The organism is Microbacterium sp. GW821-FHT01D02 (genome assembly GCF_059422585.1).
This window is the reverse complement of the sequence record NZ_JBWKXB010000001.1, coordinates 972714-1028476: the sequence shown is the minus strand read 5'-3', so window position 1 is coordinate 1028476 and position 55763 is coordinate 972714. Positions and strand designations below refer to the sequence as shown.

The 55763-nt window shown below is 70.8% G+C and carries 52 protein-coding genes (1 of these 52 only partly in view); 30 read left to right on the top strand and 22 right to left on the bottom strand.

The features are described from left to right. Positions 1–257, bottom strand: the 5' portion of a protein-coding gene (locus tag AC07VM_RS05045) for a hypothetical protein (RefSeq protein ID WP_267416062.1). It extends 31 nt beyond the left edge of the window; 257 of the gene's 288 nt are visible here — the first part of the coding sequence; it begins with the start codon at positions 255–257; its stop codon lies beyond the left edge, outside the window. Positions 258–359: 102 nt separating this feature from the next. Here AC07VM_RS05045 and AC07VM_RS05040 point away from each other — a divergent pair, with 102 nt between their 5' ends. After that, positions 360–1454 carry a hypothetical protein gene (locus AC07VM_RS05040; protein ID WP_494910222.1) on the top strand — a complete coding sequence of 365 codons (1095 nt, stop codon included), beginning with the start codon at positions 360–362 and terminating at the stop codon, positions 1452–1454. 16 nt (positions 1455–1470) lie between these two features. Here AC07VM_RS05040 and AC07VM_RS05035 read toward each other — a convergent pair whose 3' ends face one another. Both AC07VM_RS05035 and AC07VM_RS05030 read right to left on the bottom strand, forming a co-directional pair. Continuing rightward, on the bottom strand, positions 1471–2805 hold the full coding sequence (locus tag AC07VM_RS05035) for an MFS transporter (RefSeq protein ID WP_494910749.1): 1335 nt from the start codon (positions 2803–2805) through the stop codon (positions 1471–1473). A 5-nt stretch (positions 2806–2810) separates the two neighbouring features. Continuing rightward, complete coding sequence (locus AC07VM_RS05030; RefSeq protein ID WP_494910221.1) at positions 2811–3251, bottom strand: MarR family winged helix-turn-helix transcriptional regulator; 441 nt, start codon at positions 3249–3251, stop codon at positions 2811–2813. Between the two features lie 80 nt (positions 3252–3331). On the opposite strand from AC07VM_RS05030, the gene AC07VM_RS05025 reads away from it, so the two are divergent. From AC07VM_RS05025 to AC07VM_RS05005, 5 genes are all read left to right on the top strand, one after another. Further along, positions 3332–4069, top strand: coding sequence for a copper homeostasis protein CutC (locus tag AC07VM_RS05025; RefSeq protein WP_494910220.1), 738 nt, complete (start codon positions 3332–3334; stop codon positions 4067–4069). A gap of 36 nt (positions 4070–4105) precedes the next feature. After that, positions 4106–4957 carry an alpha/beta fold hydrolase gene (locus AC07VM_RS05020; protein WP_267418601.1) on the top strand — a complete coding sequence of 284 codons (852 nt, stop codon included), beginning with the start codon at positions 4106–4108 and terminating at the stop codon, positions 4955–4957. Positions 4958–5081: 124 nt separating this feature from the next. Next, complete coding sequence (locus AC07VM_RS05015) at positions 5082–5873, top strand: DUF1684 domain-containing protein (RefSeq protein WP_494910219.1); 792 nt, start codon at positions 5082–5084, stop codon at positions 5871–5873. A 38-nt stretch (positions 5874–5911) separates the two neighbouring features. Continuing rightward, a complete protein-coding gene (lplAB, locus tag AC07VM_RS05010; protein WP_267416056.1) occupies positions 5912–6961 on the top strand; it encodes a lipoate-protein ligase LplAB in 1050 nt (349 codons plus the stop codon). Between the two features lie 56 nt (positions 6962–7017). Continuing rightward, entirely contained in the window at positions 7018–7953 is a 936-nt protein-coding gene (locus tag AC07VM_RS05005) for a DNA-methyltransferase (protein ID WP_494910748.1), read from the top strand. Between the two features lie 84 nt (positions 7954–8037). Here AC07VM_RS05005 and AC07VM_RS05000 read toward each other — a convergent pair whose 3' ends face one another. Beyond that, on the bottom strand, positions 8038–8607 hold the full coding sequence (locus AC07VM_RS05000; RefSeq protein WP_267416055.1) for a TetR/AcrR family transcriptional regulator: 570 nt from the start codon (positions 8605–8607) through the stop codon (positions 8038–8040). Between the two features lie 148 nt (positions 8608–8755). Here AC07VM_RS05000 and AC07VM_RS04995 point away from each other — a divergent pair, with 148 nt between their 5' ends. The 3 genes from AC07VM_RS04995 to AC07VM_RS04985 are packed head-to-tail and all read left to right on the top strand — an operon-like array spanning position 8756 to position 12356. Next, positions 8756–10066, top strand: a complete 1311-nt coding sequence (locus AC07VM_RS04995; RefSeq protein WP_494910218.1) for an MFS transporter — start codon at positions 8756–8758, stop codon at positions 10064–10066. A gap of 29 nt (positions 10067–10095) precedes the next feature. Next, positions 10096–11607, top strand: coding sequence for a carboxylesterase/lipase family protein (locus AC07VM_RS04990; RefSeq protein WP_494910217.1), 1512 nt, complete (start codon positions 10096–10098; stop codon positions 11605–11607). Then, positions 11604–12356, top strand: coding sequence for a phosphatase PAP2 family protein (locus tag AC07VM_RS04985; RefSeq protein WP_494910216.1), 753 nt, complete (start codon positions 11604–11606; stop codon positions 12354–12356). The genes AC07VM_RS04990 and AC07VM_RS04985 overlap by 4 nt, the downstream gene beginning before the upstream one ends. On the opposite strand, the gene AC07VM_RS04980 is transcribed toward AC07VM_RS04985, so the two are convergent. The 3 genes from AC07VM_RS04980 to AC07VM_RS04970 are packed head-to-tail and all read right to left on the bottom strand — an operon-like array spanning position 12344 to position 14587. Then, a complete protein-coding gene (locus tag AC07VM_RS04980) occupies positions 12344–12691 on the bottom strand; it encodes a cupin domain-containing protein (protein WP_494910215.1) in 348 nt (115 codons plus the stop codon). The two genes, AC07VM_RS04985 and AC07VM_RS04980, sit on opposite strands and share 13 nt — an antisense overlap. Continuing rightward, complete coding sequence (locus AC07VM_RS04975; RefSeq protein WP_267416048.1) at positions 12688–14091, bottom strand: NAD(P)/FAD-dependent oxidoreductase; 1404 nt, start codon at positions 14089–14091, stop codon at positions 12688–12690. Before AC07VM_RS04975 ends, AC07VM_RS04980 begins: the two co-directional genes overlap by 4 nt. 28 nt (positions 14092–14119) lie before the next feature. Beyond that, a complete protein-coding gene (locus AC07VM_RS04970) occupies positions 14120–14587 on the bottom strand; it encodes an Lrp/AsnC family transcriptional regulator (RefSeq protein WP_267416047.1) in 468 nt (155 codons plus the stop codon). A 99-nt stretch (positions 14588–14686) separates the two neighbouring features. Between AC07VM_RS04970 and AC07VM_RS04965 the strand changes: the two genes are divergently transcribed. Then, a complete protein-coding gene (locus tag AC07VM_RS04965; protein WP_494910214.1) occupies positions 14687–16138 on the top strand; it encodes a gamma-aminobutyraldehyde dehydrogenase in 1452 nt (483 codons plus the stop codon). Between the two features lie 79 nt (positions 16139–16217). On the opposite strand, the gene AC07VM_RS04960 is transcribed toward AC07VM_RS04965, so the two are convergent. After that, a complete protein-coding gene (locus AC07VM_RS04960) occupies positions 16218–16745 on the bottom strand; it encodes a GNAT family N-acetyltransferase (RefSeq protein WP_494910213.1) in 528 nt (175 codons plus the stop codon). Positions 16746–16789: 44 nt separating this feature from the next. After that, the gene (locus AC07VM_RS04955; protein ID WP_494910212.1) at positions 16790–17455 is read right to left on the bottom strand and encodes a M23 family metallopeptidase; all 666 of its coding nucleotides are present in this window, start codon (positions 17453–17455) and stop codon (positions 16790–16792) included. A gap of 597 nt (positions 17456–18052) precedes the next feature. Here AC07VM_RS04955 and AC07VM_RS04950 point away from each other — a divergent pair. Genes AC07VM_RS04950 through AC07VM_RS04940 form a run of 3 tightly spaced genes read left to right on the top strand, consistent with a single transcriptional unit; the run spans position 18053 to position 21494 of the window. Further along, positions 18053–19201, top strand: a complete 1149-nt coding sequence (locus AC07VM_RS04950) for an ROK family protein (protein ID WP_494910211.1) — start codon at positions 18053–18055, stop codon at positions 19199–19201. Positions 19202–19242: 41 nt separating this feature from the next. After that, positions 19243–20172: a polysaccharide deacetylase family protein gene (locus AC07VM_RS04945; RefSeq protein ID WP_494910210.1), complete on the top strand. Its 930-nt coding sequence runs from the start codon at positions 19243–19245 to the stop codon at positions 20170–20172. Further along, the gene (locus AC07VM_RS04940; RefSeq protein ID WP_494910209.1) at positions 20169–21494 is read left to right on the top strand and encodes an MFS transporter; all 1326 of its coding nucleotides are present in this window, start codon (positions 20169–20171) and stop codon (positions 21492–21494) included. Before AC07VM_RS04945 ends, AC07VM_RS04940 begins: the two co-directional genes overlap by 4 nt. A 3-nt stretch (positions 21495–21497) precedes the next feature. Here the strand turns inward: AC07VM_RS04940 and galE are convergent, their stop codons facing one another. Genes galE through galT form a run of 3 tightly spaced genes read right to left on the bottom strand, consistent with a single transcriptional unit; the run spans position 21498 to position 24917 of the window. Beyond that, on the bottom strand, positions 21498–22478 hold the full coding sequence (gene galE, locus AC07VM_RS04935) for a UDP-glucose 4-epimerase GalE (RefSeq protein ID WP_494910208.1): 981 nt from the start codon (positions 22476–22478) through the stop codon (positions 21498–21500). A 46-nt stretch (positions 22479–22524) separates the two neighbouring features. Beyond that, complete coding sequence (galK, locus tag AC07VM_RS04930) at positions 22525–23718, bottom strand: galactokinase (protein WP_494910207.1); 1194 nt, start codon at positions 23716–23718, stop codon at positions 22525–22527. Then, positions 23715–24917 carry a galactose-1-phosphate uridylyltransferase gene (gene galT / locus AC07VM_RS04925; RefSeq protein WP_494910206.1) on the bottom strand — a complete coding sequence of 401 codons (1203 nt, stop codon included), beginning with the start codon at positions 24915–24917 and terminating at the stop codon, positions 23715–23717. The genes galK and galT overlap by 4 nt, the downstream gene beginning before the upstream one ends. 175 nt (positions 24918–25092) lie before the next feature. On the opposite strand from galT, the gene AC07VM_RS04920 reads away from it, so the two are divergent. The 6 genes from AC07VM_RS04920 to AC07VM_RS04895 all read left to right on the top strand — a co-directional run bounded on the left by AC07VM_RS04920 (position 25093) and on the right by AC07VM_RS04895 (position 31822). Next, positions 25093–26049, top strand: coding sequence for a LacI family DNA-binding transcriptional regulator (locus AC07VM_RS04920; RefSeq protein WP_494910747.1), 957 nt, complete (start codon positions 25093–25095; stop codon positions 26047–26049). A 189-nt stretch (positions 26050–26238) separates the two neighbouring features. Then, positions 26239–27402: a Gfo/Idh/MocA family protein gene (locus AC07VM_RS04915; RefSeq protein WP_494910205.1), complete on the top strand. Its 1164-nt coding sequence runs from the start codon at positions 26239–26241 to the stop codon at positions 27400–27402. 8 nt (positions 27403–27410) lie between these two features. Continuing rightward, entirely contained in the window at positions 27411–28688 is a 1278-nt protein-coding gene (locus AC07VM_RS04910) for a dihydrodipicolinate synthase family protein (protein WP_494910204.1), read from the top strand. After that, positions 28685–29563: a sugar phosphate isomerase/epimerase family protein gene (locus AC07VM_RS04905; protein ID WP_494910203.1), complete on the top strand. Its 879-nt coding sequence runs from the start codon at positions 28685–28687 to the stop codon at positions 29561–29563. The genes AC07VM_RS04910 and AC07VM_RS04905 overlap by 4 nt, the downstream gene beginning before the upstream one ends. An 85-nt stretch (positions 29564–29648) precedes the next feature. After that, positions 29649–30719, top strand: coding sequence for a LacI family DNA-binding transcriptional regulator (locus tag AC07VM_RS04900; RefSeq protein ID WP_494910202.1), 1071 nt, complete (start codon positions 29649–29651; stop codon positions 30717–30719). Continuing rightward, a complete protein-coding gene (locus AC07VM_RS04895) occupies positions 30716–31822 on the top strand; it encodes a glycerate kinase (RefSeq protein ID WP_494910201.1) in 1107 nt (368 codons plus the stop codon). The genes AC07VM_RS04900 and AC07VM_RS04895 overlap by 4 nt, the downstream gene beginning before the upstream one ends. A gap of 69 nt (positions 31823–31891) precedes the next feature. Here the strand turns inward: AC07VM_RS04895 and pgm are convergent, their stop codons facing one another. Continuing rightward, the gene (pgm, locus tag AC07VM_RS04890) at positions 31892–33535 is read right to left on the bottom strand and encodes a phosphoglucomutase (alpha-D-glucose-1,6-bisphosphate-dependent) (RefSeq protein WP_494910200.1); all 1644 of its coding nucleotides are present in this window, start codon (positions 33533–33535) and stop codon (positions 31892–31894) included. A gap of 78 nt (positions 33536–33613) precedes the next feature. Between pgm and pheA the strand changes: the two genes are divergently transcribed. Next, a complete protein-coding gene (pheA, locus tag AC07VM_RS04885) occupies positions 33614–34564 on the top strand; it encodes a prephenate dehydratase (RefSeq protein ID WP_267416030.1) in 951 nt (316 codons plus the stop codon). Positions 34565–34609: 45 nt separating this feature from the next. Here the strand turns inward: pheA and AC07VM_RS04880 are convergent, their stop codons facing one another. Next, positions 34610–34819 carry a methyltransferase gene (locus AC07VM_RS04880; protein ID WP_267416029.1) on the bottom strand — a complete coding sequence of 70 codons (210 nt, stop codon included), beginning with the start codon at positions 34817–34819 and terminating at the stop codon, positions 34610–34612. Between the two features lie 135 nt (positions 34820–34954). Beyond that, the gene (locus AC07VM_RS04875) at positions 34955–36001 is read right to left on the bottom strand and encodes an LLM class flavin-dependent oxidoreductase (RefSeq protein WP_494910199.1); all 1047 of its coding nucleotides are present in this window, start codon (positions 35999–36001) and stop codon (positions 34955–34957) included. A 53-nt stretch (positions 36002–36054) separates the two neighbouring features. On the opposite strand from AC07VM_RS04875, the gene AC07VM_RS04870 reads away from it, so the two are divergent. Next, a complete protein-coding gene (locus AC07VM_RS04870; RefSeq protein ID WP_494910198.1) occupies positions 36055–37788 on the top strand; it encodes a cation:proton antiporter in 1734 nt (577 codons plus the stop codon). A gap of 66 nt (positions 37789–37854) precedes the next feature. On the opposite strand, the gene AC07VM_RS04865 is transcribed toward AC07VM_RS04870, so the two are convergent. The 5 genes from AC07VM_RS04865 to AC07VM_RS04845 form a co-directional block, all read right to left on the bottom strand. Beyond that, positions 37855–39279, bottom strand: coding sequence for a dicarboxylate/amino acid:cation symporter (locus AC07VM_RS04865; RefSeq protein WP_494910197.1), 1425 nt, complete (start codon positions 39277–39279; stop codon positions 37855–37857). 111 nt (positions 39280–39390) lie between these two features. Beyond that, positions 39391–39627: a helix-turn-helix domain-containing protein gene (locus AC07VM_RS04860; protein ID WP_267416024.1), complete on the bottom strand. Its 237-nt coding sequence runs from the start codon at positions 39625–39627 to the stop codon at positions 39391–39393. Then, the gene (locus tag AC07VM_RS04855; RefSeq protein ID WP_267416022.1) at positions 39624–40397 is read right to left on the bottom strand and encodes a hypothetical protein; all 774 of its coding nucleotides are present in this window, start codon (positions 40395–40397) and stop codon (positions 39624–39626) included. Before AC07VM_RS04855 ends, AC07VM_RS04860 begins: the two co-directional genes overlap by 4 nt. Next, the gene (locus AC07VM_RS04850; RefSeq protein ID WP_494910196.1) at positions 40397–41044 is read right to left on the bottom strand and encodes a hypothetical protein; all 648 of its coding nucleotides are present in this window, start codon (positions 41042–41044) and stop codon (positions 40397–40399) included. The genes AC07VM_RS04855 and AC07VM_RS04850 overlap by 1 nt, the downstream gene beginning before the upstream one ends. Further along, positions 41044–41673 (bottom strand): hypothetical protein, encoded by a 630-nt coding sequence (locus tag AC07VM_RS04845; RefSeq protein ID WP_494910195.1) that lies wholly within the window; start codon positions 41671–41673, stop codon positions 41044–41046. The genes AC07VM_RS04850 and AC07VM_RS04845 overlap by 1 nt, the downstream gene beginning before the upstream one ends. A gap of 206 nt (positions 41674–41879) precedes the next feature. Here AC07VM_RS04845 and AC07VM_RS04840 point away from each other — a divergent pair, with 206 nt between their 5' ends. From AC07VM_RS04840 to AC07VM_RS04825, 4 genes are all read left to right on the top strand, one after another. Continuing rightward, positions 41880–44411: an ATP-dependent Clp protease ATP-binding subunit gene (locus AC07VM_RS04840; RefSeq protein WP_267416019.1), complete on the top strand. Its 2532-nt coding sequence runs from the start codon at positions 41880–41882 to the stop codon at positions 44409–44411. A 97-nt stretch (positions 44412–44508) separates the two neighbouring features. Continuing rightward, entirely contained in the window at positions 44509–45009 is a 501-nt protein-coding gene (locus AC07VM_RS04835) for an amino-acid N-acetyltransferase (RefSeq protein ID WP_267416018.1), read from the top strand. A 74-nt stretch (positions 45010–45083) separates the two neighbouring features. After that, positions 45084–45731 carry a hypothetical protein gene (locus tag AC07VM_RS04830; RefSeq protein WP_494910194.1) on the top strand — a complete coding sequence of 216 codons (648 nt, stop codon included), beginning with the start codon at positions 45084–45086 and terminating at the stop codon, positions 45729–45731. Between the two features lie 341 nt (positions 45732–46072). Continuing rightward, positions 46073–46483 (top strand): dehydrogenase, encoded by a 411-nt coding sequence (locus AC07VM_RS04825; RefSeq protein ID WP_267416014.1) that lies wholly within the window; start codon positions 46073–46075, stop codon positions 46481–46483. A 12-nt stretch (positions 46484–46495) separates the two neighbouring features. Here AC07VM_RS04825 and radA read toward each other — a convergent pair whose 3' ends face one another. Next, positions 46496–47863, bottom strand: coding sequence for a DNA repair protein RadA (gene radA / locus AC07VM_RS04820; protein WP_494910193.1), 1368 nt, complete (start codon positions 47861–47863; stop codon positions 46496–46498). A 100-nt stretch (positions 47864–47963) separates the two neighbouring features. On the opposite strand from radA, the gene AC07VM_RS04815 reads away from it, so the two are divergent. Genes AC07VM_RS04815 through cydC form a run of 5 tightly spaced genes read left to right on the top strand, consistent with a single transcriptional unit; the run spans position 47964 to position 54471 of the window. Next, complete coding sequence (locus tag AC07VM_RS04815) at positions 47964–48680, top strand: helix-turn-helix transcriptional regulator (protein ID WP_267416011.1); 717 nt, start codon at positions 47964–47966, stop codon at positions 48678–48680. Then, positions 48667–50082 carry a cytochrome ubiquinol oxidase subunit I gene (locus tag AC07VM_RS04810; RefSeq protein WP_267416010.1) on the top strand — a complete coding sequence of 472 codons (1416 nt, stop codon included), beginning with the start codon at positions 48667–48669 and terminating at the stop codon, positions 50080–50082. The genes AC07VM_RS04815 and AC07VM_RS04810 overlap by 14 nt, the downstream gene beginning before the upstream one ends. 14 nt (positions 50083–50096) lie before the next feature. Next, positions 50097–51125: a cytochrome d ubiquinol oxidase subunit II gene (gene cydB, locus AC07VM_RS04805; protein ID WP_494910192.1), complete on the top strand. Its 1029-nt coding sequence runs from the start codon at positions 50097–50099 to the stop codon at positions 51123–51125. Next, positions 51122–52786, top strand: a complete 1665-nt coding sequence (cydD, locus tag AC07VM_RS04800; protein ID WP_494910191.1) for a thiol reductant ABC exporter subunit CydD — start codon at positions 51122–51124, stop codon at positions 52784–52786. The genes cydB and cydD overlap by 4 nt, the downstream gene beginning before the upstream one ends. Then, the gene (gene cydC / locus AC07VM_RS04795) at positions 52783–54471 is read left to right on the top strand and encodes a thiol reductant ABC exporter subunit CydC (RefSeq protein WP_494910190.1); all 1689 of its coding nucleotides are present in this window, start codon (positions 52783–52785) and stop codon (positions 54469–54471) included. The genes cydD and cydC overlap by 4 nt, the downstream gene beginning before the upstream one ends. 19 nt (positions 54472–54490) lie before the next feature. Here the strand turns inward: cydC and manD are convergent, their stop codons facing one another. Continuing rightward, a complete protein-coding gene (manD, locus tag AC07VM_RS04790) occupies positions 54491–55717 on the bottom strand; it encodes a D-mannonate dehydratase ManD (RefSeq protein ID WP_267416006.1) in 1227 nt (408 codons plus the stop codon). Positions 55718–55763 lie beyond the last annotated feature (46 nt).

Genomic DNA, 55763 nt, shown 5'->3' with positions numbered 1-55763 from the left:
TTGAGGGTGTCCTCCTCGGCGGCGTTGTCGGCGTCGAGCTGCGCTTCGGTGTGCTCATCGCCGCCGAGCGCGGCCCGGTGGCCCTGGCCCGCGTCGCCTTGGATGGCGCCGCCGGTCGACTCTCCGCGCGAGCTGTCGCCCTGGATCGCGCCGCCGGTGCCGTCGCCCTGGCCGGCGTCCTCCTCGGGCACTCCGACTCCGGGTGCACCTTCGGCCGGGTCCTGCGGGTGGGGGGTGCGTTCCGTGTTCTGGTCCATGCACCGACGGTACGCGCGGTCGAGCGCGACACCGAGGGGGTTGACATCTCGTCGCGACCCTTCGCGGGAAAGGGGCCGGGTATCCTGTGGCCCGGGGGGAACATGACAGACCAGCCGTGGCTGCTGCAGAGCCCGCCCGCGCCCGCGCGGCGGACTCCGAATGCCGATCGCCGGGACATCCACTCCCTCACATGGGTGGTCTGGCCGTGGGTGAACTGGCTCCTTCCCGTCCTCGCGATCTTCTGCATCGGCAACAACGGCTGGGCGCTGCTGGCGCTCCTCCTCTTCTCGCCCGTGCTGGTCCCCGTGGCGGGCCTGCTGGGCTCGCTCCCTCGCTTCCTCCTCCGCCGGAGCGGCAGCACCACCACGCCGGGACCGATCACCGTCCTCCTGCTCGTGCAGTGGTGGGCGGTGATCACCGGGATGATCACGCCGGCGGGAGCCACCGACGGGCGTCCGATCCCCGCCATCATGCAGGGGCTGTCGCCGCGTCCGATCTCGAGCGCCTACCTCTCCGACGTGATGCTCGTCGCGGCCGGGATCGTCGTCGTCTGCTGGATCGCCGTGCTCGCGATCGCGAGCGTCACCGCCTCGAGAAAGCACGTCTGGGCATCGAAGCGATGGACGGTCGTCGCCGGGGTCGCCGCCGTCGGGCTCCCGCTGCTCTTCGTCGCCACGATCTGGCTCGGTGGAGCCGTCACGGCGCAGCAGCGCGACGCGGCCGGCGTGACCGTCGCCGAGGTGCAGGCGCAGCCCCTGAGCGCGCAGGCGCAGCAGGCCCTGGAGCGCCACGACCGGGCGCAGGCGCAGCTGTCTCTGGTGCGCGGGATGATCGCCGAAGACGGGTGGCAGGCGTCGATGCGGGGGTTCGGCGACCTGACCACTTTCGCCGAAGGTGCCGACAGCTACGGCGTGGACATCGCGTTCCGGTACGACGTGCCGGCGGGGGGCGCCGTGGACGTGGACGCGGTCGCAGCCGAGCTCCGGCAGCGGGGATGGACGGATGGCGAGCGGGGCGCTCTCATCGACCCCGACGGGAACACGATCGAGATCGACGCGTATGACCAGACCATCGTGGTCTCGCTCGTCTCACCGCGCTGGTGGGGCGACTCCGACGACCTCAACGAGGAGCTCGGCGTCTACCACGACGACTCCGCGGCAGAGCCCTACACGTACGACGACTGGCCCTCGCCCTGAGTGCCGGACGCCGGCGTCACTCCTCGAGGCCGTGCTTCTTGGCGGTGCGGATCGGCGTCGTCACGGCGGCCTCGTCGCTGAACTCGATCGGGTCGACCTCGATCACACGGAGCGGGCGCGTCTCGTCGAGCGTGAGCAGGAAGCGGCGGTTCTCGTCGCGGCGGAGTCGTCCTGACGTCGCGACCCAGATCACACCGATCGCGCAGGCGACGAATCCGGCCGTGCCGCCGAGCATGATCGCGGCGCGCGGACCGAACGTGTCGGCCACCCAGCCGGCGATGGGAGCGCCCACCGGGGTCGAGCCCATGATGACGGCCATGTACAGCGCGAGGACGCGTCCGCGCAGCGCGGGATCCGTCGTGATCTGCACGTAGCCGTTCGCCGTGGTGAGCAGGGTCACGATCATGAAGCCGGTGAAGGTGAGGGTGACCGCGTAGGAGGCGTAGCTCGGCATGGCGGAGGAGATGAACGCCGCGATGCCGAATCCGCCCGCGGCGAGGATGACGACGCGCACGCGCGCCCGGTCCCGCCGTGCCGCGAGCAGGGCGCCGATGAGCGAGCCGATCGCGAGGACGGAGCTGAGCACGCCGTAGCCGTCGGCGCCGGCCCCGAACTCGAGGGCCATGGTCGACGCGAAGATCGGGAAGTTCATGCCGAACGCGCCGATCAGGAACACCGTCACGAACACGACCTTCAGATCGCTGCGCCCCCACACGTAGCGGAACCCGGCGGCGAGCCCTCCGCGGTTGCGGCTCTTGATGCGCGGGGCGAGCAGGCTGCGCCGCATCAGGAGGAGCGCGAGGAGCATCGCGAGGAAGGTCGTCGCGTTGACGATGAACACCCAGCCGGAGCCGATCGCCACGATCAGCAGGCCGCCGATGGCCGGACCCACCATGCGGGCCAGGTTGAACGACGCCGAGTTGAGGGCGACCGCGTTGGACGTGTCACCGGTGGAGACCATGTCGGACACGAAGGCCTGCCGTGCCGGGGCGTCGAAGGCGTTCACGATGCCGAAGCCGAGCGCGAAGCCGAACATCATCGGCAGCGTCATCAGGTCGTTCAGCAGCAGCACGCCGACGGCGATGGCCAGCCCGAGCAGCGCCGACTGCGTGGCGAACAGGATGTGCCGTCGGTCGAAGCGGTCGGCCACCCAGCCCGTCATGCTCACCAGCACGAGGGGAGGGCCGAACTGCAGCGCCATGGTGACGCCCATCGCGGTGGCGTCGTTGTCGGTCAGCTCGGTGAGCACGACCCAGTCCTGGGCGGTGGCCTGCATCCACCCGCCGACGTTGGAGATCAGGGCGCCGGCGAACCAGATGCGGTAGTTGATGTTGGCGAAGGAGCGGAACATCGCGCTCATCGTTCCACCACCCTCCGCATCAGGGCGCTCGCTTCGCGGAGCGTGGTGAGCTCGTCCTCGGTGTAGTCGACCTCGCGCAGCATGTCGGCGAGCAGTTCGTCGCGGCGGCGGATCGTCTCGACGACGATCGAGATGCCGGCATCGGTGATGTCGACCTGCACACGGCGGCGGTCGTCCTCATCGGGGGTGCGCGCGACGAAGCCCTGCTCCTCGAGGCCGTTGATCGTGCTGGTCATCGACGGGGCGGTCACCCGCTCGCGCTCGGCGAGGGTGGAGATCGTGCGGCGGCCGTTCATGCGCAGGTCGGCGAGCACCGCCAGCTGCGCATCGCTCATCGAGTCGGCGGCGCGTGCGCAGCGGAGTCGACGGGCCAGGCGGAAGGTGGCCATGCGCAGGTCTGTGGCGGTGAGGTGGAGGGATTCATCAGACGCAGACATTACTTAGTTAGCCTATCTAATTTTCGGAGGAGAGGGGAAGGGCCGCGAGGGGCGGGAAGGGGGTCGGGCACAATGGAGGGGTGACCCGAACGCTTGCTCTCGAAATCGCCGTGCAGGATCCCGCCGGAGTGCGCATCGCCGCAGAGATCGGCGCCGCACGCGTCGAGCTCGCGACGGCCCTCGCTCTCGGCGGGCTGACCCCGTCGCCGGCGACGCTCGAACTCGCCGTCGAGGCGGCGGGCGCCGACGGGCCCGAGGTGCACGTGCTGATCCGCCCCCGTGCGGGCGGGTTCCACTACGACGAGGACGAACTCGCGGTCGCGGAACGCGACGTGCGGCGGGCGATCGCCGCGGGCGCCTCCGGCGTCGTCATCGGGGCGCTCGACGCCGAGGGGCGTCTCGACCTGTTCGCGATGGCCCGGCTGCGCGACGCCGCGGACGGCGCATCCGCCACGCTCCACCGTGCGATCGACGTGACCGCCGACCCGGTCGCGACGCTGCGCAGCGCCAGGGAGCTCGGACTCCGTCGCGTCCTCACCTCGGGCGGGGCCTCCGCCGCGATCGACGGCCTCGACACCCTCCGGGCGCTTGTCGCCGCGGCCGAAGGCGAGATCGAGATCATGGCCGGCAGCGGTGTCGACGTGTCGAGTGCCCCGGTGCTCGCCGCGGCCGGGGTCGACGCCCTGCACTTCTCGGCCAAGCGCGCCGTCACGGAAGAGGGTGGCGTGCGCATGGGCTCCGCCTCCGACGGGGTCGGCGGCTACGAGGTCACCGACCGCGACATCGCGTTCGCGATCCGGGATGCCGTCGCGCGGTAGCCGCCCGCCGCGCACGGTCGGTAGGCTCGCACCGTGATGGATACCCGCGAGTTCACCGACCACCACGGCGTCGCCATCGTCTATGACGTGCATCCGGCTGCGGGGACTCCCCGCGGAGTCGTGCAGCTCCTGCACGGCGTCGGCGAGCACGCCGGAAGATACGGAGCACTGATCGGCGCTCTCACCGAGGCCGGCTTCACCGTCTACGCCGACGACCACCGCGGTCACGGCCGCACCGGCATCCGCCAGCACGGCGGACCCGAGAAGCTCGGCCGTCTGGGCAAGGGCGGCCTGCGCGCGGCCGAGGACGCCGTCTGGCAGCTGACCGGCATCATCCGCGACGAGAACCCCGACCTGCCCCTCGTGCTCCTCGGGCATTCCTGGGGCTCGTTCCTGGCGCAGATGCTGGTCAACGACCACCCGGAGGCGTGGGATGCGGTGATCCTCTCCGGCTCCGCACTGCGGATGCCGGGTTCGCTCAACGCGGCGCCGCTGAACGCGCGGTGGGCCGGCGACGACGCGACCGGGTTCGAGTGGCTCAGCCGCGACCCCGCCGTGTGGACCTCCTTCGACGAGGACCCGCTGACCACCGACGAACCGCTGCTCAAGCTCTTCGGCCCGATCGAGGCCGCGCGACTCTACGGGCGCCCGGCCAAGGACCTGGGCCACGACATCCCGCTGCTCCTGCTCGTCGGACGCGACGACCCGGTGGGCGGCCCGCGCAGCGTGCACAAGCTCGCCGACGAGTACCGGAGCCGTTCCGGGCTGACGGACGTCACGACGCTGGTCTACCCGGACGCGCGTCACGAGATCTTCAACGAGCTGCAGCAGGACGAGGTGCGCGCCGACGTGCTGGCCTGGCTCGACAAGCACATCCCCGCGCGCTGAGACGCGCTCCCTCCCTCCCTCCCGGAGGCGCTGGTGTGACGCGGCGTTACGCGCGGTGAAGGCGTGTGACGCAGCGGCCTCGCGGCCCGGATGGCGCCCGTAGATTCGGGGCAACATTCCGCGCATGAGCGAGGAGAGCCCCGCGGTGCGGTGCCCTCGCAAGGGAGGACCCGCTCCGATGAGCTTCGTGAAGGACTGGCAGGACTGGCACGCCGCGCGCGAGCGCTATGCGGGCTCCGAGTACGGTCCGTCGGCGCTCGAGTCGACGAACTGGCTCATCACCGAGGCGGCCGCGGTCGACGGCATCCCCGGTCTCTGGGCGCTGACCGGCGACGGCGGCATCCGTGGCAGCGAGCTCGGGCAGGCAGGCTCCACCGTCACGCTGCGCGGCGGCGAGAGCATCCGACTCGGTCGCCGCGAGCTGCGGGTGTTCGAACGACACGGCACGCTCGCGCTGCGGGTGCTGAATCCGGCGCGTCCGCAGCGCGAGTGGTTCACCGCGATCGACGCCTACGCGCCCGATGAGCGCTGGCGCCTGCCCGCGATCTTCGAGGAGACGCCGGACGAGCAGATCGTGATCACGGCGGTCGACGGCGATGCGCGGGAGACGCCGGTCGCGGGACGCCTGCGGTTCGAGCTCGCCGGGTCGCCGCACACCCTGACGGTGACCAGGAACGGGCAGGGCGTGCTGAACGCCGTCTTCGCCGACGGCACGAACGGGCTCGAGACGTACCGGTTCCGCTTCCTCCCGGTGGACGAGCCGGCCGACGACGGCACCGCGGTCATCGACTTCAACCGGGCGTACCTGCCGCCGTGCGCGTTCTCGGACCAGTTCATCTGCCCGCTCCCGCCGCCCGGGAATCGGTACTCGACGCCGATCCGCGCCGGTGAGCGTGTGGTCGTGCTCGGCGGCTGACCCGCCGGATCGGCGCCCGCGCGGCTTAAGCTGGAACCGTGCACGGTGAATACAAGGTTCCAGGCGGAAAGCTCGTCGTCGTCGACCTCGAGATCGAGGACGACCGCATCGCCCGCTTCCGCCTCGCCGGCGACTTCTTCCTCGAGCCCGACTCGGCGCTCGACGACATCGACGCCGCGGTGAACGGCCTGCCGGCGGAGTCGGATGCCACGGCGATCGCGGCCGCGGTCCGCGGGGCGCTGCCCGACGGCGCCCAGCTGCTCGGCTTCTCGCCCGAGGCCGTCGGCACCGCCGTGCGCCGGGCCCTCGTGACCGCCCCGGGGTGGCGCGACTTCGACTGGGAGATCGTGCACGACAAGGCGGTCTCGCCGCGCATGAACCTCGCCCTCGACGAGGTGCTCACCTCGCGCGTCGGCGAGGGACGGCGACGCCCGACCCTGCGCATCTGGGAGTGGGACGAATCCGCCGTCGTGATCGGGTCGTTCCAGTCGTATCGCAACGAGGTCGACCCGGAAGGGGCGGCACGGCACGGGTTCGACGTGGTGCGCCGCATCTCTGGCGGCGGGGCGATGCTCATGGCCGCGGGGCAGATCATCACGTACTCGCTCTACGTGCCGGCCTCGCTGGTGGCGGGCATGACGTTCGCCGACTCCTACGCCTTCCTCGACGACTGGGTGCTGCAGGCGCTGCGCTCGCTCGGCATCGACGCGGTCTACCAGCCGCTCAACGACATCGCGAGCCCGACCGGCAAGATCGGCGGCGCCGCGCAGAAGCGCCTCGCCAACGGCGGAGTGCTGCACCACGCGACCCTGTCGTACGACATCGACGGTCAGATGATGACCGAGGTGCTGCGCATCGGACGCGAGAAGCTCAGCGACAAGGGCACCACCTCGGCGGCCAAGCGCGTCGACCCGCTGCGCACGCAGACCGGGCTCGAGCGCGCCGAGATCATCGAGCGCTTCAAGGACACCTTCCGATCGCTGACCGACGCCGAGACCGGGACCGTCTCGGCCGACGAGTACGCCGATGCGGAGGCGCTGGTCGCGTCGAAGTTCGCCACCGAGGCGTGGCTGCATCGGGTGCCGTGACGGCGCCGGACGCTGATCCTCGGACCGGAGCAGGCGACGCGGTCGAGTCGGGTGCCGTGCCCGTGATCGCGCCGATCGTGCCGGGGGCCGTCACGGTCATCGAGGGCGACAACCTCGCGGTCGCCGCGACGCTGCCCTCCGGTTCGTTCACCCTCGTCTACCTCGATCCGCCGTTCAACACCGGCCGCACGCAGGAGCGGCAGGTGGTGACGGCACGGCGGATGCTCGCGCCGGACGCGGAGCCCGCGCCGGAGGGGGAGCCCGCGCCGGAGGGGGAGCCTGCTGCCCCCGCGTCCGAGCCCGAGACCGAGGTGCGGCACGGCTTCCACGGCCACGCGTACGAGCGTGTGCGTGGGATGCTGCGCGCCTATGACGACCGCTTCGACGACTACGGCGCGTTCCTGATGCCGCGGCTGGAGGAGGCCTGGCGGCTGCTCGCCGACGACGGGACGCTCTACCTGCACCTCGACTACCGGGAGGCGCACTACGCGAAGGTCATGCTCGACGCGGTGTTCGGGCGCGACTGCTTCCTCAACGAGCTGATCTGGGCGTACGACTACGGTGCGAAGTCGCGGCGCCGCTGGCCCACCAAGCACGACACGATCCTGGTCTACGTGAAGAACCCGCGGGAGTACGTGTTCGATTCCGAGGCGGTCGACCGCGAGCCGTACATGGCGCCCGGACTCGTGACCGCGGAGAAGGCGGCGCGCGGCAAGCTGCCGACCGACGTGTGGTGGCACACGATCGTGCCCACGACCGGGCGGGAGAAGACCGGCTACCCCACGCAGAAGCCCGAGGGCATCCTGCGCCGCATCGTGGCCGCGTCCAGCCGTCCGGGGGATCGGGTGCTCGACCTCTTCGCGGGCAGCGGTACGACCGGGGCCGTCGCCTCGGCGCTCGGTCGCGACGCCGTGCTCGTCGACGACAGCCCCGAGGCCGTCCGGGTGATGCGGGCGCGGATGCCGCACGCCGTGGCGAAGACGCTCGACTGAGCCGCTCCCACGGCCTCGGTCCTCCCGCGGGTCTCGCGAGACGGAGCGTCCGTCAGTCCGGGCGTCCGTCAGTCCGAGCGTGCGTCAGTCGGGGCGCAGCAGCACCAGGAACTGCTCGATCTCGGCGACCATGTCGAGCGACGGATCGAGCATCCACGCGGCCTGGAGTCCGTCGGCCAGTGCGTGCAGCGTGCGCACGACCCAGGCGGGGTCGACGTCGGCCCGGATCCGGCCGGCCTCCTGGTCCTCCACGACCTGGGCGCGGGTGAGGGCCTCGACCCGCTCGGTGCGTTCGCGGAAGTAGGTGTGCGCGGGGTGCGCGGGGTCTCCCGCCTCGGCGGCGAGCTGCGCGTACAGCTGCACGAGTCCGGGGACGGAGGCGTTGTGGCGCATCACCGCGAGGAAGGCCGCGGAGGCGTCTTCGCCTGCGTACTCCTGCTCGTCGCGGTCGTCTCGGGCGCGGAGGATCGCGACGAACAGCTCCTCCTTCGAGCCGAAGTAGTGCAGGAGGCCCGCGGGGCTGAGGCCCGCGGCATCGGCGATCTCACGGACGGAGGCCTTGCGGTATCCGTGCTCGGCGACGACGGTGAGGGCGGCCTGGAGGATCTCCTCGCGCTTGGCGACGCCCTTCGCGTATGCCCCTCGTGTCGCCATGGCACCAGGGTATCCGTCACGGCGAGATCACGAAAACCAAACAACGTTCGTGAATGGCTTGCGAGGACGGCGAGTCATCTGTCAGCATGTCGGATGAATACCGAACAGCGTTTGGTATTAACCCCATTCCGCTCAACGAGGAGCCGACATGTCACTTCCCCCTCTCGACCCGGCGACCGAGATCGCCGCCACCGGGGTCATCGCCACCGAACCACCGGCCGCAGGCGAACCCGCCGCCAGTCCGCCGGCGAACAAGCGCCTCCTGCCGAGCATGCTCATCGCGGGTCTCACGCTGTTCGCGAGCTACGCCGGCCTGCTCGGCATCCTGCTCCCCACCCAGATCCAGGTGATCTTCGGCGAGGAAGGCCAAGAAGCCAACCTCGCGATCGTCACCACGGTGTCGTTCATCTTCACGCTCTTCGCGCAGCCGCTCGCCGGCGCCCTCAGCGACCGCACCCGCTCCCGCCTCGGTCGGCGCGCACCGTGGATGCTCGCAGGGTCGCTCATCGGCGGCATCCTGCTGCTGGGGATGGGGTCGTTGACCCAGCTCGTCTGGATCACGGTGTTCTGGGTCGTCATCCAGGTCGCCCTGAACTTCCTCCAGGCGCCGCTGACCACGATCACCGCCGACCGCTTCCCGCGCTCGAAGCGCGGCGGAGCGAGCGCGATGCTCGGCATCGGCATGCAGGTCGGCGGGATGATCGGCGTGATGATCGCGAGCGCGCTCGCCGCGCAGTTCGGTGTCGCGTACTCCGTGTTCGGCGTCGTCGTGATCGTCTCGACCGTGCTCTTCGTCGTCGTCAACCGCGACTGGTCGTCGAAGAATGCGGCCGTCGAGCCGTTCGCGTGGGGTGCGTTCTTCAAGGGGTTCTGGGTGAACCCGCGCAAGCACCCCGACTTCGCGTGGGCGTTCGCCGCGCGCTTCCTGCTGATCCTCGGCTACTTCGTCGTCTCGACCTATCAGCTCTACATGCTGCAGAAGTACATCGGCCTCTCGCTTCCCGAGGCGCAGGGCGCGGTGCTCACCTTGACCCTCGTGGCGTTCGTGCCGACGCTGCTCGCGATCGGGGTGTCCGGCTGGTGGAGCGACAAGGTCGGCCGCCGCAAGGTCTTCATCTACGTGTCCTCCGTCATCATGGCCATCGGCTTCGTGATGCCGCTGGTCATGCCGAACATGACGGGGATGATCGTGATGAGCGTCATCAACGGCATCGGCTTCGGCGTCTACATGGCGGTGGATGCGGCGCTCATGACCGAGGTGCTGCCGAACGCGAGCGGGGCGGCGGCGAAGGACCTCGGCATCCTCAACGTGGCCACGAACATCCCGCAGGCGATGAGTCCGTCGATCGCGCTGCTGATCATCAGCACGATGGGCGGCTACGCGATGCTGTTCGTCTTCGCGATCGTGTTCGTGATCCTCGCCGCCGTCGCGACCGCGCCGATCAAGGGAGTGCGCTGATGACCAGGAACGACCAGGAGAATGCTGTGATGACCGATACCGACTTCGACACGACCGCCGACTTCGTCGAGGTGGCCACCGCCGCCGGAACCGTGCGCGGCCGCTGGCGTCCGACCACGGGAGGGCGAGGGAATCCGCGGTCGGCGGCCTTCCTCGGCATCCCGTTCGCCGAGGCTCCGGTCGGCCCGCTGCGCTTCCAGGCTCCCGTGCCGAAGGCGCCGTGGACGGGAGTGCGCGACGCGCTCGAGTTCGCCGCCACGGCGCAGCGCGGAGACCCCGGCGTGACGCTCATCCCCGAGCCGAGCGTCGAGGGCGACTCCACGCTCAACGTGAACGTCTTCACGCCGGACCCCGTCCGCGCCGAGCAGGGGACCGGTCTCCCGGTGCTCGTCTGGATCCACGGCGGCGGGTACTTCGCCGGCTCTCCGGCGAGCCCCTGGTACGACGGCCGCAACTTCAACCGCGACGGCGTCGTGACCGTCTCGCTCTCGTACCGCCTGGGCTTCGACGGCTTCGGATGGATCGAGGATGCTCCCTCCAACCGCGGCGTGCGCGACTGGCTGCTGGCGCTGGAGTGGGTGCAGCAGAACATCGCCGAGTTCGGCGGCGACCCCTCGCGGGTCACGATCGCCGGGCAGTCCGCCGGCGGTGGTGCCGTGCTGACCCTGCTCGGCATGGAGAAGGCGCAGCACCTGTTCCACGGTGTCTATGCGATCTCGGGCGCCCTCGCCGATGTGTCCCCCGCACGGGCCGCGGCGTTCGGGCGCGGACTCGCCGCCGCGGCGGGGGTCTCGCCGACCGTCGCCGGGTTCTCCTCCCTGACGGAGGAGCGCATCCTCGACCTGCAGAAGAAGGCGACCGAGCTCGGGCCGAACTCCCTCGGGAGCGTCGTCGAAGACGGTCTTCCCCTGGGCCCGGCGGTCGACGGCGACCTGCTGCCGCGTCCCACGCGGGAGTCGCTCTCCGCCGGGGTCGGGGCCGACAAGCCGCTCGTCCTCGGGGCGACCGACGACGAGTTCACGATGGTGTTCTCGGGCTCCGAGAAGAAGCTGCGCTGGGTGCCGCGGTCGCTCCTGCTGAACAAGCTCGGGTTGCCGAAGAGCGTGCGGAAGGCGTATCTCGCCGCCAACGCCGACATCACCGGGCTGGGCAACGCCAGGATCGGCGGTCGACTGCTGACGGACCGGATGTTCCGCTCCGCGCTGCTGAAGGTCGTGGCCGACCGCGGCACCGCGCCCACCTGGCTGTACCGGTTCTCGTGGCCGTCCGGGCACTTCGGCTTCGCCGAGCACTGCCTCGACGTGCCGTTCTTCTTCGACTGCCTCGACGGGCCGTCGATCGAGCCGCTCGCGGGCGCGAACCCGCCGCAGGAGCTGGCCGACGAGGTGCACGGCGCCGCGGTCGCTTTCATCGCCGGGGGCGACCCCGGCTGGCCGCGCCATCAGGGGACGAAGGGCATCGCACGGGTCTACGACGTGCCGACGCGCGACGTCGCCGACGCCTACGCGTCCGTGCGCCCGCTGCTGGGATCTGTGTCGTGACCACGGCGTTCGCGGTCGGGAACGAGACCCGGCCGGTGGCTGTGCTGCGCCCTCGATGGATGCTGTGGACCGCGGTGGGGCTGCTCGCGGTGTTCGCGGCTCTCGCCGTCGGCGTGGTGGTCGCCCCGGAGGCGCCGTGGTCGCAGGGGCTCGACGATCTGTGGCGCAGCGGCATCGGCGTGGGGCCCGAGTCGACGCTCCCCGGCTTCGCGGTAGCGCAGATGTTCCAGCACCTCGGGCAGCTGCCCGGTGCGGTGCTCATGATGATCCTGCTCCCGCTCGCGCTGGTGCTGATCGGGCGCTGGCGCTCCGCGCTGTTCGTGCTCGCCGTGCAGCTCGCCGGTCCCGGACTCCTGTCGCAGCTCACGAAGAACCTCGTCGACCGGCCGCGTCCGGCCGAGGACACGGCGGCGGGGCTCTTCGGGCCGCTCGTGCAGGTCGATCACGGGTCCTTCCCGTCCGGCCACTCGGTGAGCATGGCGGCGCTCGTCCTCACGGTGCTCGCGCTCATCCCGGCCTCCGCGGTCTGGGTGCGCCGGATCTGGATCGTGCTCGGCGTGCTCCTCGCGGTCGGCATGGTGTGGCAGCGCACGCTCATCAACGCGCACTGGTTCACCGACACGTGCGCGGGGCTGATCGGCGGGGCCGCGGTGGCGCTGCTGCTGTGGTGGGCGTTCCTGCCGTGGCTGCGACGCGATCAGGAGCGCCGGGTGTGGTTCCTGCGGACCCGAGCGCGTCAGGCGACGTAGACCTTCCGCAGGGTCTCGGTGACGGTCCAGGTGGTGCGCATGCCCTCGGCGAGGCGCACCACCGAGCCGGGGCCGACCTCGAGGTCGGGCAGGCCGGACGAGGCGAACGCGATCGTGGCGCGGCCGGACAGCACGACGAACACCTCGTCGGCCTCGGTGTCGGTCGCGGTGCCGGGCGTCATCTCCCAGATGCCCACCTCGATGCCGCCGAGCGTCGCCAGCTCGTGCACGGCGGTCGTGGGCGCGCCGGCGAGCACCTCGTCCGCCGGCAGCAGCTCGTGTGCGAGGACGAGCGCGCCGGCATCCACTCCGGCCCCCGCGGCGAGGCCGTTCACGAGTCGAAGCCCATGCCGACGGCGTCGAGCGTCTTGAGGAAGAGGTTGCGCCTGCCCTCGTTGTGGTCGGCCCGGTTCATGGCCGCGCGCACGAGGTTGACCCCGATCGAGGCCGCGGGCTCGGGCGGGAACGGGATCGGCTTCTCGCGCACCATCCGCAGCTCGGTGCGCTCGGTCTCCTCGCCGGACAGCTTGTCCAGCATGACGTCGGCCGCGAAGCGCGCAGCCCCCACGCCCAGTCCGGTGAACCCCGTCGCATAGGCCACGCGCCCCTTGCGCGCGGTGCCGAAGAACGCACAGAAGCGGCTGGACGAGTCGATCGCCCCGGCCCAGCGGTGCGTGAAGCGCAGGCCCTCCAGCTGCGGGAACGTCGTGAAGAAGTGGGAGGCGAGCTTACGGTGGCTCTCGATGCGGTCCTCGTACTCCGCACGCACCTTGCCGCCGAAGTGGTAGATCGCGTCGTAGCCGCCGAAGAGGATGCGGTTGTCGCCGGTGAGTCGGTAGTAGTGGAACTGGTTCGCGCTGTCGGCGAGGCCCTGACGGTTCGACCAGCCGATCGATGCCAGCTGCTCGTCCGAGAGCGGCTCGGTCATCAGCACGTAGTCGTACACCGGCACCGTCATCAGGCGGTTGCGCTTGAGGAGCGACGGGAACACGTTCGTGCCGAGGGCCACGGCATCCGCGATCACCCGACCGTTCGCGGTGACCAGCGTGATCGGACCGGACCCGTCACCCTCGATGCCGCGCACCAGGCTGTGCTCGTGGATCTCGACGCCCAGGTCGGCGGCCACGCGGGCGAGTTCCAGGCCGAGCTTGGCGGGGTGCACCATCGCGCAGCCCTCGCGGTCCCAGTCGCCCGCGAGAAACGTCTCCGAATGAACCTCGGCCTGCACCGCCTCCTGGTCGAGGAAGCCCGGCTCGTCGCGGTACCACTCCACCTGGTGCGGCTCGACGGCCACAGCCAGCTGGCCCGTGCGCTCGAACTCCGCATCCATGCCGTAGCGCGCGACGGTCTCCTCGATGCCGTCGAGGTTCGCGTGGCCGAGCTCCTCGAGGTGATCGATCTCCTCCGGCCACCGGTTCACGCCGTTCTCGTGTCCGTGCGTGAGGCTCGACTCGCAGAAGCCGCCGTTGCGGCCGGATGCCGCCCAGGCGATGCGCGAGGCCTCCAGCAGCACGACGCGACGCTCCGGGTCGCGCTCCTTGGCGCGCACGGCGGTCCAGAGACCGGCGTATCCGCCGCCGACGATGGCGAGGTCGGCGCGCACGGTGCCGTTCAGGGGCGGGTGCGTCGGCCGATCGACGTCGTCGAGCCAGAACACGCGGAGCGCGGTGCCCCGCAGCGAATCGTCGATGACGGACTGCGGCGGCTGCCGGCGTTCGAAGACGGTGGTGCCCATGTTCACTCCGATGTGAGCGGGGCGCGCCTCAGCGCGTTCCCCAGTTGTAGAGGTCTTTGTAGAGCCCCGCGTAGAGCAGGCTCTCGGTGTGCGCGACGCCGGGGATGGTCCGGATGCGCGTGGCGATGAGGTCGATCAGGTGCTCGTCGCTCTCGCACACGGCCTCGACGAGGATGTCGAAGGTGCCGAGGGTGACGACGACGTAGGCCAGCTCGGGGATCGTGGTGAGCTCCTCGGCGATCGCCCGCGGATCGCCGGAGACGCGGATGCCGATCATCGACATGCGGTGGAAGCCGAGCTGCATCGGATCGGTGACCGCGACGATCTGGATGATGCCCGCTTCCGTCATCCGCTGCACGCGCTGGCGGGCCGCGGCTTCGCTGAGCCCGACCTCGCGGGCGATCTCGGCATAGGGGCGACGACCGTCCTCCTGCAGGAGCTCGACGATCCGCTTCGAGATGTCGTCCAGGGCAGGCTGCGGAGATTTCGTGCTCATGTGTCGATATTGCCAGTAGAAGTGCGTAATGGCAACCGAATCAGTCGTTTGAAAGAACCAGATCTACAGATTCCGCACGGATGAGGCTACGATGACGCCATGCCTAGTCACCTTCTGAAGAACTCCGCCCCGCTGCAGAACTTCATCGGCGGCCGCTCCGTGCCCGCGACCGGCGAGGGGTGCCTGCCGCTCATCGACCCGGTCACGGAGGAGACGTACGGCGAACTGCCCCTCTCCGTGCGCGGCGATGTGGATGACGCCTATGCCGCCGCATCCGCCGCCTTCCCGCTCTGGCGGGACACCACGCCCGCCGATCGTCAGCTCGCGCTGTTCCGCATCGCCGACGAGATGGAGGCCAGGGCCGAGGAGTTCGCCGACCTGGAGTCGCAGGATACGGGCAAGCCGCGCGGCAGCCTCGTCGCCGACGAGATCATGCAGTCGATCGACCAGCTGCGCTTCTTCGCCGGTGCCGCGCGCAGTCTCGAGGGTCGCGCCGCGGGGGAGTACCTCGCCGGGCACACCTCCTTCGTGCGCCGCGAGCCGGTCGGCGTGATCGGGCAGGTGACCCCGTGGAACTATCCGCTGAACATGGCGGTGTGGAAGATCGCCCCCGCGCTCGCCGCCGGGAACACCGTGGTGCTCAAGCCTGCGGAGTCCACGCCGCTCACGACGCTGCTGCTCGCCGAGATCGTCGCCCTGCACACACCGGCCGGAACGCTCAACGTGGTGCTCGGGGATCGGGACACGGGTGTCGCGCTGGTGGAGCATCCGACGCCGCAGATGGTCGCCATCACGGGCTCCGTCCGAGCCGGCATGGCGGTGGCGCGGTCGGCGGCGGACGACGTCAAGCGCGTGCACCTCGAGCTCGGCGGGAAGGCGCCCGCGATCGTGTTCGCGGACGCCTCGATCGAGAAGGCCGTCGACGGCATCATCACGGGCGCGTTCTTCAACGGCGGGCAGGACTGCACCGCCGCCACGCGCGTGCTGGTGCATGCGTCGCGGCACGACGAGCTCGTCGAGGCGCTGGTCGCCAGGGTGAAGACGCACGCCCGCACGGGTGGCCCGCGGGAGGAGGGCGTACTCTACGGGCCGCTGAGCAGCGCGGCGCAGCTCGCCCAGGTGCAGGGCTTCATCGATCGTCTCCCCGCGCACGCGAAGATCGAGACCGGCGGACGGCGCCAGGGCGACCAGGGCTACTTCTGGGAGGCCACGATCGTGTCGGGCGTGCGGCAGGACGACGAGGTCGTGCAGGGCGAGATCTTCGGCCCGGTGCTCACCGTGCAGGCGTTCTCCGAGGATGAGGAGGCGCTGCAGATGGCCAACGACGTGCCCTACGCGCTCGCCTCGTCGGTGTGGACCACCGATCACGCGCGGGCGATGCGGTTCTCCCGTGACCTCGACTTCGGCTGCGTGTGGATCAACACCCACATCCCGTTCGTGTCGGACATGCCCCACGGCGGCTTCAAGCACTCCGGCTACGGCAAGGATCTCTCGCAGTACGGGTTCGACGACTACACCCGCATCAAGCACGTGATGACCGCGCTCGACTGAGCCGTGGGGTGCGGTGCCGTGGGGTGCGGCGCCGTGGGGTGCGGTGCCGTGGCGAACGGCGCAGGACCAGCGGGCAGGATCAGCGGCGCCGCAGGTCCTTCACGCGACGGTGCTCGCGCAGGGTCATCTGCGGGCGCTCCTCGATCTTGATGGCACCGTCCTCCTCCCACCCGTGGCGGGCGTAGAAGGTGTCGGCGCGGTCGTTCCCGTCGAGCACCCACAGGTAGGCGCGGTCGTGCCCGGCGGCGGCGATCCGCTGCTCGGCGGCTTCGAGCAGTGCGTGCCCGGCGCCCGTCGACCACGCGGTCGGGTCGGCGTAGATGCCGTAGACCTCCCCGTCGGACAGGCCGTCGGGGTCGCGCCCGGAGCCGAACGAGGTCCAGCCGACCACGTGATCGTCGCGGACGGCGACGAGGATGCCGAGACCGGTCGGCAGCGGGGCGGCGACGAAGCCGCGCCAGGACTCGGCGCGCTGCTCGACGGAGAGGCCGTCGAGCACGGCCTGGTCGATGAGCCCGCGGTACGCCGCCTGCCAGGAGCGGACGTGCACGCCGGCGACCTCGTCGGCGTCGTCGACACGGGCGTCGCGGACCACGATCGGGCTCATCCCTCCACCCTAGGGATCGCGGAGGCGGAGCGGGGGTCGTGCGGTCAGGCGTTCACGTTCTTCTTGAGCCACGGCATGGGGTCGACGGGCACCGTGCTGATGTGCACCTCGAAGTGCAGGCACGAGCCGAACACGTACCCGGTCGATCCGACGTCGCCGATGTACTGGCCCTCGTCGACGCACTCTCCGACCTCGACCGCACGGGTCCCGTAGTTCAGGTGCGAGTAGACCGTGCTGACGGCCTGCCCGTCGACGATGCTCTCGATCTGGATCGTCACGCCGTAGCCCTGGTAGCTCTCGGTGGAACGGGAGACGCAGCCCTTCATCGCGGCGTTGATCGGCGTTCCCACGGGCGCGGCGAAGTCCTGGCCGAGGTGCGAGCGGCCCGGCCGCGAGGCGCCGAAGCCGTCGGTGAACGTGTAGGTCCCCGCCGCCATCGGCATGACGATGCGATCGGCGACCGGGATCTCGATCGCGCTGCCGAGAGGCATGCCGGCAGCGATCGCGGCCGCGGCCGCGCGGTTGCGGGTCTCCGTGATCTCCTCGGGCGTCGTCGCGGAGAAGCTTCCCCGCGGAGCGATCTCGGCCTGGATCTCGTCGGTCGAGGTGTAGGACTGCGCGACGCCGTCCGCGGCGGTGATGCTGGCGGTGGCGGCGGCGACCTGGCCGGCCACCGGGCTCAGCGCGGGAAGAACGGCTCCGACGACCATCGCACCGACCGCGAAGGTGGCGCCGAGGGCCTTGGCCCGCGCCCACGGACGCTGCGGTCGGCGGGGGCGAATCCGAGCGCGGGCTGCCGTGCGCGGGGCGGAGGGCAGGGGGCGGCCGCGCGGGGGCTGCGGGCGGGGCTCGTCGGCCGTCTGAGGCTGCGGCTGGTCCTGCGCCTGCGGCTGGTCCTGCGCCTGGGCCTGGGGCTGCGGCTGGTCCTGGGGCTGCGGCTGGGCCGGGCGAGCGGCAGCGGCATCCGGCGTGCTCGCCGCGTGGGGACTCTGAGCGTCGGTGGTGGTCGATCGACGCAGGTCGCGCCGCAGCAGCGGGCGAGGTGAGTCAGGGACTTCGGCGGGAGCGTCCGAGGCGTCGTGCGCGCGCTCGGGTGGCAGGGAATTCGTGACGGGATCCTTCCGGGGGAGAGCAGGTGCGGGCGGCGGTCGATCCCCCCGAATGCCGCCGTTACCGATCTGTAATGTAAACGGCGAGACGGGGGAGCGTCAAATCGAGCGATGGGTATGACTCGAAGTGTCGACGAGTGCGACCTGATGTGGCATGCTGAGCGGGCATCGGCGCACGGACCAGATCTCGGGGAGAACATGTCCAGACCACTCGCGGGACCTCAGGGTCTGTTGCGCACGCTCAACGGTCGCGCGATCCTGGAATCCCTCGCACGCAGCGGTCCCCAGACCCGCGCGGAACTGATGTCCGCCACGGGCCTGTCGCGCACCGCGGTCACCCAGGTGCTGCGGATGCTGGAAGGGGCGGGAGCCGTCGCCTCCGCGGGCGTCGACCGGGAGACGCGCGGGCCGGCCGCCGGTCGCGTCGCCCTCCATCCGCGGCTGGGATACGCGGCTGCCGTGCACATCGACCACCACGCCGCGCATGTCGTCCTCGTCGACGCCAGCGGGGTCGTGCGAGCGGAGCAGCACGCTGCTCTGCCGCCCGCCGAGGAGCGCGTCGCGCACATCGTCGACCTCGTCGACCGCTGCCGTCGCACGCTCAAGGCGGGGAAGGGCGCCGTGCACCTCGCGGTCGTCGGCGTCCCCGGCATCGTCACGGCCGACGGCGGCATCCGCGACGACCTCGGTCCCGACGGCGGGGCGTTCCGCGCGGCACTGGCCGCGGCCCTCGACTGCCCCGTCCGCATCGAGAACGACGTCAACCTCGCCGCGCTCGCCGAGCTCACCGGCGGTGCGGGCGGTGACCTCGCCAGCTTCGCGCTGCTGCTCCTCGACGACGGACTCGGGGCGGGCATCGTGATCGACGGGGCACTGCACCGGGGATTCTCCGGGGTCGCCGGCGAGGTCATGTACCTTCCGCAGACCCCCCTCCCGATCGGCGCCCCCATCGTGAGCGACGCCGTCGTCGGCGATCTCGCGCTCGGCGAGGGCTGCGACGCCGACGCCTCGCTGGCGGATCACCTCGAAGCCGCCGCGGGCGGGGACGAGGCCGCGCTCCGGATCGTCGCCGAGATCGGCCGACGCATCGTGCTCGTGGCCGGCAGCGTGGGGCTCGTGCTCGATCCCGAGGCGTTCATCCTGAGCGGCAAAGCCGCGCACCCGGCGCTCGTCGAGGCCATCCGGAGCATCGCCGACCAGTACGCGGCCCAGCTGCCGTTGCGGTTCCTCGTGTCGTCGTTCGGCCCCGAGGCCCCGCTCGTGGGCGCGGTCGGCGAGGCCGCCTCCGCCCTCCGCGTCGCCCTCTTCACCCGGATCCTCACCCCAGCGCCCAAGACAGGTCGCTGACCCCCGTCCGCCCCGCTGTTCCTTCCCGACAGGAGCCTCCGATGACCGCACCCTCCGACCTCGCCGATCGCCTCGGCCTCGCCCCCGGCGCCCGGGCGATCATCCTCAACGCGGATGACTTCGGCATGTGCCACGCGGCGAACACGGCCATCGTCGAGCTGCTCGACGCCGGCCGGATCGATTCGACGACCGTGATGGTGCCGTGCTCGTGGTCGCCGGAGGTCCTCGCCTTCGCCGCATCCCGCACCGACCTCGACGTGGGCGTGCACCTCGTGCTCACGAGCGAGTGGGCGCGCTACCGCTGGCGCCCGCTGACCGGCACGGCGACGACCCTCGTCGACGCGGCCGGCTTCTTCCCCGTCGATGTGGCGTCCGTGGAGCGCGCCGCGTCCGACGAGGACGTCGCCGCCGAGCTCGCCGCCCAGCTGCAGGCCGCACTCGACGCCGGTGTCGACGTGACGCACCTCGACAACCACATGGGCTCGGTCTACGGGCTCGTCACCGGTCGCGACTTCCTCCGCCCGGTGTTCGAGCTGGCTGCGCGCCACGGGCTTCCCTTCCGGTTGCCCCGCAGCATGGACGGCGTGGGGGAGGAGCCCGCGCTGCAGGGCAAGCTCGACGAGTCCGCGGCCGCCGCCGCCGCGTTCGGGGTCGAGATCATCGACCGGCTCTGGTCGCATCCGTTCGAGCTCCTGAGGGAGGGCACCTCGGAGGAGGAGACCTACGAGCAGATGCGCGACGGGTTCATCGCGCTGCTGCGCGCCGTGCCCGCCGGGGTCACCGAGATCTACCTGCATCCGATGGTCGACGACGACGAGCTCCGTGCGGCCGTCGACTTCAGCGCGGCGAAGCGCGGGTACGAGCTGCGCCTGCTGAGCGATCCCGCCGTGCTGCAGGCCATCGAGGACGAGTCGCTCGTGCGCATCGGGTGGCGCGACCTCCGGGACCTGCAGCGCGGGGACGCTCGATGACGTCTCTGCGCGAGCGCGTCCGCGACCGTCGTCTGGACGCGGCCCCGACCAGGGCGCAGACGATCGCGTTCGGCGCATCGGGGTTCCCGACGCAGCTCATGGCGCAGACCTTCTCGGCCTTCGTCGTCTACTTCTACGTCTCGCACCTCGCGGTGCCGGCCGGCTGGGTGGCGGTGGCGATGATCGCCCACGGCATCCTGAACGCGCTGCTGAACCCCGTGGTCGGCGCGCTCTCCGACCGGCTGCGCACCCCGTGGGGTCGACGCATCCCGTGGATCGGCCTGGGCATCGTGCCGCTCGTCGTGGCGTTCGCGCTGGTCTGGATGCCGCCCGAGCTCCCGGTCGCCGGCCTCATCGTCTGGTTCCTCGTCGTCGTGGCCGTGTACGACATCGCGTTCGTGGTCGTGGTGCTGAACATCTCCGCGCTGTTCCCCGAGATCTTCCGCACCACGGAGGAGCGCGCCCGCGGCAACGTGCCGCGGCAGATCTTCGCGATCCTCGGCATGGTGCTGGGCACGGCCGGCGCGCCCGCCCTCTACAGCGCGCTCGGCTGGCCCGGCATGGCGCTGGTGCTCGGGGGCGTGTGCCTGGTGCTCCTCGTCTGGTCGTTCTTCGGCGGCATGATCGAGCGCCGCGTGCCCGAGGCGGCGTCGGAGGCCATGCGCTGGGGCGACCAGCTGAAGTACACGTTCCGCAACCGCGCCTTCGTGCCGTACGTGCTCGGCTCGCTGTTCGTGCAGACCTCGATCGCCGTGATCCTCGCGGCCATCCCGTTCTACGTGCGGTACTCGCTGCATGCCCCCGAGGGGCAGGGCAGCCTCCTGCTCGGGGCCATCTTCGTCACCGCGATCCCCTCGATCGTGCTCTGGAGCGCGGTCGTGCGTCGCACCTCCCCGCGCACCGCCGTGCTGTGGAGCGTGGCCGTGTTCGGCGTCGCGGTGCTCGGGTACCTCGCGCCGGCGGATGTGCTGGGCGCGGCCCTGGTCGGTGTGGCGGTCGGTGTGGGCGTGGGCGGTCTGCTGCAGCTGCTCGAGGTGATGCTCGCGCAGATCATCGACGAGGATGCCGTGCGCACCGGGCACCGCCGGGAAGGGGCGTACTTCGGTGTGAACGGCTTCGTGGTGCGCGGGTCCGTGGTGCTGCAGGCGATCGTCGCCGCGGTGGTGCTGACGTCGTCCGGCTTCGACGCGACGCTGGACGACGCCCAGCCGGACGGTGTCGACGGCGCCATCCGCCTGATGCTCGCCGTGGTGCCGCTCTGCTTCACCGCGCTCGCGTGGCTCTGCTTCTGGCTCTACCCGATCCGCGCCCGCGACCTCTGACGACTACGACTGCGCGGCCTGCCGCGCCTCCCACCCCGTGCGCACCATCTCGTCCACCGTGTAGCGCATGGTCCAGTCGAGGTCGCGGGCCGCGAGCTCGCCGGTCGCGACGATGCGGTCGGGGTCGCCGGGGCGGCGCGGTCCGATCTCGGGTGTGAAGTCGATGCCGGTGACGCGGGCGACGGCATCCATGATCTGCTTCACGCTGAGTCCGTCGCCGGAGCCGAGGTTGTAGGCGGCCTCGATCGGCTGGCCGCCGGCGAGGCGCTGCGCCGCGGCGACGTGAGCGGCGGCGATGTCGCCCACGTGCACGTAGTCGCGCACGTTCGTGCCGTCTTCGGTGGCGTAGTCGTCGCCGAAGATCTTGGGGGTCCTGCCCGCGATGAGCGCCTCGAAGACGATCGGGAAGAGGTTGTGCGGGCTGACATCGTACACCGTCGGGTCGGCCGAGCCCACCACGTTGAAGTAGCGCAGCGAGGTGTGGCGCAGCGGACGCTCCGACTCGGCGGTCGCGATGGCCTGATCGCGCAGCAGCCACTCGCCGATGAGCTTCGATTCGCCGTAGGGGCTGGCGGGCTTCTTGGCGGTGTCCTCGACCACGAGGGCGACATCGGGGGTGCCGAACACCGCGGCCGACGACGAGAAGACGATGTTCGAGACCCCGGCGGCCTCCATCGCCTCGAGGATGATCCGGGTGCCCTCGACGTTCTGCGCATACGTGTGCAGGGGGCGCTGCACCGAGACGCCGGCGTACTTGTACCCGGCGACGTGGATGACGCCCTCGGCGTCGTGGTCGCGGAGCGTCTTCTCGACGAGGGCGCGGTCGAGGATGCTGCCCTGCACGAACGGCACGCCCTCGGGGACGAACGACGGCACGCCGCTGGAGAGGTCGTCGAGCACGACGGGGGTGAGCCCGGCATCCGCGAGCGCGCGGACGACGTGGGCGCCGATGTAGCCGGCGCCGCCGGTGACGATCCAGGACATGCGTTCCTCTCCTGCCGCGGCGATGGCGGCTCGACCCTTCATTCTGTCAGGCGTCGCGGCGCGGGCCGGCGGACGGCGTGACGGTGAACAGCAGCGGCGCGTCGAACCCGGCTGCGGCGAACGCCGTGGTCACCGCGTGGGACACGGCGTCGACGGCGTCCTGCTCGATCAGGGCGATCGCGGCCCCGCCGAAGCCCCCGCCGGTCATGCGAGCACCGAGCGCGCCCGCGGCCAGGGCGGTGTCGACCGCGGTGTCGAGCTCGCGGGTCGAGATCTCGAAGTCGTCGCGCATCGACGCGTGCGAGGCGACGAGCAGGTCGCCGACCGCGCGCACGCCCTGCTCCCGGAGCACCTGCACCGTGTCGAGCACGCGCTGGTTCTCGGTGACGATGTGGCGCACCCGACGGAACGTCACGTCGTCCATCAGCTCCTGCGCGCGCGGCAGATCGGCGACCGTCACGTCGCGCAGTGCGGGCACGCCCATGATCGAGGCGCCGAGCTCGCAGGATGCCCGGCGCTCGCGATAGCCGCCCGTGGAGTGGGCGTGCTTCACGCGGGTGTCGATCACGAGGATCGCGAGTCCGGCTTCCGCGACGCCGAGCGGCACGAGCTCGGTCTCCAGGGAGCGGCAGTCGAGGAAGATCGCCGTGTCGGGCTCGCCGAGCATCGACGCCATCTGGTCCATGATCCCGGTGGGCGCCCCGACGGCCTCGTTCTCGGCACGGCGTCCGATGCGGGCCAGGGCCGTGCCGTCGAGGCCCGTGCCCCACAGCTCGTCGAGGGCGGATGCCGTCGCTCCCTCGATCGCGGCGGAGGAGGAGAGCCCCGCGCCCACGGGCACGTCGGAGGCGATCGCGATGTCGAGTCCGCCGAATCCGCTCGCGTCCTCCGCCGCCTGGCGCAGGGCCCAGGCGACCCCGAGCGGGTAGGCGGCCCACTCCGGAACGGCCGGGTGGGCGCCGACCGCGGTGGGGAACAGCCGGTCGAGCTCGTCGAGGCCGACCTCGACCGGCTCCGACGCGAAGGTCGAGCCGACCAGGACCCGGCCGCGGTGATCGTCGCGCAGGGCGACGGCGGCGACCGTGCGCTGCGGGATCGCGAACGGGAGCACGAAGCCGTCGTTGTAGTCGGTGTGCTCGCCGATGAGGTTGACCCGTCCGGGGGCCGACCACAGGCCGTCGGGCTCGCGGCCGGTGAGGTCGGTGAACAGCGCCCGGGCGGCGTCGTGGGCGGCGGTCATGCGGAGGCTCCTTCGGCGGTCGGGTCCTGCGACGCGCGTTCGATCGCCTCGCGGAGGCGTGCGGCGCCCAGCTCCGGCGGCACCTCGGCGGCCCACGCCCACATCGCGGCCTCGGAGCCGGCCAGGAACTTCAGCTTGTCGGCGGCGCGTCGCGGACTCGTCAGCTGCAGGTGCAGGCGAACGGTGTCGCGGCCGACGTGCACGGGCGCCTGGTGCCAGGCGGCGATGTACGGGGTCGGGGAGTCGTAGAGGGCGTCGACGCCCCGGAGCAGCCGCAGGTACAGCGGCGCGAGTTCGTCTCGCTCGGCCTCGGTGGTCTCGGCGAAGTCGGGGACGTGGCGGTGCGGCATCAGGTGCACCTCGAGCGGCCAGCGAGCGGCGAAGGGCACGAAGGCGGTCCAGTGCTCGCCGCGGAACACGACGCGCTCGGATGCCTGCTCCGACTCCAGGATGCGCTGGAACAGGTCGGGTGCGGTCCGGTCGATCGACTCCAGCAGGCGGGTGGTGCGGGGGGTCACGTACGGGTACGCGTAGATCTGGCCGTGCGGGTGCGGGAGGGTGACGCCGATCGCCTCGCCGCGGTTCTCGAACGGGAAGATCTGCTCGATCCCCGGCAGCTGCGAGATCGCGGCCGTGCGGTCGGCCCACGCCTCGATCACGGTGCGCGCGCGGGTCACGGACTGCGTGCCGAACGATCCCGAGTGCTCGGGGCTGAAGCACACGACCTCGCAGCGTCCGACCGAGGTGCGGGTGCGGCCGAGGCCGAGGGCGGCCAGGTCGTCGAGGCCACGCGGGGCGTTCGCCGCCTGCGGCGCGGTGCCCACGGCCTCGGCGAGCGCAGGGCCGAACGCGGGGGAGCGGTTCTCGAAGACCGCGACGTCGTAGCGCGACGGCACCTCGGAGGGGTTGCCCGGTGTCTGCGGGGCCAGCGGGTCGGCGTCGGCGCTGGGCATCATGACGCGGTTCTGGCGGTTGGCGGCGACGGTGATCCAGTCCCCGGTGAGCACATCGAGGCGCATCGTGGCCGTCTCGGGCCGGGGGTCGAGGGTGCGGGCGTCGACGGCGCGCTCGGCTCCGAGTGCGGTCCCGGGATCGTCGTAGTAGATCAGGTCGCGGCCGTCGGCGAGGGTGGTGGCGCGTCGGACGACGCCGGCGCCCAGGGGCTCGGAGCGCAGCTCGGGGAGATCGTGCGTGTTCACGTAAACATGGTACGCACAGTGCCGTGATAACGTCAACACGGAGAAAGTGGCTCCGGGATCACGCGCGATGAGCGACCGGGGCCGCGGACGGAGGAGGAGCGTGGCCGAGAGCGAACGCGACGGAGGCGAGGGGTCGATGTCCGGCCGTCGCCGTCCGGCATCCGGACGCGTATCGATGGCCATGGTCGCCGCCCGTGCGGGGGTCTCGGGACAGACCGTGTCGCGCGTCGTGAACGACAGCCCGCGGGTCGACCCCGACACTCGAGCCCGCGTCGAGGCCGCGATGACCGAGCTCGGCTACCGCCCGCATCGTGCGGCCCGGGCCCTGCGCACCGGCCGCTCCCAGACGATCGGGCTCGTCGTCACGACTCTCGCCACGGTCGGGAACTCCCGGATGCTGCAGGCCACGGCCGAGGCCGCCGCCGAACGCGGATACGCCCTCACGCTGGTCACGGCGACCGACGGCGTCGCCGAGGCCTTCGAGCGACTCGCGGAGCAGGAGGTCGACGGCGCGATCGTGCTGAACGAGGCGTCGGCGCTCGTCCCCGGGACCGAGACGCCGCCGGGGCTGCGCCTGGTCGTGGTGGATGCGCCGACCGATGCCGGATTCACCTCGGTGCACAGCGACCACGCCGGCGGTGCGGCCGCGGCCACGGAGCGGCTCCTCGCGCTCGGCCACGCGACCGTGCACCACCTCGCCGGTCCGGCCGACTCCTTCGCCGCCGCCGAGCGGGAGCGGGGATGGCGTGAGGCCCTCGCGGCCGCCGGCATCCGTCCGCCCGTCGTCGTCCGGGGGGACTGGAGCGCCGATTCCGGGTTCACCGCCGGGGGAGTGCTGGCCGACGCATCCGCCGTCTTCTGCGCCAACGACCAGATGGCGCTGGGGTTGCTGCGCGCGCTCGCCGATGCCGGCCGCCGTGTGCCGGAGGACGTCGGCGTGATCGGTTTCGACGACGTGCCCGACGCCGCGAACTACCGCCCCCCGCTGACCACGATCCGCCAGGACTTCACCGCGCTCGCCCATCGCGCGGTGTCCGCACTGGTCGGCGCCATCGAGGGTGCGCCGGAGGCCGAGGGGTCTGCCGTCGTCCCGACCGCCCTCGTCGAGCGCGCCAGCACCGCCGTGCGCTGAACCGGGTCTCGACCGGCTGACCTCACACCCGTGGCTGCGCCGGGGCGCCGGGGCGCCGGGGCGCGGGTGGGCGGTGGTTGCGAGCGGGTGGTGTCTCGTGGCAAGATCACGGAAAGCGCTTTCCACTCGAGGTCCGGCCTGCCGGACACATGGAGCGCGGACAGCTTCCCGCGAGAGAAACGGAACACCATGGCACAGCCGACCACCCGCGAGATCGGGATCATCATGAACGGCGTCTCCGGGCGCATGGGATACCGGCAGCACCTGGTGCGCTCGATCCTCGCGATCCGCGAGGAGGGCGGCATCGAGCTCCCCGACGGCTCCCGCATCACCGTGAAGCCGATCCTCGTCGGGCGCAGCGAGGCCAAGCTCGCCGAACTGGCCGCGAAGCACGGGATCGAGGACTGGACGACCGACCTCGATGCCGCCCTCGCCGACCCGCAGTGGGAGATCTACGCCGACTTCCTGGTGACCAAGGCCCGCGCCACCGCCATCCGCAAGGCCATCGCGGCCGGCAAGGCGATCTACACCGAGAAGCCCACCGCCGAGTCGCTCGACGAGGCGCTCGAGCTCGCGCGTCTCGCCCAGCAGGCCGGCGTCAAGACCGGCGTCGTGCACGACAAGCTCTACCTCCCGGGTCTGCAGAAGCTCAAGCGCCTGATCGACTCCGGCTTCTTCGGCCGCATCCTCTCGGTGCGCGGCGAGTTCGGCTACTGGGTCTTCGAGGGCGACTGGCAGCCCGCACAGCGCCCGAGCTGGAACTACCGCACGGAAGACGGCGGCGGCATCATCACCGACATGTTCCCGCACTGGAACTACGTGCTCGAGAACCTGTTCGGCGAGGTCAAGAGCGTCTACGCCCAGGCGGCCGTGCACATCGCCGACCGCTGGGACGAGAAGGGCGAGCACTACACCGCCACCGCCGAGGATGCGGCGTACGGCATCTTCGAGATCGAGGGCGGCATCATCGCCGAGATCAACTCGAGCTGGACGGTGCGCGTCAACCGCGACGAGCTCGTGGAGTTCCAGGTGGACGGCACGCACGGCTCCGCGGTGGTCGGCCTGTTCGGCGCGAAGATCCAGCCCCGCAACGCCACCCCGAAGCCGGTGTGGAACCCCGACCTGGAGGACACCCGCGACTACGACGCCGACTGGCAGAAGGTGCCGACCAACGACGTGTTCCTCAACGGCTTCCGCCAGCAGTGGGAGGAGTACCTGGTGTCCTACGTCGAGGGCACCGACTACCCGTTCGACCTCCTCGCCGGCGCCCGGGGCGTGCAGTTCGCCGAGGCCGGGCTGACGTCGAGCGCCGAGGGCCGCAAGGTCGCACTCGAGCCTCTGGCCCTGGACTGAGGCGCACGATGAGCACCCTCCGACTCCTCCGCGCGAACGGTGAGACCGGCGACGTCGCGCTGAACGACTCCGGCGCCTATGCGCGTCCGACCTCCCCGCTGCGGAGCCGTATCGCCTACGCCGCCGCGCACGTCGTGCCGAAGGTGCACGCCGACAACACCCCCGGTCAGCCGGCCGAGATCGACTGGGAGGCGACTCTCGCGTTCCGCCGCAACGTCTACTCCTGGGGGCTCGGCGTCGCCGACGCCATGGACACCGCGCAGCGCAACATGGGCCTGGATGCCGCGGCCACCCGCGAGCTGATCTCCCGCACGGCCGAGGTTGCCCGCGAGGAGGGCGGCTCCGTCGTCGTCGGCGTCAACACCGATCACATCGCCGAGACGCACATCTCGCTCGACCAGGTGATCGCGGCCTACCTCGAGCAGCTGCACTTCACCGAGGAGCAGGGCGCCGGCCCGGTGCTGATGGCCTCCCGTCACCTCGCCCGTGTCGCGACGGATGCCGAGGACTACCGCCGCGTGTACCGCGAGGTGCTGTCGCGCGCGACCGTGCCCGTGGTGCTGCACTGGCTCGGCACCGCCTTCGACCCCGAGCTCGCCGGCTACTTCGGTTCCGACGACTGGCGGGCCGCCTCCGACGTGCTCCTCGAGGTGATCGCCGAGAACCCCGACAAGGTCGCCGGCGTGAAGATGAGCCTGCTCAACGCGGAGTCCGAGATCTCGGTCCGCGAGCGCCTCCCCGAGGGCGTGCGCATGTTCACCGGCGACGACTTCAACTACGTGTCCCTGATCGGCGGTGCCGCGGCTGGCTCGTCGAGTGCACGGGACCTCGCCGAGCGCACGGGTATTTCGCGTGAACAGGCCGTGCACTCGGCGACAGGCCGTGCACTCGGAGACAACTCGGGGGACGCAGCGGGCGTGCGCACGCACTCCGACGCGCTGCTCGGCGCGTTCGCCGCGATCACCCCGGTCGCGTCGGCCGCGATCCAGGCGCTGGATGCCGGTGACCCCGAGGCGTACCTGCGCATCCTCGGTCCGACCGAGGAGCTCAGCCGACAGGTGTTCGCGGCGCCCACCTTCTATTACAAGACGGGTGTCGCGTTCCTCTCCTGGTTGAACGGGCATCAGCCCGCGTTCCAGATGGTCGGCGGCCTGCACTCGGCGCGCAGCCTGCCCCACCTGAGCCGGATCGTCGAGCTGGCGAACACGTCGCTGGCGCTGGAGCAGCCCGACCTCGCGCGCGAACGGTGGCACGGCATGCTGCGCCTGAACGGAGTGGACGCATGAGCCCCTCCTCGCCGACGCCCGACCCGCGGCTGTCGATCAACCAGGCGACCATCAAGCACGCCGACCTCGCGACGGCCCTGCGGGTCACCGCGGATGCCGGCGTGCGGTCGATCGGCCTCTGGCGCGAGCCGGTGAACGAGGTCGGCCTGGACGTCGCCGCCCGGATGCTGGCCGACTCGGGGCTGCGCTTCTCGACGCACTGCCGCGGCGGGTTCTTCACGCTTCCGGTCGGTCCGGAGCGTGAGCGTGCCCTCGACGACAACCGCCGCGCCATCGAGGAGACCGCGACGCTGGCCGCTGCCGGCGCCGCAGGGTCGACCGCGGTGCTCGTGCTCGTCGCGGGCGGTCTGCCCGAGGGATCGCGCGACCTCATCGGGGCGCGCGAGCGGGTCCGCGATGCGATCGGCGTGCTGGCTCCGGACGCGAAGGCCGCCGGAGTGACGCTCGCGATCGAGCCGCTGCACCCGATGTACGCCTCCGACCGCGCTGTCGTGTCGACGCTCGGGCAGGCGCTCGACATCGCCGCCGACTTCGAGCCCGAGGTGGTCGGCGCCGCGGTCGACACGTTCCACATCTGGTGGGACCCGCAGGTGCTCGAGCAGATCGCGCGGGCCGGTCGCGAGGGCCGCATCGCCACGTATCAGGTGTGCGACTGGAAGACGCCGCTCGCGGCCGACGTGCTGCTCTCGCGGCACTACACGGGCGACGGCGTGATCGACTTCGCCTCGCTCACCGGCGCGGTGATCGCCACCGGATACGACCGCGACATCGAGGTCGAGATCTTCAACGCGGACGTGTGGGCGGATGCTCCGGAGAACGTCGTGCGCCGCACCGTCGAGTCCTTCGCCGCCGCCGTCTCCCCGCACCTCGGGTGAGCACGTCTCCGGCATCCGCGCGTCGGTCATGCTCCCGGCCGGGCGTGACCGACGTGCGGCCGTGTCGGGAAGTAGGCTCTGGGGCATGACAAAGCCCGCATCGTCCGCGGAGCGGTCGTCCACGATCCGCGCCCCTCGTCACGGCCGCGCGGCCGCACCCACCCTGCACGACGTGGCTCGCGAGGCCGGCGTCTCCCTGGCCACCGCCTCGCGCGTCCTCAACGGATCCGAGCGCAAGGTCGCGGAGTCCTTCCGCGAACGCGTGGAGTCCGCCGCCGCGAAGCTCGGCTACACGACGAACGTCTCGGCGCAGGCGACCGCCCGCGGCACCTCGCCCGTCATCGCCCTGCTCGTCGCCGACATCGCCGACCCCTACTTCGGCCTCATCGCCTCGGGAGTCGCGCGCGGCGCCGACGAGCACGGGCTGGTCGTGACCATCGCGATCACGGAGCGCGACCAGGCACGCGAGGCACGGATCGTCCGGGCACTGCGCGGACAGCGGCCGCGGGGACTGATCCTCGCCGCGTCCCGCACGCAGGAGCCGATGGAGGCGGACACGGCGCACGAGCTCGCGGAGTTCGCGCGTCTGGGCGGTCGGGTCGTCGCCTTCGGACCCGACGGCGACGGAGAGCGCCGCATCGAGATCGACAACCGTGCGGGCGCCGAGGCCCTCGGAAGGCGGATGGCGGAGCTCGGCTACCGGTCCGCCGTCGTGCTCGGAGCCGCGGAGGGCGTGCGCACCTCGGACGATCGTCTGGCGGGATTCCGTGCCGGGTTCGAGGCGGCCGGTGGGGCGATCGCCGCCGTGCACCGGGGAGACTTCCGGCGCGATTCCGGGGCGGTGTCCATGACGGCGGCTCTCGCCGAGGGGGTTCCGGCGGGCACGCTGGTCTTCGCGATCAGCGATGTCGTCGCGATCGGCGCGATGTCCGCGATCCGTGATTCCGGTCGCGAGGTCGGCGCCGACATCGCGGTCTGCGGCTTCGACGATGTGCCCGCGAGCAGCGATGTGGCACCGGCCCTGACGACGGTGCGCGTGCCGCTGAGCGAGGTCGGATACCAGGCGTTCCGCGCGACGGTCGACAGCGACTGGGTGCAGGCGCCGCTGCCGCTCGAGATCGTCGTGCGTGCGAGCACGCCGGGGATCGCGAGTTGACCAGGGTCGTCCTGGCGCCGGACAGCTTCAAGGGCACGATCACGGCGGCCGATGCCGCGGCCGCGCTGGCCGAGGGCTGGGCATCGGTCGACCCGGCCGCCGAGTTCGTGCACCGGCCCATGGCGGACGGCGGAGAGGGCACGGTGGCGGCGTTCGCGGCGGCGGTGCCCGGCGCGCGACGGATCCCGGTGTCGGTCGACGGACCCGCCGGTTCGCGGATCGACACCGCCTGGCTGCTCCTCCCGCCGACGGCGGACGCCCCATCCGGGTCCGCCGTCGTCGACCTCGGCTCGACCTCGGGCATCGAGCTGCTGGCGGAGCTGCGCCCCTGGGACGCAGACACCACCGGGCTGGGACAGGCCATGGCCGCGGCCCTCGATCACGGCGTCTCCCGCCTCGTCGTCGGCATCGGGTCGAGCGCCTCCACGGACGGCGGCGCCGGGATGCTCGCGGCGCTCGGCGCGCGGTTCCTCGACGCCGCCGGCGCTCCGGTCGCACGCGGGGCGCGCGGGCTGGCCGACATCGCCTCGGTCGACCTGACCGAGCTGCGCGCGGCGCCGGAGGTGCGGGTGCTCACTGACGTCACGAACCCGCTCACGGGCCCGCGCGGTGCCGCCGCGGTGTTCGGTCCGCAGAAGGGGCTGCGCGCGGCGGAGGACATCGCGCTCGTCGACGCCGGGCTGGGTCGACTCGCAGAGTTGCTGGACGTCGACCCGTCCGGCCCCGGCAACGGCGCCGCGGGTGGTACGGGTGCCGCGCTCCGCATGTGGGGCGGCGTGCTCGCCCCGGGTGCCGCCGAGGTGGCCGAGCTCATCGGCCTGACCGAGGCGATCGCCCTCGCGGATGTCGTCGTCACCGGCGAGGGGTCCTACGACGGACAGTCCGGCGACGGCAAGGTGCCCTCGTACCTGGCGGGGCTCGCCGCGGAGGCGGGCGCTCGCGCGATGCTCGCCGCCGGACGCATCACCGCCGACGCCGACACCGCCCTGTTCTCCGCTTCCGCGTCACTCACCGATCTCGCCGGGTCGGCGGATGCCGCGCTCGCCGAACCCGCCCGGTGGCTGCGCGACGCCGGGGCCGTCCTGGCCCGCGCCGCATCCTGACCCGCGCCGCCGTTCCTGACCCGCGCCGCCGTTCCTGACGCGAGCGGGACGGGGCGCTCGACGCGGCTCTCAGCCCTCCAGCGCGGCGGACACCACGGCGCGCGCCTCGGCCTGCACCTCGGCGAGGTGCTCCGGGCCGCGCAGGCTCTCGGCGTACAGCTTGTAGACGTCTTCGGTGCCCGACGGGCGTGCCGCGAACCAGGCGTGCTCGGTCTGCACCTTGAGGCCGCCGATCGCGGCGCCGTTGCCCGGGGCGTGGGAGAGCTTCGCGGTGATGTCCTCGCCGGCGAGCGTGGTCGCCGTCACGGTCTCGGGGGCGAGCTTCCCCAGGGTCGCCTTCTGCTCGGGGGTCGCGGGAGCGTCGACGCGCTGGTACGCGGAGGCGCCGAACGCCTGCTCCAGCTCGGCGTAGCGCTCCGACGGGGTCTTGCCGGTCACGGCGATGATCTCGGCCGCGAGCAGGCAGAGCAGGATGCCGTCCTTGTCGGTCGACCACACGGAGCCGTCCTTGCGGAGGAACGACGCTCCAGCGGACTCCTCGCCCCCGAACGCCACCGAGCCGTCGAGCAGTCCCGGCACGAACCACTTGAACCCGACCGGAACCTCCAGTAGACGGCGGCCGAGCGACTCGGCGACGCGGTCGATGATCATCGACGACACCAGCGTCTTGCCGATCGCGGCGTCGCGGGGCCAGCCCTGGCGGTGCGAGAACAGGTAGTCGATCGCGACGGCCAGGTAGTGGTTCGGGTTCATCAGCCCGGCGTCCGGCGTGACGATGCCGTGCCGATCCGCGTCGGCGTCGTTCCCGGTGAGGACGTCGTAGGAGCCCTTCTTCGCGACCAGTGATGCCATCGCCGAGGGCGACGACGGGTCCATCCGGATCTTCTCGTCCCAGTCCAGGGTCATGAAGCGCCAGGTCGGGTCGACCTCGGGGTTCACGACGTCGAGGTCGAGGTCGTGCATCTCGGCGATCAGCGCCCAGTACTCGACGGACGCGCCGCCCAGCGGGTCGGCGCCGATGCGCACTCCGGCGTTGCGGATCGCGTCGATGTCGATGATCGTCGGCAGGTCGCGCACGTAGGCGTCGCGGAAGTCGTAGCCGGTGATCGCGTCCCAGTCGATGTCGGCGAAGCGCTCGAGCTTGACGCCCTCGAGCCCTGCGGCGATCAGCGCGTTCGCGCGATCCGCGATCCAGCCGGTGGCGTCGGTGTCGGCGGGGCCGCCGTGCGGCGGGTTGTACTTGAAGCCGCCGTCGCGCGGCGGGTTGTGCGAGGGGGTGACCACGATGCCGTCGGCGCGACCCGGGTCGTCGGCCGCGAGGTCGCGGTTGTAGGTGAGGATCGCGTGGCTGAGTGCCGGAGTGGGGACCCAGGAGTCCCGCGAGTCGACACGCACGTCCACACCGTTCGCGAGCAGCACCTCGATCGCGCTGCGCTCGGCGGGCAGCGACAGCGCGTGGGTGTCGCGGCCGAGGAACAGCGGGCCGCTGATGCCCTGCGCGGTGCGGTAGTCGACGATCGCCTGCGTGGTGGCGAGGATGTGGTTCTCGTTGAAGCTGTTCGACAGGGACGAGCCGCGATGGCCGCTGGTGCCGAACACGACCCGTTCGGAGGCGACCTCCGGGTTCGGCGTGCGGTCGTAGTAGGCGGCGATCAGCTCGTCGACGTCGATCAGGTCACTTTCCTCCGCGGGGAGGCCGGCACGGCTGGTCATATCCTCAGTCTGCCCCCTGATCGGCAGGACCGCATCCGGGATGTCATCCGAAGATCGGCCGGGCCGGCGAGGGCTAAGGTGAAACCCGTGACTGAACGCCGCACCTACAGCTATCTCGGCCCTGCCGGAACCTTCACGGAGGCGGCGCTCGATCAGGTGGCCGAGGCCCGCGGTCAGGAATGGCGTCCCGTGCACAACGTGGGCGAGGCCCTCGCCGACGTGCTCGAGGGCCGCAGCGACGCCGCCATGATCGCGATCGAGAACTCGATCGAGGGCGGTGTCTCCACGACGCAGGACGCTCTCGCGACCCTCCCGGGTCTGCGCATCATCGGCGAGTACCTGGTGCGCGTGAACTTCGTGCTCGTCGCCCCGCGGGGCACCACACTCGACCAGGTCGAGGTGATCGCGGCGCATCCGGTCGCGTACGCGCAGTGCCACGGCTGGCTCGGCGCGAACGTGCCCTCCCACTCGCACATCCCCGCGGCGAGCAACGTCGCCTCCGCGATCGGGGTGCTCGACGGCACGCTCCCCGCGCAGGCCGCGATCGCCGCGCCGGGCATCGTGAACCACTACGACGTCGAGGTCCTCGCGGAGGGCATCGGCGACAACGCGCAGGCCGTGACCCGCTTCGTCCTCGTGACGCGCACGACCCGTTCGCCGGAGCCGACCGGCGCCGACAAGACCTCGCTGATCGTCGAGCTCCCGCACGATCACCCCGGGTCCCTCCTCGAGATGCTCGAGCAGTTCTCGACCCGCGGCATCAACCTGTCGCTGATCGAGTCGCGGCCCATCGGCGACGAGCTCGGTCGCTATCGGTTCGTGATCGACGCGGACGGGCACATCGAGCACGAGCGGATGGCCGACGCGCTGCTCGGCATCCGCCGCTTCAGCCCCCGCGTCGTGTTCCTCGGGTCGTACCCACGCGCCGACCGGCAGATCGTCCAGTACCCGGACCGCTATTCCGACGACGTGTTCGTCGAGGCACGTGACTGGCTGCGGGGCATCGTCTCCGGCGAACCGGAAGTCTGACGTCACCCGCCCGACCGCCCAGCACGGTCAGACGGATGCCGTGGTTCAGTGCTCCTGGAAACGCGGCCAGTCGCTGCCCGGAGCCATGTGCGAGTGCAGGGCGCCCTTCGCCGAGGCGAGGCTCGGATAGGTGCCGGTCGAGGCGTCTGACCCGACCATCGTGACCGTGTATCCGTCCTCGTCGTGGCGGACGCTGCCGACCACCCCGTTCGGGCCGTAGGCGACCCAGAGGGCGAGAGTCTTGGTGGTGCTCATGATCGAACTCCTTCCGCTGCCGCAGACAGTGCGCTCGCCGAGGGGCGACGCCCCTGTCGACGGAACTGTTCGCGACGCTACGCCTGCCGTACCCGGAAAGCCAGGGCTTGACAGGACGGCGAGCGGCGGGGGCGGTCAGACCGGGAGGGCGGCGGCGATCAGCTCGAGCGTCTGTGCGCGACCGGGAGAGTCGTCCTTCGCCTCGGCCTCGTAGGCACCGGCGACCGGCGAGAGCATGACCTCCTCGACCCCGTACCGCTCGGCGAAGGCGCGAACCTCGGCGGCCACGCTCTCGCCCGTGCCGACGAACCAGCGCGAGCGGGCGGCCTGCACGACCTCGTCGGTGGCAGGATCCGTCGGGGCGGCGAGCGCCTCCTCGACCGTCTCGAGGGCGACCAGCGGCTGGTTCAGGCGCAGGCGCGCCATCATCCGCAGTTGCGGCAGGGCACGGGCCTCCGCCTCCTCCTGCGTGGGCGCGGCGACCGCGTTCACGGTGAGGAAGGTGCGCGGCTCGGGGTGCTCCTCGCTCGGACGGTAGCCGGTGCGGTACAGGTCGAGCGCACGTTCCAGGCCCTGGCCGGAGAAGTGGTTCGCGAACACGTAGGGCAGGCCCTGCGAGGCGGCGAGCTGCGCCGAGTAGTCGCTCGACCCGAGCAGCCACACCTCGGGGGAGCCGGTCGCGGACGGTGTCGCCCGCACGGTGTACTCGCCGCCCGAGGTGAAGCGCACGGTCGCTCCGTCGCCGGAGAGCAGCGCCGCGATGTCCTGCACGTGGCGCGGGAACTGCTCGACGTCGCTCGTGGTGCCCGAGCCACGCAGCAGCTGTGTGATCACGGGGTCGCTGCCGGGAGCGCGGCCGAGGCCCAGGTCGATGCGACCCGGGGCGATCGCCTCGAGGGCGGCGAACTGCTCGGCGACGATGAGCGGGGCGTGGTTGGGGAGCATCACGCCGCCCGAGCCGAGACGCAGCCGCGAGGTGCGGGTGGCCGCGGCGGCGATCAGCACCGGGGGAGTGGTGGATGCCACGGCCGGCATGTTGTGGTGCTCGGCGAACCAGTACCGGCGGTAGCCGAGGCGGTCGGCGGTCTCGGCGAGGGACAGGGAGGCGGCGATGGCCTCGGCGCTGGTCTGGCCGGTGCGAACCGGGACGAGGTCGAGGACGGAGAGAGCTGTAGCGGGCATCCTTCCCTGCAACGCGCGGCTGTATGCCGTCATTCCCCCGCTACCGTTATGGCATGGAAGCAGGCATCTTCTACGTCCTCGTCGGGTCGGTCGCCATCGCCGCGTTCGCGCGCTGGCGGGGATGGCCGGCACCGCTGCTCGTGACGATCGTGGCGCTCGCCGCGTCCTTCCTGCCGTTCGTGCCCGATCTCGACATCGACGGGCACGTGCTGCTGAGCCTGGTGCTGCCGCCGCTGCTGTACTCGGCCGCGCTCGACGTGTCGTTCGTCGGGTTCAAGCGCAGCCTGCCGCAGATCCGCCGCCTCGGGATCTGGCTCGTGCTGCTCACTGCGCTCGCCGTCGGCTTCGTCGCGTGGTGGATCCTGCCGTCCCTCACCCTCCCGGGTGCCCTGCTGCTGGGCGCGATCGTGGCCCCGCCGGACGCGGTGTCCGCCGCGGCGATCGGCCGTCGACTCGGTCTGCCCCGGCGCATCATGACCGTGCTCTCCGGCGAGAGCCTGATCAACGATGCGACCTCGCTCACGCTGTACCGCGTGTTTGCCTCGCTGACGATCGCGGGCGCGAGCGTCTCGGTCTGGGGCGGGATCTGGCAGTTCCTCGTCGCCGTCGGCGTCGGTGTGGCGGTCGGGCTCGTGTTCGGGATCGTCCTGCACCAGCTGCGCACCCGCATCAGCGATCCCGTCGTGATCGGCACGTTCGGCCTCCTCGCCCCGTTCGGCGCCTACGCGATCGCCGAGCACCTGCTCGGATCCGGCGTGCTCGCCGTCGTCGCGATGGGCCTCTACGTCGGGTACAACTCCCCGCGCACCGACTACACGACCCGTCAGCAGGAGAAGCCGCTGTGGCTCTCCGCCGACCTGCTGCTCGAGAGCTTCGTCTTCGCGTACATCGGGCTGCAGTTCCCGCGCGTGCTCCGCGACCTCGGCAGCGAGTCCGTGGGGCAGATCCTGCTGCTCTCGGGTGCGGTCCTGCTCGTGGTGCTCGTCGTGCGTCCGCTCTACATCTACCCGACCAGCGCGTGGGCGAACTTCCAGGACCGCAAGCGGCTCGAACGGTGGGACCGCGGCGTCGAGGCCGGCGAGTTCGAGAAGCGTCACCGGAAGTCGCGTCGATGGAGCAATTACACGGCGGATGAGCTGCGCTCCCACATCGTGCGCGAGCAGATGGCGGGACTCCAGCTCACCTGGAAAGACAGCGCCGTCATCTCCTGGGCCGGGATGCGCGGCGTGGTCACGCTCGCGATCGCGGTGGCGGCGGCCGACCTCGCGACGCTCGATGCCGAGGCCTCGCACGCGATCGTCGTCGTCGCCTTCATCGTCACGGTCGGCACCCTGCTGATCCAGGGGCTGACGCTCCCGATGCTGATCCGCGCGCTCGGCATCGCCAGCGACGTCGACGAGGAAGAGGATCGGATCGCCCTCGAGGCCGTCCGGCAGAAGAGCCGCGAGGCGGGCAAGGCCTACCTCGCCGAGAAGCGCGTCGAGTGGGAGGCGAAGTACGGCGAGGTCGACCTCAGCGTGTTCGATGCGTTCACGAGGCGCATGACCCGGGTGGAGAAGGACACCGATGAGGCGCAGAAGGTGGAGGACGCCGCGAGCCGGCCGTCGTACGAAGACCTCGTCGCCCTGTCGAGGGGCTGGCTGCAGGTGCGCCGCGAGATCCTGCTCGCCGAGCGCGACGCCGGGAACCTCGACGAGGAGGTCATGCGCGAGCTGATCGCCGCGATGGATGCCGAGGAGCTCGCGCTCGACACCCGCGGTGCCACGCGTCAGCCCGGACGCGCCTGACGCGGACATGAGAGCGCCCCGCCCCCGAGAAAGGGGCGGGGCGCTCTGCGTGCGGCGGGAGTGCGATCAGCGGGCGCTGACCGGCTCCTTGTCCGAGGCGGCACCCGCTTCCGGAGCGTCGTCGTCGCCGGAGTCGTCGGCGAAGGGCAGGCCCTCGCGCGGCGCGTTGTAGAGCTCCTCGTTCAGGATGCCCTCGCGCTTGGCGACGATCGTCGGGATCAGTGCCTGACCGGCGACGTTGACCGCGGTGCGGCCCATGTCGAGGATCGGGTCGATCGCGAGCAGCAGGCCGACGCCCTCGAGCGGCAGGCCCAGGGTCGACAGCGTGAGCGTGAGCATGACGACCGCGCCCGTGGTGCCGGCGGTGGCGGCCGAGCCGACGACCGAGACGATCACGATCAGCAGGTACTGCACGAAGTTGAGCTCGATGCCGAAGAACTGCGCGACGAAGATCGCGGCGATGGCCGGGTAGATCGCGGCGCAGCCGTCCATCTTCGTGGTCGCGCCGAGCGGAACGGCGAACGACGCGTACGAGCGGGGCACACCGAGGTTGCGCTCGGTGACGCGCTCCGTGAGGGGCAGCGTGCCGATCGAGGAGCGGCTGACGAAGGCCAGCTGCACGGCCGGCCAGACACCCGAGAAGTACTGCTTGATCGACAGGCCGTGCGTCTTGACCAGGATCGGGTAGACGACGAACAGCACGAGGGCGAGGCCGATGTAGATCGCGGCGGCGAACCAGCCGAGGGCGGCGAGCTTCTCCCAGCCGTACTTGATCACGGCGGAGCCGATGAGGCCGAACGTGCCGAGCGGGGCGATGCGGATGATCCACCACAGCACACGCTGGATGACCTTCAGCAGCGACTCGGTGAAGACGAGGAAGGGCTCCGCCTTCTTGCCGGCCTTGAGCGCCGCGATGCCGACGACGGCCGCGACCACGATGACCTGCAGGATGTTGAAGCCCACGCTCGAGGAGAAGGTGCCGTCGGCGGCGCCGGGCGAGGTGCTGACGGTGAGGCCGAGGAAGTTCTGCGGGATCAGGCCCAGCAGGAAGTTCCACCAGGTGCCGACCGTGTACGGGTCACCGGTCTCGAGGCCCTCGCCGGCGCGGTTGCCCGGCTGGATCACGAGGCCGAGCCCGATGCCGATGATCACGGCGATGAACGCGGTGATCGCGAACCACAGGATCGTCTGGCCGGCCAGACGCGCGGCGTTCTGCACGCGGCGCAGGTTCGAGATGCTCGCGACGATGGCCGTGAAGATCAGCGGGACGACGGCGGCACGCAGCAGCGTCACGTACGAGTTGCCGATCGTGTCCAGCGTGGCGGAGAGGCCGGTCGGGTTGTCCGCCGTGGCGCCGAGCTGGCGGCCGATCAGACCGGCGGCGATGCCGAGGACGAGGGCGGCGAGGATCTGGAAGCCGAACGAGGTCAGCAGCTTCCGGACCGGTCCGCGGGTATCAGGCGCCTTCTGGGCGCGTGCGGTGGTGCTCATTGAGGGGGACTCCAGAATCGCGGCGCGCCGAGTGCACGCCATGAGGCTCAACGCTAAGAGTTCCTGAGAATTCCCTGGGCGGAGATGACGAACAATGACGCGGCTGTTGCGTCAGCGCTCGGCGAGCACGAGCAGCTCCCCGACCTCGCAGTCGAGCGCCTCGCAGATCGCCCGCAGCGTCGAGTACCGGATCGCGCGGGCGCGGTCGTTCTTCAGCACCGACAGGTTCACGATGCTCACGCCGACCGCGGCACTCAGCTCGGTGAGCGTCATCCCTCGGTCGGCGAGCAGCTCGTCGAGTCGGCAGTGGATGCCGGTGAACTCGTCGTCGCTCTCGGCCGGGCTCACACCAGGCCCTCCGTGTCCTTCTGCAGGCGCTCGGTCTCCTGCTGCAGGCGCGCGCGCTCCTGCTCGAGGCGCATGCCCTGGCTGAAGACCGCGGCGAGGACGGCCAGGGCGAGTGCCCCGCCGATGGCAGGCAGGGAGAGCCCGAGCTGGAAGGTCATCGGGTACAGCTCGCTGTCCTGCGGCACGGCCTCGCGCAGGGCGAGGACCCCGCTGATCTCCGGAAGCACTCCGGCAGCGATTCCCAGCACGAGCACGGTGATCGAACCGGCATACAGTGCGCGCACGATCGTCTGGGCGAACGGGCGCCCACGCAGTGTCAGGAAGCAGACGACGCCGATCAGCACCGCCGGAACCAGGCTGAGCGCCGTCGTGCAGACCTGGCTCAGCGCGACCAGAAGGCGGATGCCGATGCTGCTGTTGAGGATGAAGGGAGAGGTGAGCGACCCCGATCCGCAGGACAGGGCGGGTTCGTCGCCGAGCCCGGTCGGATCGCACGGGACGCCGGAGGGCCACGGCATGCTGACGGAGGTGCCCGCCTCGAAGCCGACGTTTCCGGCGATGATGTTCACGGTGTTGATGACGAGGCCGAGCAGCCCCAGCGACACCCACCACCCGCTCAAGGTGAGAGCCACGTCCATGACGAGCGTCGTGCTCCCGCGCCTGCGCCCGCGCCAGATGGTGACCCCCGCGACGGCGCCGAGTAGGAGCAGTCCGAGGCCGATGAACGCGAGAGCGGGACCGAGATCGGTGCTGGAGCTGAAGGCGAGCATCAGACGAGTCCTTCCGTTTCCTTCTCGAGCGCGATCTTCTCCTGCTGCAGGCGGATGCCGCGGCGGAACGCGACGGCGATCAGCCCGACCGTCACCCCGGTCGCGAAGAAGGGCGCGATGGTCCAGAACTCGAGCGGATGCGCGGGCTCTCCGGGGCCGATGCCCAGAGCGGTGGTGACGCCGTTGCGCCCCATGGTCTCCAGCATCACGATCAGGATCGGTGCGCCGACGAGCGTCCAGCCGATCGCGTTGAACGCCCAGACGTTCGCCCGGACGAAGAACCGCCCTCGCAGGAAGTTCCGGGCGACCAGGGTCACCCCGGCGATGACCAGGACGGCCGCGAGAGCCCAGAGCACGATGGCGGCGATGATCGCGACGACCGACACGGTGTTCACGTCGTTCGCGATGATCAGCGCCTCGTCGGCGAACCCCTCGATGGAGATCGTGCCCGAGTCGGCCGATGCCGTGATCGGCTGCTGGTCGATCGGGACCGTCCAGGCGATCCCGGTCTCGCGGAAGGTGCTGCCGACGCGCAGAACGGTGGCGAGCCCGACCGTGACCAGCGCCACGGCGGCATACAGGATCACGGTGATCGCATCCGCCTTCTCGGAGCGGGTGCTGGCACTGGTGGAGGCGGTGCTGGTCATCAGACGAGTCCTTCCGTGTCGCGCTGCAGGCGCTGTCCGATCTCGAAGGCGCCGGCGACGACCGCGAGCGCGAATGCCCAGCCGAGCGGAGCGAGATCGATCGACATCTCGAATGTCGGAACCCCCGCGGATGCGAGGTCCAGCTCGTAGGCGATCTCGCTGAACGCATTGGCGCGCACCGCCTGGCTCAGCAGGCCACCCGCCATGACGGCGAGGGCGGCGACGCCGATGCCCCAGGTGGCCGTCGTGCCGAAGGGGCGGCCGATGAAGAGGCGCACGCACAACCAGGCGACCGCGATGCACAGCACGACCGGACCCAGGACGGCGAGACCGTCGGCGATCGCGAGCAGCAGGCGGGGAGACAGGCTCAGGCCCACGGTGGTGAGGGTGACGGAGTCGTACTGCGCTCCGGAGATGTTGGAGGATGCGGCGAGCACCGCGGGTGCGTCGACCGAACGCAGCGGCATCGACGGGATCGTGATCGCCGTGCTCGTCAGGAGGACGGCGGAACGGATGCCGCTGCCCACGAGGTCGACCACGGCGATGGCCCCCGCGGCTCCGGCGATGACGCCCAGGACGGTCTTCTCCACCAGGCTCGCAGCTCTGGTCGCCGTCGGTGCCTCGGTCATGTCGTCCCCCTCCTGCACGGTCCGCTCCGGACTCGTTGTTATCGACTGTCGTTAACATAACGACTGTCGATAACTCGGTCAACCCCCGGTATGCCCACGGCGAACACGGGCATACGTGCCCTGCCTGGTGGTTACTCTCGATGTACAGGCGCAGAGAACCGTCAGAGGACTCAGCGCTTCGCCCCGTGCGAATAAGGAGTCACAGCATGTTCGAGAGATTCACGGACCGAGCCCGTCGAGTGGTCGTCCTCGCCCAAGAAGAGGCGAAGATGCTCAACCACAACTACATCGGCACCGAGCACATCCTGCTCGGTCTCATCCACGAGGGCGAGGGCGTCGCCGCCAAGGCGCTCGAAAGTCTCGGCATCTCCCTCGACGCGGTGCGCGAGCAGGTGCAGGACATCATCGGCCAGGGTCAGCAGCAGCCGACCGGCCACATCCCGTTCACCCCGCGCGCCAAGAAGGTGCTCGAGCTCAGCCTCCGCGAGGCCCTCCAGCTCGGCCACAACTACATCGGCACCGAGCACATCCTGCTCGGCCTCATCCGCGAGGGTGAGGGCGTCGCGGCCCAGGTGCTCGTCAAGCTCGGCGCCGACCTCAACAAGGTCCGCCAGCAGGTCATCCAACTGCTCTCCGGCGCTCCCGGCCGCGAGCCGGCCTCCGTCGGTGCGCAGACGAACGACTCGCCGGCCGGCACCCAGGGTGGGTCGGCCGTGCTCGACCAGTTCGGCCGCAACCTCACGCAGGCCGCGCGCGACAACAAGCTCGACCCGGTGATCGGGCGCGAGAAGGAGGCGGAGCGGGTCATGCAGATCCTCTCCCGTCGCTCCAAGAACAACCCCGTCCTGATCGGCGAGCCCGGCGTCGGCAAGACCGCCGTCGTCGAGGGTCTGGCCCAGGCGATCGTCAAGGGCGATGTGCCCGAGACGCTGAAGGACAAGCAGCTCTACTCGCTCGACCTCGGCTCGCTCATCGCCGGTTCCCGCTACCGCGGTGACTTCGAGGAGCGCCTGAAGAAGGTCACCAAGGAGATCCGCACGCGCGGCGACATCATCGTCTTCATCGACGAGATCCACACCCTCGTGGGTGCGGGTGCTGCCGAGGGCGCGATCGACGCGGCCAGCATCCTCAAGCCGCTCCTCGCTCGTGGCGAGCTCCAGACCATCGGCGCCACCACGCTCGACGAGTACCGCAAGCACTTCGAGAAGGATGCCGCGCTCGAGCGCCGCTTCCAGCCGGTGCAGGTCAACGAGCCCACGCTGCCGCACGCGATCAACATCCTCAAGGGACTGCGCGACCGCTACGAGGCGCACCACAAGGTGCAGATCACCGATGGCGCGATCGTGGCCGCGGCGAACCTCGCCGATCGCTACGTCTCCGACCGGTTCCTCCCGGACAAGGCCATCGATCTGATCGACGAGGCCGGCGCCCGCCTGCGTCTGTCGATCCTGTCGAGCCCGCCCGAGCTGCGCGAGTTCGACGAGAAGATCGCCGCCGTGCGCGAGCAGAAGGAGCTGGCGTCGGAGGAGCAGGACTTCGAGAAGGCCGCGTCGCTGCGCGATGAGGAGAAGAGCCTCCTCGCCGAGCGTCTGCGTCTCGAGAAGCAGTGGCGTGCGGGCGACGTCGCGACCTCCGCTGTCGTCGACGAGGGTCTGATCGCCGAGGTGCTCGCACAGGCCACCGGCATCCCCGTCTTCAAGCTCACGGAGGAGGAGTCCAGCCGACTCGTCTTCATGGAGAAGGCCCTGCACCAGCGCGTCATCGGTCAGGAGGAGGCGATCGCCGCCCTCTCCAAGACGATCCGCCGTCAGCGTGCCGGCCTCAAGGACCCGAAGCGCCCCTCGGGCTCGTTCATCTTCGCCGGCCCCACGGGTGTCGGAAAGACCGAGCTCGCCAAGGCGCTCGCCGAGTTCCTGTTCGACGACGAGGCAGCGCTGATCTCGCTCGACATGAGCGAGTTCGGTGAGAAGCACACCGTCTCGCGTCTGTTCGGTGCCCCTCCCGGGTTCGTCGGATTCGAAGAGGGCGGCCAGCTCACCGAGAAGGTGCGGCGCAAGCCGTTCAGCGTGGTGCTCTTCGACGAGATCGAGAAGGCCCACCCGGACATCTTCAACTCGCTGCTGCAGATCCTGGAAGAGGGTCGTCTCACCGACGGTCAGGGTCGGATCGTGGACTTCAAGAACACGGTCATCATCATGACCACCAACCTCGGTGCGCGTGACATCGCCGGCGGTCCCGTCGGCTTCCAGATCGAGGGCAACGACTCGACCAGTTACGACCGGATGAAGGGCAAGGTGAACGAGGAGCTCAAGCGGCACTTCAAGCCCGAGTTCCTGAACCGTGTCGACGACATCATCGTGTTCCCGCAGCTGAGCAAGACCGAGCTGGTGCAGATCGTCGATCTGTTCACCAAGCGTCTCGGCGAGCGTCTGCTGGACCGCGACATGACGATCGAGCTGTCGCAGTCGGCCAAGGAGCGCCTCATCGAGATCGGCTTCGACCCGGCGCTCGGCGCCCGTCCGCTGCGTCGCGCGATGCAGCACGAGATCGAGGACCGCCTGTCGGAGAAGATCCTGCACGGCGAGCTCAACTCGGGCGACCACGTGAAGGTCGACGCGAAGGACGGGGAGTTCCTGTTCGAGCACGGCCCGCGCGGCGAGAAGGTCGCGGTCGGTGTCAACACCGGCGGCGGCGCGATCGCCGGCACCCCCGACCTGGCGGTCGCCAGCGGGGAGTGACCCAGCCTGAATCACGGAAGGGGCGGATGCTGCGGCATCCGCCCCTTTCCTGTGCGCGGTACAGGTGCCGCCGGGGCGCGGGTTCTAGGCTTGACCCGTGAGTGAGTACATCGTCCGGCCGGCGCGCAGCGCCGACGTCATCGGCATCCGGAACCTCCTGCAGCCGCTCGTCGAGCAGCGCATCCTCCTCGGCAAGGACCTCGCGGTGCTCTACGGCTCCGTGCAGGAGTTCGTCGTCGCGGAGGCCGACGGGGTGCTGATCGGCTGCGGCGCCCTGCACGTGATCTGGGAGGACCTGGGCGAGGTGCGCACCCTGCTGGTGCGCGATGACTGGCTGCACCACGGAGTCGGTCGCGCCATCGTCGATCGACTCGAGGAGACGGCCAGGATGCTCGGTCTGTCGCGCCTCTTCTGCCTCACGTTCGAGGTCGAGTTCTTCACCCGCCGCGGCTTCACCCCGATCGGCGAGCAGGTCGTCGACCCCGATGTGTACTCGCAGCTGCTGCGCAGCGGTGACGCCGGTGTCGAGGAGTTCCTCGACCTCGCGCACGTCAAGCCGAACACGCTCGGCAACACCCGCATGCTCAAGGTGCTCTGAACCGCCCACCTCGATGCGCGGACTGCCCTCGCGCCCTCCCAGGAAGCGGTGACCGGATCGCTTAGCCTGGAGGCATGCCCCGTCCTTCCGCTGCCGTCTACCGCCGTCGGCGACTGGTCGTGGTCTCGGGGCTCATCCTGCTCATCGCCGCCATCGGCATCGGTGCCTGGCTGCTGATCGCGCAGCCGTGGGCCGCGGCGGACACGGCGTCGAAGCCGCCCGCGTCGCCCTCGACCTCCCCGACGACCACGTCGCCGACGGCCGGAACCGATGCGCCCACGCCCGGTCCGACATCGGCAGAGACCCCGGCGATCGCGGCGTGCGAGGCGAAGGATGTCGAGGTCACGGCCGTGACCGACGCGGAGACGTACGCAGCCGGAGTCCTGCCGAAGCTCTCGATCTCGCTGACCAACAAGGGCACGAAGGACTGCACGATCGACGTCGGTTCGACGACCCAGGTCTTCACCGTCTCCAGCGGCTCCGACGTGTGGTGGCGCTCGACGGACTGCCAGGAGAACCCGAGCAGCATGATCGCCACGCTCACGGCGGGCACGACGGTCACCAGCAAGGACCCGGTCACATGGGACCGCACGCGTTCGAGCGTCGAGACCTGCGCGCAGGAGAACCGTCAGCGCGCGCCCGGCGGGGGAGCCTCGTACCACGTCGAGGTCTCGATCGGCGGCTTCACGAGCCCGACGACCACGCAGATCCTGCTGTACTGACGCCCCTCCGGAGTTCGAAGCGGTCCCGGCGGGGAGCCTACGAATCGCGTGGCGGTGTGCGGGATCCGGTACGGATCGCGGCGACCTCGACGTCCTTCGCCCCCTGGTGCTGACAGGTGCTCGTCTTTGGGATACCATTGAGGTGACTCTCCGCATCATGCGGCAACATGCCATCCCCAGTGGCGTCGAACTACAGCGTCCCCAGCGCTTCGACATCGCCGCTCGAGAGTCCGAGGGCCCTCTCGAGTACCCCAGTCCCCAATGGAGGACTCGAGAGGGCCCCAATCGTATCCACGGCCGAATCGGCGCGCGGTGCTGTGCGCCGTGAATAAGCTGGAGCCATGGCAGCGAAGAAGGCGAAGTCCGCGAAGAACAAGCCCGCACCCGAGGACTTCCGGTCGGAGGCCCTGGCGCAGGCCCTCGAGAAGCAGGACGTCGCCGCGGTCGCTCTCGCCCTCCGCAACGGCACCACGGTCGTGCCGCTGATCAAGCCGGGTGCGCGGGACAATCCGCTCGACAGCGGTGAGGTCTGGACCTACCGCGACCCGAAGACCGGCGACCTCGCGCTGCTGCTGTTCAGCGACGCGAAGAACAAGCCCGCGAACCTGCCTCCCGGCGTCGGCATCTACACGGCGGACTGGCTGCGGAAGTTCCTCGCCGCGCACCCGATCACGACGGTGTTCCTCGACATCGCCGGTCCGCACCCCATGCAGGCCGAGCCCGCGGAGCTGCTCAAGGCCCTCGACGCCTGACGCGCGGCGCGGTCAGAACGGCGGGATGTCGCGGTCGGCGCGGCGGGACGTGTTGCGTGCCCGCACATCTCCGAGTGCCGCGCGGAGCGTCTTCGACCGATCGTCGACGACCTGCTCGTAGCCGAGCCGTGCCGCCTCCGTCCGTCGTTGCGCCGCCTGGGTCACCGGGCGGATCTCGCCGGCCAGGCTGAGCTCGCCGACCGCCGCGACCGTGCGGGGCACCGAGATCTGCTGGATGGATCCTGCCACCGCGATCGCGATCGCCAGGTCGGCCGCGGGCTCCGTGAAGCGCACGCCTCCCACGGTCGACACGTAGACGTCGAGGCTGCCGGTGGGGATGCCCGCCCGGCGCTCGAGGATCGCCAGCACCATCGCGACCCGCGAGGAGTCGAGGCCGTGCACGATGCGGCGCGGGTTCGGCGCGTTGCTGGGCACCGTGAGCGCCTGCACCTCCACCGGGAGTGCTCGGCGGCCCTCCAGCGAGATCGCGACGCAGGTCCCCGGCTCGGTCGCGCCCTGGGAGAGGAAGAGGCCGGAGGGGTCGGGCACCTCGGCGATGCCGTCGCCGGTCATCTCGAAGCAGCCGACCTCGTCGGTCGGTCCGAAGCGGTTCTTGAGAGCCCGGATGAAGCGCAGCGACGTCTGCCGGTCGCCCTCGAAATGACACACGACGTCGACCAGGTGCTCGAGCACCCGGGGGCCGGCGACCTGACCGTCTTTCGTGACGTGGCCGACGAGGATGATCGGCAGGTCGCGGTCCTTCGCGATGCGGATCAGCGTCGCCGCGACCTCGCGCACCTGGCTCGGCTGCCCGGCGGCGCCATCGATCAGCGACGACGAGACCGTCTGCACGGAGTCGACGATCACGAGTTGCGGCTTCACCTCGTCGATGTGTCCGAGAATGGTGGCCAGGTCGGTCTCGCTCGCCAGGTACAGCTCGTCGTGCAGGGCGCCGGTGCGCTCGGCACGCAGCCGCACCTGACCGGGAGACTCCTCGGCGCTCGCGTACAGCACGCGGCGCCCTCCGCGCGCGGCCTGGGCGGCGACCTCGAGCAGCAGCGTCGACTTGCCGACGCCGGGTTCACCGCTGAGGAGGATGGCCGCGCCGGGCACGATGCCGCCCCCGAGCACGCGGTCGAACTCGCCGACGCCGCTCGAACGGCGCGGAGCATCCTGCGTCGTGATCTGCGTGATCGGTCGCGCGGCGCGTTCAGCGGTCGGCGCGACCGGGCCCACACGGCGGAGGATGCCGGTCTGCGCCGCCTGCTCCTGCACCGTGCCCCACTGCTGGCACTCGCCGCAGCGCCCGACCCACTTGGCGGTCGTCCACCCGCATTCCGTGCACACGTAGGCAGGGGGAGCGGGTTTTCGGGTGGCCATGCCCCCAGGCTATCGGCGGGATCGGACATCCCTATCGACCAGGTGATTATTCACGGCCCAACCTCTCGTACCGCGCCCGTGCCCACGCAATAATGAAGTCATGGCCAACGGCGGGCCCGTCTGCGGGCCGATCTCGAGCTACTCCCGGGTGCGAATCCTGCACTTGCTCTTCGAAGCGGGAAGCTCGCGGACCCGGGCCGAGCTCACGATCGCCGAGCTGTGCGACGCCACCGGGCTGCACCCGAACACGGTCCGCGAGCACCTGCAGCGCCTCATCGAGGGCGGCTACGTGATCCCCACCGTCGAGCACCGCACGACCAGAGGGCGTCCGCGCACCATGTACAGCGCGGCGACCGGGGCCCCCGGCGCGTCGAGTCCGGTCGCCCGCGACAAGGCCAAGGCTGCCGCACGCCGCGGAGACCTCATGCGGAGCATGCTCCCCGACGCGGCCTCCGACCTCGGTCGCGAGGCCACCTACCAGCTCGACGCCCTCGTCGAGCACCTGGAGGAGAGCGGATTCGAGCCCGTCGTCGACGACCGCGGCCTCACGATCGACCTCAGCCCCTGCCCGCACGCCGCCGGTCGCCCGGAAGACCGGCCGACCCTCTGCCAGGTTCATCTCGACCTCATGCAGAGCGTGCTCAACGAGGCCGGCGGACCCCTGGAAGCCGAGCGAGTGCACGATGCCGTGCTGCCGTCGGACTGCACCGTGCAGCTGCGCGACACCACCGCGCAGCTGGTCGAGATAACGGGGCGGCTGCGTCACAGCACGAGGCAGCGGCCACAGAGAACAGGAGTCGTGCATGGAATGGCTTGATCCGCTCGTCCTCTCCCGATGGCAGTTCGGGCTGACGACCGTCTACCACTACCTGTTCGTCCCCCTCACGATCGGCATGGCGCTCGTCGCCGCGATCTTCCAGACCGCCTGGGTGCGCACCGGCAAGGTCCAGTACCTGCACCTGACCCGCTTCTTCGGGAAGATCTTCCTCATCAACTTCGCCATGGGCGTCGTCACCGGCATCGTGCAGGAGTTCCAGTTCGGCATGAACTGGTCGGACTACTCCCGCTTCGTCGGCGACGTGTTCGGCGCCCCGCTCGCCTTCGAGGGCCTGTTCGCCTTCTTCTTCGAGGCGACCTTCATCGGGTTGTGGATCTTCGGCTGGGACAAGCTCCCGCAGAAGCTGCACCTGGCCACGATCTGGTGCGTGTCGATCGGCAGCATCCTGTCGGCGTACTTCATCATCGCGGCCAACGCGTTCATGCAGAACCCGGTCGGCTACACGTTCAACCCCGAGACCAACCGGGCCGAGCTCACCGACTTCTGGGCGCTGCTGACCAACCCGGTCGCGCTCGCGGCGTTCCCGCACACGATCTTCGGCGCGCTGATGTTCGCCGCCGGCGTCGTCATCTCGGTCTCCGCCTGGCACCTGGCCCGCGGGCAGCACTTCGACACCATGCGCATCTCGCTCAAGTTCGGGCTGTGGGCCATGATCGTCTCCACCGCCGGCGTGGTGCTCACGGGCGACCAGCTCGGGCTCGCGATGTACGCCGCGCAGCCGATGAAGATGGCGGCCGCGGAGGCGACCTTCAACACCGTCTGCGGTCCGGACGCCTCGTTCAGCATCTTCACGCTGGGGACGCCGGACGGGAGTTCCGAGCTGTTCTCGATCAGGGTGCCGTATCTGCTGTCCCTGTTGTCCACGCACACCCTCGATGCGTGCGTGCACGGCATCAATGATCTGAACGCCGAGTACAGCCAGACCTACGCGGCCACCGGACTGACCGACTTCGCCCCGATCCTGTGGATCACGTACTGGGCGTTCCGCTGGATGATCGGCCTGGGCATCGCCGCGGCGCTCGTCGCCGTCGCCGGCCTGTGGCTCACCCGCAAGGGCGCCAAGAAGCCCCCGGCGCCCTGGATGTGGAAGCTCGCGATCTGGTCGTTCCCGCTCGCCCTCGCCGCCAACATCATGGGCTGGGTCTTCACGGAGATGGGCAGACAGCCCTGGATCGTGTTCGGGTTGATGACCACTCAGGACGGTGTCTCGCCGGGTGTCAGCGGGGTCGAGGTGCTCATCTCGCTGATCACCTTCACGGCGATCTACGCCGCGCTCGCCGTCGTCGAGATCCGCCTCATCATCCGGGCCGCGCAGAAGGGGCCCGACACCGAAGAGCAACCACATGACGAGACGGCTCAGCTGCCGTCGGTCGTCTACTGAGAGGGAGGAGCATCATGGATCTCGCAACACTCTGGTTCTGGATCGTCGCCTTCCTCTTCGTGGGCTACTTCGTCCTCGACGGGTTCGACTTCGGCGTCGGCATGTCCCTGCCGTTCCTCGGCAAGAACGACGTCTCGCGGCGTCAGGTCATCAACACCATCGGCCCGGTGTGGGACCTCAACGAGACCTGGGTCATCGTCGCCGGGGCCTGTCTGTTCGCGTCGTTCCCCGAGTGGTACGCCACGCTGTTCAGCGGGTTCTACCTGCCGCTGCTGCTGATCCTGCTCGCGTTGATCCTGCGCGGCGTCTCGTTCGAGTACCGGCATCAGCGCGAGAGCGCGGCGTGGAAGCGCGGCTTCGACCGGATGATCGTGATCGGGTCCGCCGTGCCGGCGCTGCTCTGGGGCGTCGCGTTCGGAAACATCGTGCAGGGTGTCGCGATCGACGAGAACCACATCTACGTCGGCGGCTTCTTCGCCCTGCTCAACCCGTACGCCCTGCTGGTCGGCATCACCACGCTGCTCCTGTTCTTCCTGCACGGCGTGCTGTTCGTGGCCCTCAAGACCGACGGCCAGGTGCATGAGGACGCGCAGCGTCTGGCGAAGGTCGCGGCGATCCCGACGGTGCTCGCCGCCGCGGGCACGGTCGTCTGGACGATCGGGATCGCGGCCGGCCGGGACGCCCCGCTGCTGTGGCTCGTCGTGGTGACGGGTGCGCTCGCCGCGGTGTCGCTGCTGAGCGCGGTGGTGCTGTCGATGCGCAAGTTCGACGGTCGTGCCTTCTTCGCCGGCATGCTCACCGTGCTGTTCGCCGTCGTGATGCTGTTCTCGGCCCTGTTCCCGTACGTGATGCCGTCCACGATCGACCCGGCCTTCAGCCTCACGATCGCCAACGCGTCGAGCACGCCGTACACGTTGCAGATCATGAGCTGGACCGCGCTGGTGGCCATGCCGCTCGTGATCGCCTACCAGGCATGGACGTACTGGGTGTTTCGCAAGCGCGTCACCCGGAAGTCCATCGAGGGGGCGCCGGCGCACGCGTGAAACCCGTCGACCCGAGACTGCTGAGATACGCGGGTGCCGCGAGGGGGTTCCTCGCGGCATCCGCGTTGATCGGCGTCGTCCAGACCGCCGTCGTCATCGTGTTCGCCTGGCTGCTGACGGATGCCGTCACCGGGGCGCTCGCAGGCCGTGACGTCACCTCGTCGCTCATCTGGCTCCTGCTGACGGCGCTGCTGCGGGGACTGCTGATCGCGGCCTCGGACGCCGCGGGGACCCGCGCCGCCGCGAAGACCGGGATGCAGCTGCGCGCCGCCTTGATCGCCGCCGTGGGGCGACTCGGACCGGGCTGGCTGGCGCAGCGTAATCAGACGGCGTTGGCGGTCACCGCGGGCCACGGACTGGAGGCGCTCGACGCCTACTTCGCCCGCTACATCCCGCAGCTCGTGCTCACCGTGATCGCGACGCCCGTGCTCGTCGCCGTCATGTGGTGGCAGGACTGGCCGAGCGGACTCACCGCGATCATCACCCTGCCCCTCATCCCGCTGTTCCTCATCCTGATCGGCATGGCGACCCGCACCGTGCAGAAGCGGCAGTGGCAGACGTTGCAGCACCTCGCCGCCCGGTTCGCCGACACCGTGCAGGGGCTGTCGACGCTGCGGTTGTTCGGCCGGGACCGCCGGGCGGCCGACCGTATCGAGGTCACGGCGGACGAGTACCGACGCGAGACCATGAAGGTGCTGCGGTACTCGTTCCTCTCGGGCTTCGCGATGGAGCTGCTGGCCTCGCTCGCGGTGGCGCTGATCGCGGTGGGCGTGGGATTCCGGCTGCTGTCGGGCGACCTGACGCTCGAGGTGGGGCTGTTCGTGCTGCTGCTCGCGCCCGAGGCGTTCCTGCCGATCCGCCAGGTGGGCGTGCAGTTCCACGCGGCCGCCGAGGGGGTCGCCGCGACCGAGGACGTGTTCGACGTGCTGGATGCCGCGGGAGAGCGCGCCCGGGCGTCCGAGGGCGTCGGCGGGCGGGACGAGACCCGTCCTCTCCGTGCGCGAGGCGTCGACGGGCCCCCGGAAGCGCGCATGCCCCCGGGGATCGACCGGGCCCTCGTTGTCGAGGAGCTCCGGGTGCGCGATCTGCCGCCCGTGTCCTTCACCGCCGAGCCCGGGAGCATCACCCTGATCGAGGGGCCGAGCGGATCGGGGAAGTCCTCGTTGCTCGCGGCGCTGCGGGGCGCGGTCGACCACGACGGAGTGGCCGTGTTCGCCGGCCAGGACCTGCGCGCGTTCTCGCCCGCCGACTGGCTCGCCTGGGCCGGACAGGCTCCGGGGCTCACGCGCGGGACCGTCGCGGCGAACGTCGCGCTCGGCGACCCGGCCCCCGACGATGACCGTGTCCGCGCCGCGCTCGACGCCGCGTGCGCCGAGACCATCGACCCGACGCTCGAGCTCGGCGTGCAGGGCAGCGGGCTGTCGGGCGGGCAGGCGCAGCGGGTCGCGGTGGCGAGAGCCCTCTACCGGCACGCCGCCGACCCCGGGCGTGTGCTCGCGCTCGATGAGCCGTCGAGTGCACTCGACCCCGCGACCGAGGAACGGCTGTGGGGTTCGCTGCGCGCGAGGGCGGATGCCGGGGCGACGATCCTCCTCGTGTCCCACCGCCGAACGGCACGCGACATCGCCGATCGGATCGTGGCGCTGGGGGTGAGCGCATGACCCTTCGACCCGCTCAGGTGATCGGGGAGACGCGTCGTCAGCGGATCCGGGAGGTGCTCCGTCTCGCGCAGCCGCCGATCGGGCGATTCCTGCCCGGACTGATCTGGGGCGTGCTGTCCGCCGGTGCCGCCGTGAGCCTGCTCGCGGTCAGCGGCTGGCTCATCGTGAGCGCCTCCATCGTCGACTCGCTGGTGCCGCTGTCGATCGCGGTCGTCGGGGTGCGGTTCTTCGCCGTGACCCGGGCGGTCACCCGCTACCTGGAGCGCCTCAGCGGACACGACGCGGCCCTCCGCCAACTGGCCTCCACCCGCGCCGACATGGTGCGCCGGCTGACCCCGCTCTCTCCCGCCGGGCTCGGCGCCACGGATCGCGGCAAGGTGCTCGCCGCGCTCGTGGACGACGTCGAGAACCTGCAGAATCTGCCGCTGCGTGTGGTGCAGCCGCTCGGAGTCGCGGCCCTCGTCGCCGTGGGGGCCGTGGGCTTCATCGCGTTCGTGTCGCCGCCGGCCGCCCTCACCCTGGCGGTCTGCCTGATCGTGGCCGCCGCGGCCGCCATCGGTCTGGGCTGGGTCTTCGGCTCCCGCGCGGAGGCGCTCGTGTCCGCCCGCCGCGCCGATCTCTCCGCCGCGCTCGTCGACTACTTCGGGAGCCTCGACGTGCTCCTGGCCTACGGCGCCGAGGAGCAGGCGCGTGCGCGGATCGCTGCCGCGGACGCGGAGCTGCGCCGGGTGGTCTCCCGAGCCTCCCTCGCCCAGGCCGTCGCCGCGGGCGTGGTCTCCGCTGTCGCCGGAGCGGCTTCCGTCTGGGCCCTCGCGGCGGCAGCGCCGGGCCTCGCCACCGGAGCCGTCGACGGTCCGTGGCTCGCGGTCGCGGTGCTGGTGCCGATGGTGGTGTTCGAGATCTTCGGCGCGGTGCCGATCGCCGCGGCATCCTGGCGCAGCGTCCGCTCCAGCGCCGAGCGCATCGTCGACGTGCTGCCGGAGCGGATGCCCGAGGAGCTCCGTCCGGACGCGGGGGAGGATGTCGAGATCGGCGGCACGCCCACGGTGCGACTGCACAGTGTCCGCGCCACCTGGCCGGGCGGCGCCCCGGCGCTGAAGGGTGTCGACCTCGATCTGCGGCCCGGCGAGCGCGTGCTGGTGGCAGGGCCGAGCGGGGCGGGCAAGAGCTCGCTCGCGGCGGCACTCGTCGGCTTCCTACGAGTCGAGGGCGAGTACCGGATCGACGGGCGCGACGCCGCAGGGCTGTCCGGTCCGGCGCTCCGGCGGATCATCGGGCTGTGCGAGCAGACCCCGCAGCTGTTCGACGAGGACATCCGCCAGAACCTGCTCTTCGCCCGTGACACGGCGACCGACGACGAACTGTATGCCGTGCTCGACCGCGTCGGACTCGGGGAGTGGACGCGGGAGCGGGGCGGCCTCGACGCACGAGTGGGCGATCGGGGAGCGCTGGTGTCGGGCGGGCAGGCTCAGCGCATCGCTCTGGCCCGTGCGCTGCTGCGCGGCTTCCCGGTGCTGGTGCTCGACGAGCCGACGGCCGGGGTCGACCCGGATGCGTCCGATGCGCTGCTGCGCGATCTGCTGGAGGCGGCGGGGGAGCAGTCGGTGCTGCTGATCTCGCACGTGGCGCCGCCCGCGGGCACGGTCGACCGGGTGGTGCGGCTCGAAGACGGCCGCACGGTCTGACCGCACCCGCGCGGGACGGTCACCAGTCGTGCACGGTCCCGTCGAGCAGACGGTTCACCGGCAGATACGCCTTCGTGTACTCGTGTCCGGCCGCGGCCGTCTCGTCGAGCTCGACCCCGAGGCCGGGCTGGTCACCCGGGTGCAGGAAGCCCTTGTCGAACGTGAACGACGTCTGGAACACCTCGAGCGTCTCGGCGTTGTGCGGCATGTACTCCTGGATGCCGAAGTTGTGGATCGCGAGGTCGAGGTGCAGCGCCGCGGCCATGCCGACCGGGGAGATGTCCGTCGGTCCGTGGATGCCGGAGCGGATGCCGTAGATCGCGGCGAAGTCGAGGAGCTTCTTCATCGCGGTGATGCCGCCGGTGTGGGTCACGGCCGAGCGCACGTAGTCGATCAGCCGCTCGGTGATGAGCGTCTGGTAGTCGAACACCGAGTTGAAGACCTCGCCGATCGCGAGCGGTGTGGTGGAGTGCTGGCGGACGAGGCGCAGCGCCGACTGGTCTTCGCCCGGGGTGCAGTCCTCGAGCCAGAACAGGTCGTAGGGCTCGATGTCCTTCGCGAACCGGGCGGCCTCGATCGGGGACATCCGGTGGTGGCCGTCGTGGAGGATGCGCAGGTCGGTGCCGAAGTCCTCGCGGATCTTCGCGAACACACCGGGCATGTGGTTCAGGTAGGTGCGGGTGTCCCAGCGCTCCTCGCTGGGGCGGTCACCCGAGCGCTTTGCGGGCTCGTAGTCGTAGCGCACGCCGGGTCCGGTCGACGAGACGCCGTAGATCTGGCCGAGGCCGGGCACGCCGGTCTGCACGCGGACGGCCGTGTAGCCGAGCTCCTCGTATCCGGTGATCGCGTTCTTGAGGGCGGCGTAATCGGTGCCGGAGGCGTGCGCGTAGACACGGACGCCCTCGCGGCTCGCACCGCCGAGCAGCTGGTAGAGCGGCATCCCGGCCTTCTTGGCCTTGATGTCCCACAGCGCCATGTCGACCGCGGCGATGGCTGCCATGGTGACCGGCCCGCGGCGCCAGTACGGTCCACGGTAGAGGTACTGCCAGGTGTCCTCGATCCGGTCCTCGTCGCGGCCGATCAGGGTCGAGGCGACGTGGTCGGCGAGGTAGGAGGCGACGGCGAGCTCGCGGCCGTTCAGGGTCGCGTCCCCCCAGCCGACGATGCCGTCGGAGGTCGTGATCTTGAGCGTGACGAAGTTGCGTCCGGGGCTGGTGATGTTGACGTCGACGAGCTCGATGGTCATGTCGTTTTCCTCGTTGTGATGTGGTGGGGGGGGGGGGGGGGGGTGG

Bases quoted from the DNA above. Each gene is read 5' to 3' on its own strand.
- pgm (WP_494910200.1), bottom strand. From the start codon at position 33,535: ATGACCAGCCGTGCCGGCCTCCCCGCGGAGGAAAGTGACCTGATCGAC.
- AC07VM_RS04815 (WP_267416011.1), top strand. From the start codon at position 47,964: ATGGCCAACGGCGGGCCCGTCTGCGGGCCGATCTCGAGCTACTCCCGG.
- AC07VM_RS04975 (WP_267416048.1), bottom strand. From the start codon at position 14,091: ATGGGCACCACCGTCTTCGAACGCCGGCAGCCGCCGCAGTCCGTCATC.
- AC07VM_RS04905 (WP_494910203.1), top strand. From the start codon at position 28,685: ATGAGCCCCTCCTCGCCGACGCCCGACCCGCGGCTGTCGATCAACCAG.
- AC07VM_RS04850 (WP_494910196.1), bottom strand. From the start codon at position 41,044: ATGACCAGCACCGCCTCCACCAGTGCCAGCACCCGCTCCGAGAAGGCG.
- AC07VM_RS04995 (WP_494910218.1), top strand. From the start codon at position 8,756: ATGTCACTTCCCCCTCTCGACCCGGCGACCGAGATCGCCGCCACCGGG.
- AC07VM_RS04855 (WP_267416022.1), bottom strand. From the start codon at position 40,397: ATGCTCGCCTTCAGCTCCAGCACCGATCTCGGTCCCGCTCTCGCGTTC.
- AC07VM_RS04965 (WP_494910214.1), top strand. From the start codon at position 14,687: ATGCCTAGTCACCTTCTGAAGAACTCCGCCCCGCTGCAGAACTTCATC.
- AC07VM_RS05020 (WP_267418601.1), top strand. From the start codon at position 4,106: ATGGATACCCGCGAGTTCACCGACCACCACGGCGTCGCCATCGTCTAT.
- AC07VM_RS04945 (WP_494910210.1), top strand. From the start codon at position 19,243: ATGACCGCACCCTCCGACCTCGCCGATCGCCTCGGCCTCGCCCCCGGC.
- manD (WP_267416006.1), bottom strand. From the start codon at position 55,717: ATGACCATCGAGCTCGTCGACGTCAACATCACCAGCCCCGGACGCAAC.
- AC07VM_RS04900 (WP_494910202.1), top strand. From the start codon at position 29,649: ATGACAAAGCCCGCATCGTCCGCGGAGCGGTCGTCCACGATCCGCGCC.
- AC07VM_RS05035 (WP_494910749.1), bottom strand. From the start codon at position 2,805: ATGTTCCGCTCCTTCGCCAACATCAACTACCGCATCTGGTTCGCCGGC.
- AC07VM_RS04940 (WP_494910209.1), top strand. From the start codon at position 20,169: ATGACGTCTCTGCGCGAGCGCGTCCGCGACCGTCGTCTGGACGCGGCC.
- cydB (WP_494910192.1), top strand. From the start codon at position 50,097: ATGGATCTCGCAACACTCTGGTTCTGGATCGTCGCCTTCCTCTTCGTG.
- cydC (WP_494910190.1), top strand. From the start codon at position 52,783: ATGACCCTTCGACCCGCTCAGGTGATCGGGGAGACGCGTCGTCAGCGG.
- galK (WP_494910207.1), bottom strand. From the start codon at position 23,718: ATGACCGCCGCCCACGACGCCGCCCGGGCGCTGTTCACCGACCTCACC.
- AC07VM_RS04865 (WP_494910197.1), bottom strand. From the start codon at position 39,279: ATGAGCACCACCGCACGCGCCCAGAAGGCGCCTGATACCCGCGGACCG.
- AC07VM_RS04910 (WP_494910204.1), top strand. From the start codon at position 27,411: ATGAGCACCCTCCGACTCCTCCGCGCGAACGGTGAGACCGGCGACGTC.
- AC07VM_RS05030 (WP_494910221.1), bottom strand. From the start codon at position 3,251: ATGTCTGCGTCTGATGAATCCCTCCACCTCACCGCCACAGACCTGCGC.
- AC07VM_RS04840 (WP_267416019.1), top strand. From the start codon at position 41,880: ATGTTCGAGAGATTCACGGACCGAGCCCGTCGAGTGGTCGTCCTCGCC.
- AC07VM_RS04880 (WP_267416029.1), bottom strand. From the start codon at position 34,819: ATGAGCACCACCAAGACTCTCGCCCTCTGGGTCGCCTACGGCCCGAAC.
- AC07VM_RS04845 (WP_494910195.1), bottom strand. From the start codon at position 41,673: ATGACCGAGGCACCGACGGCGACCAGAGCTGCGAGCCTGGTGGAGAAG.
- AC07VM_RS04915 (WP_494910205.1), top strand. From the start codon at position 26,239: ATGGCACAGCCGACCACCCGCGAGATCGGGATCATCATGAACGGCGTC.
- AC07VM_RS04830 (WP_494910194.1), top strand. From the start codon at position 45,084: ATGCCCCGTCCTTCCGCTGCCGTCTACCGCCGTCGGCGACTGGTCGTG.
- AC07VM_RS04955 (WP_494910212.1), bottom strand. From the start codon at position 17,455: ATGGTCGTCGGAGCCGTTCTTCCCGCGCTGAGCCCGGTGGCCGGCCAG.
- AC07VM_RS04875 (WP_494910199.1), bottom strand. From the start codon at position 36,001: ATGCCCGCTACAGCTCTCTCCGTCCTCGACCTCGTCCCGGTTCGCACC.
- AC07VM_RS05040 (WP_494910222.1), top strand. From the start codon at position 360: ATGACAGACCAGCCGTGGCTGCTGCAGAGCCCGCCCGCGCCCGCGCGG.
- AC07VM_RS04990 (WP_494910217.1), top strand. From the start codon at position 10,096: ATGACCGATACCGACTTCGACACGACCGCCGACTTCGTCGAGGTGGCC.
- AC07VM_RS04950 (WP_494910211.1), top strand. From the start codon at position 18,053: ATGTCCAGACCACTCGCGGGACCTCAGGGTCTGTTGCGCACGCTCAAC.
- galE (WP_494910208.1), bottom strand. From the start codon at position 22,478: ATGTCCTGGATCGTCACCGGCGGCGCCGGCTACATCGGCGCCCACGTC.
- AC07VM_RS04970 (WP_267416047.1), bottom strand. From the start codon at position 14,587: ATGAGCACGAAATCTCCGCAGCCTGCCCTGGACGACATCTCGAAGCGG.
- AC07VM_RS04825 (WP_267416014.1), top strand. From the start codon at position 46,073: ATGGCAGCGAAGAAGGCGAAGTCCGCGAAGAACAAGCCCGCACCCGAG.
- radA (WP_494910193.1), bottom strand. From the start codon at position 47,863: ATGGCCACCCGAAAACCCGCTCCCCCTGCCTACGTGTGCACGGAATGC.
- AC07VM_RS05000 (WP_267416055.1), bottom strand. From the start codon at position 8,607: ATGGCGACACGAGGGGCATACGCGAAGGGCGTCGCCAAGCGCGAGGAG.
- AC07VM_RS04810 (WP_267416010.1), top strand. From the start codon at position 48,667: ATGGAATGGCTTGATCCGCTCGTCCTCTCCCGATGGCAGTTCGGGCTG.
- AC07VM_RS04920 (WP_494910747.1), top strand. From the start codon at position 25,093: ATGGCCATGGTCGCCGCCCGTGCGGGGGTCTCGGGACAGACCGTGTCG.
- AC07VM_RS05015 (WP_494910219.1), top strand. From the start codon at position 5,082: ATGAGCGAGGAGAGCCCCGCGGTGCGGTGCCCTCGCAAGGGAGGACCC.
- AC07VM_RS04870 (WP_494910198.1), top strand. From the start codon at position 36,055: ATGGAAGCAGGCATCTTCTACGTCCTCGTCGGGTCGGTCGCCATCGCC.
- AC07VM_RS04960 (WP_494910213.1), bottom strand. From the start codon at position 16,745: ATGAGCCCGATCGTGGTCCGCGACGCCCGTGTCGACGACGCCGACGAG.